We start from the raw sequence: 56,391 nt of genomic DNA, 5'->3' as shown, positions 1-56,391 counted from the left end.
TGCTCGCCCCGTTCGATCAACATGGCCCCCACTCCCACGTGGGAACCGGAGTTGCCGTCGGGGGTGTCGTCGCTCCTGGTCCGTCGCCGAGTGTGACGAGATCCGAGATCGGCAATTTCAGACCCATTCCCCACTTGGCAGATTATCGACCGCTGTCGTCCCCCGGTTGACGGCTGTCGGTTTCGGCGGCTGGCCGCCGCGGTCGGGCGACGACGCCCCGATGAACGGGCCGGCACTCCGGCCGGTCACGGGACGGCATCTCGCTATCGATCCTGGTGCATGGTGGGAGTATGGCAGTCCCGCAATTGGGCGGCAAGCCAGCGTTTGTAAAGGAAAGGCAAACACGCGTAGGTGTGGTGTCGGCTCCGGATGGTCACCGCGCGACTTCGGCGACCATCGGTGATCATCTGCATTCGGAACGTGTTCGACATCATCGCGCTGCACGCAATGACCGTTTTTTGCGCCTTGGCGCTTCCCTTTTCCGAGAAGGGTGATTCGTGATCGCCCATTCGTCGGTCGGCGCGGCCGGCCGCACGCCGCGCGCCGCGCACTGACCGCGCGCCGCGCCCCCCCGGGCCCGGAGGTGGCCCGCGGGTGGCTGCGGGGTGTGGTCGACGAGATGCGTGCACCTGTCTTTACGTCGTGGAGGTCGGGTCGACGGCATGCCCGGGTGCACCGCCGGGGTGTCCGCCGCCACGCGGCCTGTCGGGTGGGCGCCGGGCGGCGTGTCGGGCGGCACCCCGTCGGTCGGCCCGGCGGGGCTCCGGCTGTGATCGCGTCGTGACGTTTCGTCGCGTCGCGCGTGGCTGAGGAATGCGTGGGGTGAAAACGAAGAATTTCGATTGTCTGGTGAGTGGTCGTGAACCGGGATGCCCCACCCGGGTATCGGCACCGGAGCGGCCGCGAGCTGGGAGCGTTCCCGAATGCGTCCGGTCCTTCGCCTCCGGGAGCGCCGGTGAATCGCCATTCCAAGGGGCGTTGGGAAACTGCGGGGACAATTCCGGTCCGGCGATGTCAGCCGACCGGTTCCCGGAGCCGGTACCAGATGGCGCGGGTCGATTGATAAGGGCTGACGCCGACGTCGTCCGTGAATGCCACCGGATACTGGGTGAGGCGTTCCGTCACCTTTGGGACGGCCGCGACGGGTGACCGGGACGGTGCGCTTCGCGTCCGGCCCCGAGGGTCGTCCGGCGGTGCTGCTGGTGACCTCCCCAACGGACGGTGTCCAGCCCGGAAACGGCGTGCCGGCGGGCCTGACGGCGGGGGCCGGCGTCCGGGTGGCGTCGGCTAGGGGTTGTGTTCAGTGAGGACCGCACCCTAATTTCGGGGCTATACGCGCCAGCCCGGCATGGGTGGCGCGATGGGATTTGGGCTGACCGTACCCAAGACGCGAGGGGTTTGCGTGGTCGTGATGTGCCCGCCGATGTCGCCGGCCCGTCACGTCGCCGGCCGAGGTTAGCGCGAATGGCGCTGCTGGCCGGGTTTGACGGCTCCGGAATGGACCATGGGGACGCGGTCACGGTGGCTGGTCGCACCCTTTCCAGCGAGGCGCTGCTGGGCTGCGCCACGGCGGTCGCCGACCGGGTCCGGGGCGCCGCGGCCGTCGCCGTCGACGCCTCGCCGAGCATCGAGGCAGTCGTGGGTATGGTGGGTGCCGTCCGCGCGGGGGTGCCCCTGGTGCCGCTTCCGCCCGGTGGCGACGAGCGGGAGCGCTGCCGGATCCTGCGCGAGTCGAACGCCGCGCTCGTGCTCGGGTGCGCCGACGGCCGCCCGTCCGGCGGCCTGCCGGTCGTTCCCGTGGAACTCGGGCAGCGATCCTCGACCCATCACCCCGAGCCGGACCCGACCGCCGACGCCCTGATCCTCTACACCGGTGGCGCCACCGGGCCCCCGCGCGGCGTACGGATCTCCCGTCGGGCCATCGCGACGGAACTCGACCTGCTGGCGGAGGCCTGGCGGTGGAGCGCCGAGGACGTCCTGGTCCAGCGGCTGCCGCTGTTCCGGGCGTACGGGCTGGTCGTCGGCCTGCTCGGCACGCTGCGGGTGGGCGGCCGCCTGGTGCACTCCGACGTCGGACGAACCGACGCCGCACCCGCCGGCACGATGTACCTGGGCCTGCCCCGGCAGTGGTCGCGGATCTCGCGCGAGCCGGCCTGGGCCCGCACCCTGGCCCGGGCACGGATCCTGGTCTCCGCCGACGACCCCCTGCCGGCCCCGGTCGCCGAGCGGCTGCGGGCGCTCACGACGCACTGCCTCGTGCAGGGGTACGGCACGACCGAGACGCTCATCGCGGTGACCGGTCGGGCCGAGGCGAGCCGTGAGCCCGACACCACCGGTCTTCCCCTGCCCGGCGTCGAGACCCGGGTCCTCGACGGCGACGACCAGCCGGTGCCGACCGACGGCAGGTCGGTGGGCGAGCTCAGCGTCCGGGGCCCGACGCTGTTCAGCGGATACGTCGATCCTGTCCACGGGACGGGCGGCGCCGGGGCCTGGCACCGCACCGGGGACCTGGCGACGGTGTGCCCGGACGGCTCGTACCGGATCATCGGGCGGCGGCACGAGGTCGTCCACAGCGGGTGCCGCCGGATCGACGTCTCGCTCGTCGAGGACGTGCTGCTGGGCCACCCCGGCGTGGACGACGCGGCGGTGGTGGGGAGCCCGCACCCGGTGCTCGGTGAGCAGGTGACCGCGTACGTCGCCGCGCGGGGGCTGACCGCGCAGACGCTCATCGACCACGTCGGCCGGCACCTCTCCGCCCATGACCGGCCCCGGCAGGTCCACTTCCTCGACGAGATCCCGCGCACCGCGCTGGGGCGGGTCAGCAGGTCCCGGCTCCGTGCCGCCGGCTGACGGCGGGTGCCCCGCCGCCCGGCCCCGGGGTCAGCCCTCGGTCCAGCCGTGCCGACCCGCGAGCGCCAGTAACTGACGGCGGATCGCGACGATCTGTGCCCCGGTGAGATCCGGCACGCCGGTCAGCAGCAGTTCCGTGATCTCGGTGCGGAGGTCGCGCTCGGAGAGCACGTCGCAGAGGCCGTCCTCGTCGTCGGTCGCCTCGGAGACGCGTCGCCCGGGCAGGCGTGGGGCGTCCTCCGGTGCCGCGATCCGGGTCGCCCCCGCGCCGTCGCCACCGTCGATCACCCGCACGGTCAGCGCCTTGGGACCCCGGTCGCTCTCCACCGCCTCGTACTCGACCGGCACGCCGGGCGCGAGCCGCATCTTCTGCCCGTCCAACATGTTCGCGTGCACGAACACGTCTTCCCCGCCGTCGTCCGGGGCGATGAACCCGTAGCCCCGCACCTCGTCGAACCGCACCACCCGACCAGTCAGCATTTCCCGCGTCCTCCGACCACGCCTGCGCTCTTCCGCCCCGCACCAGCGGGCGCCCCCAGGGTGTCAGGCGCCCGAGACGAGCCGGCACCCGTAACCCACCCCTATCGCCGCCGGCCCGACCCCGGCCAGCCGCGCACCGTCTCGGCGGCTGCGGCCACGGCCCGTAGCATCCGGATGTGATCGAGCAGATCCTACCCGCCGGTGTGGCCGTCGCGGAGTCGTACGACGATCCACCGGGGCTGACCCTCTTCCCCGAGGAGGAGGCACTGGTCGCGGCGTCGGTCGACAAGCGGCGGCGGGAGTTCACCACGGTCCGGCACTGCGCCCGGCAGGCACTGGCCACGCTGGGGTTGCCGGCGGTGCCGATCCTGTCCGGCGAGCGGGGGGCGCCGCAGTGGCCGGACGGCGTGGTGGGCAGCATGACGCACTGCGCGGGATACCGGGCGGCCGTCCTCGGCCGGCGGGCGGGTTTCGCCACCATCGGCGTGGACGCCGAGCCGCACGCGCCGCTGCCCGACGGCGTGCTCGACGCGATCGCCCTGCCGGCGGAGCGCGAGCGGATCGCCCGCCTGACCGTCGCCTGGCCCGGCATCAGCTGGGACCGGCTGCTGTTCAGCGCCAAGGAGTCGGTCTACAAGGCGTGGTTCCCGCTGACCCGGCGCTGGCTCGACTTCTCCGAGGCGGACATCGTGGTCGACCCGGCCGCCGGCACGTTCCACGCCACCCTGCTCGTGCCGGGCCCGGTGCTCGCCGGGACCCGGCTGAGCGCCTTCACGGGCCGGTTCGCCGTCGAGCGGGGACTGGTCGCCACCGCGATCAGCGAACCCGCCCGCGACTGACCCGCACCGACGCCGGGCGGCTCCGCGTCACTCCGCCCGGAGCAGGCTCTTCTGCACCTTCCCGAGGGCGTTGCGGGGCAGCGCCTCGACCAGCCGCACCTCCCGGGGCCGCTTGTGGACGGACAGGTGGCGGGCGACGAAGTCGATCAGCTCGCGGTCGCTGATCCCGTCACCGACGACGTACGCGGTGACCTGCTGCCCCAGGTCGGGATGGGGGGTGCCCACCACGGCCGCCTCCCGGACCCCGGGGTGGGCGAGCAGCGCGTCCTCGACCTCGCCCGCGCCGATCCGGTAGCCGCCGCTCTTGATCAGGTCGGTGGCGGCGCGGCCGACGATGCGGTGCCAGCCGTCCGGGCCGACGGTCGCGACGTCGCCGGTGCGGAACCAGCCGTCCGGCGTCCGGCTCGCGGCGTCGGCGTCGGGCCGGTTGAGGTAGCCCTCGAACAGGGTCGGGCCACGCACCAGCAGCTCGCCCATCGAGGCGCCGTCGGCCGGCACCGGCGTGCCGTGCTCGTCGACGATCCGGGCGCCCACGCCGGGCAACGCGAGGCCGACGGTGCCCGGGCGGGGCGGCGCGTCGGCCCGCCCGCTGAGGGTGATGAGGGTCTCCGTCATTCCGTACCGCTCGACGATGCGGTGCCCGGTCAGGGCCGCCAGCCCCGAGAAGACGGCCTCCGGCAGCGGCGCGCTGCCGGAGACGAGCAGCCGGGCCGGGCGCAGGGCCCGGGCGGCGGCCGCGTCGGCGCGGATCCGGGACCACACCGTGGGTACCCCGAAGTAGAGCGAGCCGGCGGCTGCCGCGTACCGCTCCGGCCGGGGACGGCCGACGTGGTGCAGCCGGCTGCCCACCCGCAGCGGCCCGAGCACCCCGAGCACCAGACCGTGCACATGGAACAGCGGCAGGCCGTGCACCAGCAGGTCGTCGGGAGTCCACGTCCAGGCCTCGGCGAGCCCGTCCAGGCAGGCGGCGATCGCCCGGCGGGACAGCACGGCGCCCTTCGGTGCGCCGGTGGTGCCGCTGGTGTAGAGGATCAGGGCGGTCCCCTCCGGCGCGGGCTCCGGGTGCACCGTGTCCGAGCCGTGTCGCAGGTCGACCGGGATCACCGGCGGCCCACCCTCGGGTGGCGGGGCGCCCGCCGGCACCAGCAACGCCCGCGCGCCGGAGTCGCGCAGGATGTGGTCGCGCTCGCGGGGCCCGGCATCCGGCGGTACGGGCACCACGGCGGTGCCGGCGACCAGCGCGCCCGTGACGCCCACGACGGTCTCCAGCGTGGGCGTGGCCTCGATGGCGACCCGGTCGAGGCCGTGCAGCCGGTCCGCGACCGCGGCGGCGAGCTGGCGCAGCCGGGGCCAGGAGACCGCCTGCTCGCCGACCCGGACCGCGTCCGGCCGCTCGTCGGTGGACTCCGCCAGCCAACTCAACAGGGACATCGTGCCGCGCCCTCCTGCGTGTGGGCCCGGCGCCGATCCGGGCCGGGCAGCCGGTGCCCGGGTCGAGCCCGGCCGGTGTGCCGACCCGACGGTCACGCCGGCCCGGTAGGGTCCGCGTGGGAGCGTCCGGTGCCCCGACCGTAGTCGCCGGTCACGAGCCCGCGCCACCCCTACCGGTCGTACCGCCCCGCGCCCCGCGGCGCAGCGAGGAGCGCCCATGAGCGACGAACCGATCCCGGCCGGCCCGCCGCCGGTCGCCGGGCGGCCGGTCCGGGCCGTCCTGCTCGATCTCGACGGGGTGCTGGTCGACAGCATCGCGGTGGCGCGGGAGGCCTTCGCCCACGCCTACGCCGAGGTCGTCGGCGCCGGGGCGGCGCCGGTCGACGAGTACTGCCGGTATCCCGGTCACCATCTGCCCGAGGTGCTGCGGATGATGGGCCTGCCCGCCGCGATGGCGGAGCCCTTCGTCCGGGAGAGCCACCGGCTCGCCCACCGCGTCTCGCCGGTGCCCGGCGTGCCCTCGATACTCGACGCCCTGCGCCGCAGGGGAGCCCGGCTGGCGGTCGTCACGGGCCGCAGCGGCGTACGCGCCCGCACCCTGCTCGCCGGGCTCGGCCTGCTGGGCGGCTTCGACCAGGTCATCGGGGCGGACGAGGTCGCCCGGCCCAAGCCGGCGCCGGACATCGTCCTGCGTGCCCTGTCGCTGCTCCGGGTCGACCCGGCGGAGGCGGTGCTGGTCGGTGACGCGGTGAGCGACATCGCCAGCGCCCGTGGCGCGGGTGTCACCGCCGCGGCGGCGCTGTGGGGCGAGTCGGACCGCGACACCCTGCTCGCGGCGGAGCCGGACGTCGTCCTCACCTCGCCGGTCGACATCCTGGGTCTCTGCCCGGCCGGCACGGCGGACGACACCCGGGCGGATGCTCACCGTCGGTGACGGGTCGCGACCCCTGCCATCGGCCGGGCGACCCCGATCCGCCAGCTGATGGGTTGATCCACCCTTCCCCGGACCGGATGATGTCTGCCGTGGGCCGGGCGGCGGTGGTCGTGCCGGTACGGGTCGGCCGACCGCTCGACCGGCCCGGCGCCGACGTGCCGCGACCAGCACCGGTCACCCCGCCCGAGGGCAGCACGCATGTGACGGAGGACCCAAAGCCATGCCGGTCATCGAAGTCGAGCACCTGCACAAGCGATACGGCGAGAAGATCGCGGTCGATGACGTCTCCTTCAGCGTGGAGAAGGGCGAGATATTCGGGGTGCTCGGGCCGAACGGGGCGGGCAAGACGACCACCGTCGAGTGCGTCCAGGGCCTGCGGCGGGCCGACGGCGGCAGCGTGCGGGTGCTCGGGCTCGACCCGCTGCGCGACCGCACCGAGGTACGCCAGCGCGTCGGCGCCCAGCTCCAGGAGAGCCAGCTGCCGGACAAGCTGCGGGTGCGGGAGGCGCTGGACCTCTACCGCTCCTTCTACCGCAACCAGGCCGACATCGACGAGCTGCTCACCGACCTCGGCCTGACCGAGCAGCGCAACACCTACTTCCAGAAGCTCTCCGGCGGGCAGAAGCAGCGGCTGTCGGTGGCGTTGGCGCTGGTCGGCCAGCCGGAGATCGCCATCCTGGACGAGCTGACCACCGGGCTCGACCCGCAGGGCCGCCGGGACACCTGGGACCTGGTCGAGCGGATCCGCGACCGGGGCGTCACGATCGTGCTGGTCACCCACTTCATGGAGGAGGCGGAACGCCTCTGCGACCGGCTGGCGATCATCGACCGGGGGCGGGTGGTGGCCATCGACTCCCCGGCGGGCCTGCTGACCCGGGTCGGCTCCGAGCACCGGGTGCACTTCCGTCCCGTCGAGCCGGTCGAGGACGCGTGGCTGCTCCCGCTGCCCGACGTGACGGGGGTGTCCCACGACGGCGCCGAGGTGACGGTGACCGGCACGGAGGAGGTGCTCCAGGCGGTGCTCTCCGTGCTCAACGGGCGCGGCATCCGCTACACGGCGCTCCGGGTCGCGCAGCCCAGCCTCGACGACGCGTTCGTCTCCCTCACCGGCCGTTCCGGCCGCCCGACCGACGAGAGGTCCTCGTGAGCGCCCTGACCAAGCTGATCGCCGTCGAGGCGAAGCTGTTCCTCCGGGAGCCGGTGTCGCTGTTCTTCGTCTTCGCCCTGCCGATCGGCCTGATGCTCGTCTTCGGGCTGCCGCAGCGCGGCGCGTCAGGCGACGCCGGGCAGCACGGCGACCAGACCTTCCTGCCGTCGCTGTCGCTGGCCCTGACCATCGGGATGCTCGCGCTGTTCACCCTGCCCATGGCGCTCGGCATCTACCGGGAGCGCCGGGTGCTGCGGCGCTTGGCGACCACCCCGGTGCACCCTGGCCTCCTGCTGGTGGCCCAGGTCGTCGTCAACCTCGTCATGGGTGTCCTGGGTGCGGTGGTCACCGCGATCGCCGTACGGTTCCTGCTGGACCAGCCGGCGCCGGCCAACGTCCCGGGCTTCCTGCTGGCGTTCCTGCTCGGGGTGGCCTGCCTGTTCGCCGTCGGCCTGCTCATCGCGGCGCTGGCGCCGTCCGCCCGGGCGGCGCAGTCGATCGGGCCCGCGCTGTTCTTCCCGCTGCTGTTCCTGGCCGGCACCTGGATGCCCCGCGACCAGATGCCCGCCGTGCTGGCCAGGATCGGCGACTACTCGCCGCTGGGCGCCACGGTGGACACGATCGGTGCGGCCTGGGCGGGGGGCAGCCCCGACGTGGCCCAGTTGCTCGTGCTGGCCGGGACGGCCGTCCTCTGCTCCGTGCTCGCCACCCGCTTCTTCCGCTGGGAGTGACGGGCCCGGCACAGGAGGGCCCTTATGGAACATCGTGGCTGGCCAGGGCCTTTCCTAGGGGTCTCGTAAGGGTGTTCCGCCGGGTGTGACCAGGATTACTTTCGGGAGGAACGGGCGGCGGGTCACCGACAACGGCGTTCGACCACGAGTCTCGTCCGTTCGCCCGGCGACCGGGGTCGCCGGCCTGTGGGGACGCGTCCGCCGGCAACGGCGTGGGCCCGTCCGAGGCGTACGGGATACCACGGAGGTCGTGCCATGAAGGACATTTCCGAGTCGGCTACCACGGTCCGTACGGCGGGCGGTGCGGTGGTCGACACCGACGACCGCCCCGGCCGACCGGCCCTGGCCGAGCCGGTCAGCCGGGACGCCACCGGCATCATCGACGTCGTCCTCGAGGGCGGCCCGGCGGACTTCCCCGCCGACCTGCGCAGTCACCAGGTGGATCAGGTGGCGGAAAAGATCAAGGTCCGGCACTACGGCGGTTACGAGCACTTCGAGCGGGATTCCTCCCTGGACCTGCGCGACGTCCCCGTGGTCTTCCGCTGGACCGGCCGTACCCGGATCGCCGAGTAGCGGAAGGCGGCAACACCCGATGTGGGCAGAGAACCAGCGGCCGGGGCGCCACCTCGCCGTTCACGACACGGCGCAGACCATCGCGTTCTACACGGACGTCTTCGACGCGGTCCAGCTCGACCGGGAGTGCCTGCTCGACGGCCACGTCCTGCACGCCGAACTGGCCGTCGGCAGCCATCGCCTGACGGTCAGCGAGTGGTATGACGCGGCACCACCGGCCGACGCCGGGAGCCCGGGTGCGGGCGCGGGTGCACTGACGATCGAGCGGGCCGACGCCGAGGCGGTGCTCCGGCGGGCACTGGCCGCCGGAGCCCACGTCGAGCCGCAGCCGGAGGCGGCGCACCAGATCATCCTCCGCGACCCCGCCGGTCTCTGCTGGAACATCGTCGCACCGCGACCGGAGGCGTCGTAGGGCCGCGCCCGGGGTTCGGGCGACAACGGAAAGGGCCCGTGCTCACCGAGCGCGGGCCCTTTCCGTGCTACGCGATCCGGCCCGCTCCGCCCGTCCGGGGCGGACGGGCGTACGACGATCCGCTCACCGACGGCGCGCAGGCGCCGCCGTCAACGCCGGGTGGTGCGCAGCAGCCCGCCGCTGAGGCGGCGGTGCCGCCAGTACAGGTCCCGCCGGGCGCCCTTGTCGAAGGCGGGCTGCCAGGGCTTGAGCGGCCCGTTGCAGTGGATGATGGCCGCGTCGGACAGGCTGCCGCCGAACTCCGGCTCGCACCGCCAGCCCATGACGTCGTTCCAGCGCCGCGACATCCGCAGCCAGTTGCCGTAGACGGCGTAGTTCAGCGCGTCCTGGTCGGGATAGCGGGACTCCTGCGCGTGGCGGTTGAGGTATTCGAGCGACTTCTCGGTGACACCCGCCTCCTTCCACCGGGCGACGTCGATGAGGAGGACCCCCGAGTTGAAGTACGAGGCGCGCGGATCCATCCCGTAGGACATCATGCCGGGCAGACCGCCCATGTCGAGCAGGCGCCGGTTGAAGGCGTCCCGGACGGCCCCGATGGGCACCCCGCCCATGTCGAACTCGAACAGCGGCTTCAGCGTGTTGGTGCACAGCACGTCACTGTCCACGTAGAGCACCCGCTCGACCTCGGCCGGGAGCGCCTCGGGGACCAGCAGCCGCAGGTACATCGCGGGGGAGAGGTACTGCATCATCACCGGGTCGCACCCCGTGGACTGGCTCAGCCGGGACGTGTCCACGTCGAGGTACGAGATCGTGGCGTTCGGCCCCGCCGCCCGCTCCAGGGTCGCCCGGGCCCGCTGGTTGACGTCGTCGGCGGTGACCAACCAGAAGCGCAGCTCGTCGTCCGGCATGGTTTCCGCCATGGTCGCCATGACCACGGCCGCGTGAGCGGCGTACGCGGAGTCGAAGGTCAGGGTGAAATCCACGGAGCTCTCCTCGGGGAATTCGAGCGTGGGCGCCCGAAGTTAGCCCGCGAAACGAAGCGCTCGCAAGAAAGACAATGGGAACTCGGGCGTCATCGCCGTGTCACCCCCTACCGACGCCACGCGACCGAGGGCTGGCCCTTATCCGACCCCTAACCGCAGCCGCCCTGGCCTGCGCTCACGCCTGCGCCCGGCGGTGGTGGGCGTCGCGGGCGCGCACGGCGAAGAAGAGCGCCGCGGCCCGCCGGACGTCGCCCGGCCGCCGTGGGTCCGTGGCGATCTCGTGCAGCAGGTCCCGGTCGGCCCGGTCCGCCGCCAGGGTCGTCAGCAGTGAGAAACACTCCCGCGCGATGTCCCGGTCGGCGGGCCCGTCCGGGCCCCCGGACCAGTGGGTGAGCAGCGCCGCCAGCACGTCCCCCCGGAACGAGGGCGCCCCGGCCCCGGCGGCGCTGCGGCCGGCGAGGAGATGGCCGGCGGCGACCGCGCCGTCCGGCTCGGTCAGCCGGGCCCGCAGGAAGGCCGGCGCGACGGCGGCCCGGCTGATCGCCTGCAACGCGACGAACCGCGCCGAGCTGGTGTTCATCAGGCTCACCCACTCGTCCGGCCGCCAGTCGCGGGCGAGCGGGCCGGCCGCCAGGTACTCCACCAGGCTGGGCCAGACCGAGGCCAGGGCCTGCCGGTCGGCCCGGAAGAGATCCGTGGCGAGCAGCACCTGCCGCACGTGCGCGGGCCAGTCGGGCACCAGCCGCGCCGGGGGAGCCGGCGCGTGGGCCGCCGACCAGTCGACGACCGCCGCCACCGGATCGCCACCCGCGACGGCGGCGGTCGCCGCCACCTCGACGAGGTCGGCGTGCCGGATGGCGAGCCAGTCGGCGACCGCCCCGCCGTCGGGACCGTGGCTGCGCAGGGCGTCGCAGGCGGCGTCCAGGCGGTCCCGGCCGCCGCGCAGCAGGGCGCGGACGAACTCGTCGAGCAGGGCCGCGGGGCCGGGCTGCGGGGCCGCGCCCGCCTGCCCGCCCTCCCACACCAGCACGGCGATGGTGGCGGTCAGCGGGTTGTGCACCGGGTCGGTGATCCGTTGGGCGTGGGTCCAGTCGAGGAACGCACGGGCGGTGCCGGCGTCCGCGAACCAGCGCGCCGCCAGCAGCGCCACGTCGGCGTCGGTGAAGTGCGCGAGATGGTACGCCGGGTAGCCGTCGCTCAGCACCGCCAACTCGTCCTCGGCCAGGTGCCGCGTGGTCACCAGGAGGCGCCACGGGCGCGGTGCGGCGGACGGGCCGGGGGAACGGGCCAGCTCGGCGAGGCGGTTGAGGACGACAGCCCGCTCGTCCGGGTCGGCGACGGCGTCCAGCGCGTCGACGCAGACCAGCCACCGCCGGCCGGGGGCGGGCGCCTGCTCGACGTCGAGCGGGTCGCCGTCGCGCGGGTACGCCTCGGCGAGCGCGGCGGGCAACGGCTGGCGCACCAGGGCGGTGGCCGGCAGGCTCACCAGCACCGGCCCGGGCGGGGAGCGTCGGCGCCGGCCCCGCCCGGCGAGCCAGCGCGCCGCCGACCGGGCGCTCTCGTAGCGGACGAGCGCCGTCTTGCCACTGCCCGGCTCCCCGATCAGCAGCACGTTGCCGGCGCCGGTGAACAGGTCCGCCACGTCGACGCCGGCACCGGTCGGGGCCAGCCGGGGCACCGCGCGGCGCGGCACGTACACCTCGGACAGCGGCTTGACGTACCCGCCGAAGCGGTGCGGGTGCACGATGCCGGCGTCCGCCTCGCGCCGCCAGACCGGGCGCAGCGACGTCCACCACCCGCGCCGGCCCCGGTCCCGCGTGTGGCGCCAGGTGGCGACGAGCACCGCGGCGAGCGCCAGGGTCCCGCTGACGACGCTGGCGACCTTGTCGGAGACGTCCAGGTCCATCGGTGGTCAGGGCCGGCCGGCGCCGGGTCGGTCCGCCGACTGGTGGTGGGCGCCGCATCCCTCGCAGTACGTGCCGGTCTGTTCCTCGTCGCAGTGCCGCCACGGCGTGGGTGGCCCCACCGGCGCGACCCGCTGCGCCGGCGGCTCCTGCGGACCCCACCGGGACGTGTGGTGGGCCACGACCAGGGAGGACTGCGTGAGCCGGGCGTCGACGTCGGGCTTGAGCCGGACCCGGCCGCCGGCGGCGTCCAGGACGTCCACGACGCGGGCGAGCAGGGCGACGTCGTCGTCCCGCCCGACGGCGTGGGCGAGCGCGACGGCACGCCCGAGGTTCTCCTCCGCCTCGGCGACCCGGCCGTCCCGGGCGGCCGCCAGCCCGCGCTGGACCGCCGCCGCGTAGTCCTGCTGGCGGGTGTAGTACGCGACGCTCTCGTTGATCTCCGAGTAGCGCAGGGCGTCCTCCGTCCACTCCACGGTGAGCGGCGCCTCGACCGCCTCGGCGTCGGTGCCGGCATGGACGCTCAACCAGCCGATCCGCCGCCGCGCCCCCGGCGTCATCGCGTCGACCTCCAGGGCGACGTGGAAGTCCCGATGGTCCTGCGGGCTCCACGCGCCGACCGGGTAGTCGGTGGTCAACTCGCCGGCCGGCTCGCCGCGCCCGCTCAGGTCGGCGATCGCTGGGTGCACCTGCTTGACGAAGCGGACCCGGGCCAGCCCCGTGGTGCGCACCCGCAGCCGTACGCCGGCCACCCGCCGGGACATCGCGCGGGCCAACACCGCCCGGAAGTCGTCGGCGAGCCCGGCGAGGTCCTCCACCGGCACCACGGGGTTGGCGCCCAGCGCCTCCGCGATGCCCAGCAGCTCCGCCGCGTCCCAGTCGTGCACGCCGTCCGCCGAGCCGATGGCGCGGCAGTCGACGGTGAAGCGGCCCACGCACTCGTCCACCGCCGCCCGCAGGTCGGCGGGGCGCTGGGACTCGTTGCGCCCGTCGGTGAGCAGGATGACGTGGCCGATCGCCTCGGGCCGCGTGGCGAGCAGCCGCCGGGCCAGCAGCAGCCACGTGCCGATGGCCGTGCCGCCGTGCGGAGCCACGTGGCGCAGCGCGTTGCGGGCCGCGGCGCGGGTGCTCTCGTCGGCGACCGCCAGCCGCCGGTCGCCGGGATAGACCATGGTGGCCAGGGCCGTGCCGGACACCACCGCGAACGCGACCCCGTCGGGCAGGGCGTCGATGGCCGCGGCGGTGGCCTGCCGGGCGGCGCGCATCTTCGCCTGGGGCGCCCCCATCGAACCCGACGAGTCGAGCAGGATCACCTCGGCCAGGCCGTCGTGACCGACGTCCGCCCGGGCCGGCTCCACCCCGCGGACGGTGGCGACCACGTCGAGGACCGCCCCGTCGGCGGGCAGGTACTCGGTGTGGTGCACGCTGAGCCGCAGCGGCAGATCGTCGGTGGGGGGCACGGGTGACCTCTTTCCTTCGGGGCCGGGGGCCGGGATCACCACCACGTCACCGGCCGGTACGCGTTGGCCAGGTCGACGAGCACGGTCCGCTCGCGGCGGTCGGCGGTGCGTCGGGCGCGTGACCGGCACCGGTGCTCGAACGCGCGGCGCAGGGCGTCGTCGTCGAGCGGATGACCGAACAGCCGCCGGCCGCGACGGCGCCCCTCGGCGAGGTCGCAGTCCAGCGCGATCCGCAGGATGTGCGCCTCCACCTCCTCGCGTTCGCCGAACGGGGGCAGCTTGTCGACGATCGCGGCGGCGTCGAGCGCGGTGTCGAGCCGGTGCCCGTCGTCCGGGGCGTCGAGCAGGATCCGCACGGCGCAGGTCACCGCCACCGTGGAGGCGCGGGAGGAATCCGGCACCTTCAACAGGGCGTCGGCGGCGCCGCGCGGGTCGGCCGTCTCCAGCAGGCAGCGGGCCAGCCCGAAGGCCGCCGCCACCACGCCCGGGTCGGCGGCCCACACCCCCCGGTAGTGGTCGGCGGCCGTGCGCGGGTCACCGTCGAGTTCGCAGGCCACGGCGTACGCCAGCCGGGTGGAGACCTCGCCGGGCAGCCAGCCGTAGACCTGCCCGAAGCGGTGCCGCGCGGTGGCGGTGTCCCGCCCCACCAGGGCCACCAGGCCGCGGTGCCACCACAGCGACCAGTCCCGCAGTTCCTCGGGGAAGTCGGCGAGCAACGGCGCCGCCTCGGCGACCCGCCCGTCGGCGAGGTGGGCCCGGACGGCACGGTAGGTGACCTGCGCGGTCCGCTCCGGCGCGGTCTTCAGCAGCTCGATGAGCTCGGCCGGGTCGGCGGGGCCGAGCGAGGCGAGGAACCCGGCGGCCGGGTCGGCACCGTCGACCAAAGGTACGGGCAGGCCGAGCATGATCTCCACGACGTCGAGGGCGGCACGGTCGGTGTGCAGGGCGAACGCGCACACGGACGGGCTGAACAGGGTCGACCGGGTGGGCCGTGGCACGCCGTCGGCCGCGGCGGCGACCTGGCGTCGCGCGCCCCGGACCTGTTCGCGCATCTCGGCCGCGGAGGCGAACCGGTCGTCCGGTCCGGCGGCGGTGGCGCGGGCCACCAGCCGCAGGAACGGGTCGAGCCGCGCCGGCACGGGCAGCCGCAGCAACTCCTGCCCCGGCGGGATCCGGGTGACGTCGACGGACCGGGGCACGAGGGTCAGCGCGGCCAGGGTACGGCCGACGGTGTAGAGATCCGACCGCACGCTCGGGCCCGCCGGGCCGAGCCGTTCCACCTCGGGGGCCGTGAACCCGGCGGTGCCCCAGGCCGGGCTGACCGTGTTGTCGATCCGGCGGGCGGCCCCGAAGTCGACCAGCTTGATCGGGTCGTTGGTGCCCTGCCCGCCGACCCGCATCACGTTCTCGGGCTTCAGGTCGCAGTACAACCAGCCCTGGTCGTGCAGGTACTCGAAGGCGTCGAGGATCTGCACGGCGTACCCCAGCGCCTGCGCCACGTCCACGGCGGTCGACCCGCCGCCCGGGCCGGCCGTACTGCGCGCCTCCTCCAGCGTGCCGCCGTTGACGTACTCCATGACCAGGTAGCCGGCGTCCCGGTCGGACTCCGGCCGCAGCGCGTGGGTGATGGTGACGATGCCCGGGTGGTTCAGCGCGATCAGCGCCTGCCGTTCGGCGACGAACGCGGCGATCGCCTCCCGGTCCTCCGGGTTGCGTTGCCCCTTCAGTACCCGCCAGGCGCCGTCCATGTCCTCGTCGCGGGCGAGGAACACCCAGCCGACACCGCCGTTGCCCAGGCAGCCCTCGATCCGGTAGCGCCCGGCGCGCAGGTCGCCGTCGGCCAGGGGCGGGGTGAAGGAGTACCGGGTGCCGCAGTCGGGGCAGAACCCGGCGACCCGGGGCAGCCGGCGCCGGCAGGTCGTCCTGGCGCAGTACCGGGAGTGTTCGGGCACCACGGGCTGCGACACCACCGCCGTCAGCGGGTCGTGCGGTCGCGCGGTCGGCAGTACGGCCGGCCGTTCCCAGGGCCGGGAGGCCGTCCGCAGCGGTCGCGGGTCGGGGCCGGGCTCGCCGACCGGCCCGGCGTCGGCGTCGGGGCCGCCGCCCGTGTCGGCCCCGGTGCACTCGTGCCCCCACAGCCGGCAGAACCCGTCCGGGTCGACCTGGCCGGGGCAGTTGCGCTCCGCGCAGCCTCGGCGCACCGTCATCGCGTACCCCCGTTCACGGCCTGTTGGTAGGCCCGTACCGCCCGGCTCGCGTCCACCACCGTGAAGGCGCCGGGGCGCAACGCGGCCAGTGCCTCCCGGTAGGTTCGCTCCACCTCGGGCTGCTCGGCCCGGCCCTCGTCGGCGGCCTTCTGCCGGTACGCCTCCAGCCGCCCGGTCAGCTCCACGTGACAGTCGCGGCGCAACCGCCGCCGCGCCGTGTCGGTCCGCTCCACCGCCCGGTCGACGGCGGCCTCCAGCGCCCCGTCGTCCCGGTGCGCCGGGGCGTCCCCCCGCCACCACTGGCCGTGGCCCGCCGCCTCGGCGGCGGTGAGCCGGTCCAGCACCCCGTCGACCGCGAGCGCCGCCACGGGGTCGGTCCCGTCGCCCAGCCCTTCGGCGGTGGCCTCCGCCGCGAGCCGCCGGAGCCGGTCCACCGAGGAACGCAGCCGCCGGGCCCGGACCGCCAGCCGGTCCCGGCCGTACGCCTCGACGATCCGGCGGATCCGGGCCACGTGCTCGCGGGCCGCCACCAGGATCTGCGGGACGGTCAGCAGTTCCACCCGCACCGGCTCCCCGGTGGCCGCGGTGAACCGGACCTGGCACGGGTCGGCCAGCAGCCGGGCCAGCGCCTGCTCGCCCGCGCCCGGCGACCGTCGTACCCCGTCGAGGTCGTCCACCAGCCGGTCGAGGGCCAGCGACAGGCAGCCGAGCCGGTGCAGCAGGTCCCGGGCCTCCTGTGCGGGTGCCGCGGGCCGGTCGTCCGGCTGCCGGAACGCGTCGGTGACCAGTTGCTGCGTGTCCAGCAGTTGCTCGCACACCCAGGTGTGCGCCGCGAGGGCGGCGTCGAGGCGCTCCCGTACGGACATCACCCACCGCCCATCAGTCGGTCGGCCGTGGTGCGGCCGGCGTGGGGTCGGGGGGTGGCCACACCGTGGTCGCCGGCTCGGGCGACGGCATGCCCCGGTCCGGGTGGCCGGGCAGCCACCGGTCGTGGGCCTGCCGCCACACGTCCCGGGTGGCCGGCGACGCCATGACGTGGTTGACGTACGCGGCCAGCTCCCTGCCGTGGTCGAGGTGGAACGCGAACGCGTGCGGCTCGTCGGTGAACCAGGTGCAGTTCGCGTCCCGGTGGTAGGTGCAGAACTGCCGGTCGCCGCGCGGCGGGTCGGTCACCAGGGTGGTGCCCGGGGCCATCTGGGCGAAGCCCAGCAGGATGTTCTCGTCGGTGCTGACCCCCGCGACCTGGCCCTGGCGCAGCATGACGAGGCAGTCGATCGGGTGGACGGCCCGCACCGGCACGAGGCGTTCCCCGGCCAGCGTGCGGTAGCTGGCGAGGGCCGCCAGCGAGGTCGTGTTCGCGGCGGCGCAGACCCGCCTGCCGCCGAGCTGCTCCATGCCGGCGAACTCCGGCACCCCCCTGGCGCGTTCGCGGACCAGCACCGTCTGGCCGGAGTCGAGGTAGTCGTTGGAGAAGACGACCTGCCGGGCGCGCTCGCAGGTGGCCGTGAGGGAGGTGGCGACGACGTCGATGTCGCCGTTCTCCAGCATGGTGAAGGCGCCCTGCCCGGGCGGCACCGCCTTGAAGGTGAGCTTCGCGCGCGGGTCCTCGGCCGGCCAGATGGCCCGGGCCACCGCCAGCATCAGCTCGATGTTGAAGCCCTCGAACCGCTGGGTGCGGGCGTCCCAGTGGCTCATCGTGGCGTCGGAGGGGTCGACGCCCGCGACCAGTTCGCCCTTCTCGACGATCCGGCGCGGAGCTGTCGGGCTGGCCGGGAGGCTGCGCCGCACCGGGCAGATGGTGCCCGTGCCGTCGGTCGTCGCGACCGTGGCCGTCCCCGGTGGCCGTGCCGCGGGCGCGGGGGCCGACGCCGGTGGCGCGGTGCACCCGGCCAGCCCGGCCAGGAGCGTCACGAGCACCGCCGCGGGGCCGCGCCGCCAGGCCCGCGCCGGCCCGCTCCGGGGCGCGTTCACTGGTACTCCAGGTAGCGCTGGCGCAGCCCGGCGACCACCCCGGCGGCGGCGAGCAGCGTGACCCAGGCGGCCGCGCCGCCGAGATGGCGCCGCACCTCGGGCAGGTCGGTCACCATCCGGGAGACCTCCTCGTTGCGTGCGGTCAGCTCGGCGAGGAGGTGGTTTTCCGCGGTGTCGAACGCCCGGCCCGCCGAACCCTCGCTGAGCACGGTCTCGACCGCCCCACGGAAGGCGTTCGGGGCCTTGCTCTGCCGGGCGGGCCATACCTTCTCCTCCAGGGCGGTGCAGTCGATCCGGTCCTTCGGCGCCGCCTCGCCCCGGCCCGGGCCGAGGCAGAGGTCCCGGCGGTCGAAGTCCTCCTTGTGCCCGGCCGGGTCGACGCTCGCGCCGAGTCCCAGGTAGACGTCGGCGCGGCCGGCCAGCAGGGTGCCGAGCCGCTGCTGGGTGCTGCTCTGTGCGTGGATCGCGCGTTCCAGCTCCGGGAAGCCACGGTCGGCGGCCGGCCAGTGCCACCACGACGAGACCAGCATGACCAGCACGGCGGCCGTGCCCCCGGAGGCGAGCAGCAGGCCGGCGTTCAACCGGCGTCGGGTCCGGCGGCGCAGCCACACCTGCGTCACCACCAGGGCGGCGAGGGTGGCCAGCGGCGTCAGGACCGACGCGGCCAGCCACCCTCGGGCGTCGGCGCGGGCGTCGAGCAGGAGGCTCGTGTCGTAGTTCCACAGGCCCTGCGCGGCGGTGAGCAACTCGGTGGCCATGTAGTGCGACGCCTCGCGCGCGTAGGCCGAGGCGAGCACCGCGCGGCCCGCCGGATTGTCGGCCCCGACCTCGGCCGTGGCCGTCGCGGGTGGGCAGGGCTGCCGGTTTCCGGCGGTTCCGCCCTGCGGGTCGGCCACCCGCAGGGCGGCGCACACCACGTCGCGGTAGACCTTCAGCCGGGCGGCGATCGTCGCCAGCCGGGTGAGGCGGTCAGGGTCGTCGACGGCGTTGCCCATCGAGTCGGTGAGCGTGCGTTCCACCGCGTGGACGGACGCGTCGTAGGCGGCCACCAACGAGGTGCGCCGGCTCTCGGTGGGCGGCAGCAGGAAGACGGCGCTGGCGGCGACGTCGGCGTCCGCCAGGCCCTGGTAGATCTCCCGGGCGGTGGTGCTGGTGCCCACGGCGACGGCCGCGGAGCGCTGGCCGAGCGTGGTGGCCGACGCGCGGGACTGCGCGGCGACGGCGCCGGTGACGGCCAACGCGGCGAGCAGCACGGCACCGGAGAGCACGATCAGCGCCGGGGTGGTCCGGAGCGCGGCGCGGAGCCGGCCCGTGCCGGCCGGGCGCACCGGCCCGGAGACCGGGGGCGTCCGGTCGGCCCCTGGCTCGTCCCCCGTCTGCGACGACATCCGCGTCCTCTCCCTCGCCCCGGGCCCGTCCGGCGGCCCTCTGGCGGAAGGCGTCGCGGCATCGGAGGCGACCCCGCCCGCCCCCGCCGTACGTCCGCCACCCGCTCCGACAGGGCCGGTCGCGGGTGGTGATCGCTGGCCGGGGAGGCACCAGGGTGGCATGCCCCATCGACCGGCGGTATGCCAATGTCCGGTATTTGACCCACCGTCACGGATGGCCGAAGCGTCCGGTCAGGTCGGCGGCTCGCCGCCCCCGGCTCGGGGTGGGAAGGCGAGGGCCAGGGTGAGGTCGAGGACGGTCGCGGGATCGGTCAGGCGCTCGCCGTACAGCTCGCGGAGCTTGCCCATCCGGTAGCGGACCGTCTGCGGGTGCACGAAGAGGTCGGCGGCGACGTCGTCGCGCCGGCCCTGGTGCAGCAGCCAGGAGCGCAGCGTCTCGGCGAGGCGGTCGGCGGTTCCGGGCGGCAGCGGCGCCAGCGGCGCCAGGACCCGGGCGCGCAGGTCGGCGAGGCCCTCCGGGTCGGTGCTGAGCACCAGCGCGGCGAGGTGCTCCTCGGTGTCCAGGGCCGGTCCGTCGTCGGCCGGCCGGAGGCCGAGCGACAGGGCCCGGACCGCGCGCTGGTAGGAGGAGGCGACCTCGGTCCACGGCCGGGCCGGGCCCAGGACCGCGCGGCGGCTGTGCAGCACCCGGGCGAGCTGCCGCCGCCGGTCGCCGTGCGTGTCGGGCACCAGCAGCACCGCGAGGTCCTCGCCCGTGCCGGCCGCCGGCGGGTCGTCGCCGCTCTCCAGGGTGTGCGGGTGCAGCCGCGCGAGCGCCGCCCGGAGGTTGGCCCGGGGCAGCAGGACGACGGTGAGGGTCTGCGGGGGCGGCCAGTCGGCCCGCTCGGCGCTGCGCAGCAGCGCCTCCTCGGGCTCCCCGGCGAGCAGCCGCTGGGTGAGCCGCTCCAGGTTGCGCCGCCGGGCCCGGCCGGCGCTGGCCAGCTCGTCGGCGTGGCCGGCCACGCTGGCGGCCGAGAGCTCGTCGATGTACGCGAACATCAGCTCGGCGAACTCGGCGACGGTGGCGGCGGAGAGCCCGCCCTGCACGGTCGTGGTGGACATCTCCCGCCAGGAGACCCGGGCGCCGACCCGGTACGCGGCGAGCAGCGCGTCCATGCTCCGGCCGGAGCGCGCCTCGCCGCTGCCCAGGGCGTACGCGGCCTCCAGGGCACCGACGAGCGGGGTGCTCGGATCGGCGGCCTCGGAACGCCCGATGAGCTGGAGGAACGTGCCGAGCGCGATCTGCACCGCCGTCTCGATCTTCTCGCGCATCTGGCCGGTGAGCGTGCCGGAGTAGCTCGGCACCTCGGCGGTGATCGCGGTCACCGTGCGCTCGGCGAGCAGGGGTAGCCGTTCCCGCAGCGCCCCCGCCACCTCGGCGTCCAGCTCGAGGCGGGCCGCCCGCCGGGTGGCCGCCGAGCGTTCCGACACGTTGTTTCCTCCGCACAAAAAGACCTGATCGGTTCACCTTCGCAGGTCAAGATTTTATGCCATTCTGCCGCGACCATCGAATCATGACCACCACCGTCCCGAACCCCTCCGGGAAGGCGGCCCTGCGGGGCCGGATCCTTCGGCTGGCCGCGTCGGTCACCACCCCGCTGCTGCCCGACGACTACCTCGACCTGGTCGCCCCGCTGCGTTCCGGCGCCGACCTGCGCGGCCGGATCGTCGCCGTCCGCCCCGAGACAGCCGACGCGGCGACACTGGTGATCCGGCCCGGCCGCGACTGGCGCGGGCACACCCCCGGGCAGTACGTCCGCCTCGGTGTCGACGTCGACGGCGTACGGCAGTGGCGGGCCTACTCGGTCACCTCGGCCCCGGCCCGGCGGGGCGGGCCGATCTCGGTCACCGTGAAGGCGATTCCCGACGGGGTGGTCAGCAACCACCTGGTCCGCCGGGCGCGGCCCGGGACGCTGGTCCAGCTCGACCAGGCCCAGGGCGACTTCGTGCTGCCGGGGCGCCCGCCGGCCCGGGTGCTCTTCGTGACCGCCGGCAGCGGCGTCACCCCCGTGATGGGGATGCTGCGCGCCGGTGCCCTGGGCGGCGCCGACGTCGTCGTGGTGCACTCGGCCCCCACCCCGGCCGACGTGATCTTCGGCGCCGAACTGCGGGACCTCGCCGCGCGCGGCGCGATCCGGCTGGTGGAGCGGCACACCGACGCCGACGGGCTGCTCACCGTGGACGACCTCGCCCGGCTCGTGCCCGACCACCTCGACCGGGAGACCTGGGCCTGCGGCCCGGCCGGGCTGCTCGACGCCCTGACCGAGCACTGGTCGGCCCAGGGGCACGGCGACCGGCTGCACACCGAGCGGTTCCGGCCGACGGTCATCTCGCCCGGTGCGGGCGGTGCCGTCACCTTCGCCCGATCGGGCGTCACCGTCGACGCCGACGGCGCCACCCCGCTGCTCGACGCGGGTGAGAACGCCGGGGTGCTGATGCCCTCGGGCTGCCGGATGGGCATCTGCTTCGGCTGCGTCCTGCCGCTGCGCCAGGGCGCGGTGCGGGACCTGCGCAACGGGGACCTGACCACGGCGGTGCCCGGCGACGGCGTCCTCATCCAGACCTGCGTGTCGGCGGCGGCCGGCGCCTGCGACATCGACCACTGACCGGAGTACCTGACGTGACCGTGATCCAGAACAAGCCCGTCAACCCGATCGCCCACCTGAGCGCCGAGGACATCGAGGCCATCGGCAGGGAACTCGACGCGATCCGCGAACGGGTGATCGCCGACCGGGGCGAGCGGGACGCCGCGTACATCCGCCGGGTCATCTCGACGCAGCGCAAGCTGGAACTGGGCAGCCGCGTGGTGCTGCTGTTCTCCCTCTTCCCGCCCGCCTGGATCGTGGGCACCGCCGGCCTGACCGTGGCCAAGATCCTGGAGAACATGGAGGTCGGCCACAACGTCCTGCACGGCCAGTGGGACTGGATGCGCGACCCGAAGATCCACTCCACCACCTGGGAGTGGGACCACGTCTCGCCTGCCGACCAGTGGAAGCACTCGCACAACGAGCTGCACCACACGTACACGAACGTCGTCGGCAAGGACAACGACCTCGGCTACGGCATCATGCGGGTCGACGAGGACCAGCGGTGGCACCCGTTCCACCTGGGCCAGCCGCTGTGGAACTTCATCAACGCCTGCTTCTTCGAGTACGGCATCGCCGCGTACGACCTGGAGCTGGGGCGCAACCTGCGCAAGGGCCGGCACCGCAACCCGGAGTTCCGGGCCCGGGCCCGCGCGGTGGGCCGCAAGATCCGCCGCCAGGTCCTCAAGGACTACGTGCTGCACCCGCTGCTGTCCGGGCCCTCGTTCCTGCACACGCTGGCCGCCACGTTCACCGCCAACCTCCTGCGCAACCTGTGGAGCCACTCGGTGATCATGTGCGGGCACTTCCCGGAGGGCGTGGAGACCTTCTCCCGGCGCTCGATCCAGGGCGAGACGCGCGGCGAGTGGTACGTGCGGCAGATGCTCGGCTCGGCCAACATCAGCGGCAGCCGGCTGATGCACATCATGACCGGCAACCTGTCGTACCAGATCGAGCACCACCTCTTCCCGGACCTGCCCAGCAACCGCTACCAGGAGATCGCCCCCGAGGTGCGGGCCCTGTTCGACCGCTACGGGCTGCGCTACACGACCGGCTCGCTGCCCCGGCAGGTCCTCTCCGCCTGGCGCAAGGTCTTCCGGCTGTCGCTGCCGAACCGCAAGACGCCCCAGCGGGTCGACGACCGGCCCGCCCCGGCCCTCGCCACGTCGGGCGTCTGATCCCGTCCGGCGGCGCCGACCGGTGCGGAAACGCGCTGGGCGGCGTCGCCGGCGTCCGCGTACAGTCGGGGCATGGAGATCAGGCAGTTCCCCGCCGCCGCGGCCGCGCGAGCTTCGCGCTCGTCGGTCGCCGCCGCCTGACCCACCACCTCCCCGCCGGCGACCGGAAACGGTCCGCCGGCTTCTTCGTCGCGTCAGCCCACCGGTCCCCGGTGGCGGACCCTTCCGGTCGCCCCACCCGGAAAGGCCACCGCCATGACGTACGACCCGATCAGCCGCACCTTCCTCGACTTCTTCCGCGAGCGCGGCCACGAACTCGTGCCCGACGGCTCGCTGATCCCGCCACCGGGCGACCCGGTGCTGTTCACCACCTCCGGCATGCACCCGCTGACCCCCTACCTGGAGGGCCGGCCGCATCCGCTCGGCCGCCGGCTGGTGAACGTGCAGCGCTGCCTGCGCACCACCGACCTGGACGAGGTCGGTGACTGCACCCACCTGACCCTGTTCCGGATGCTGGGCTCCTGGTCGCTCGGCGACTACGACCTGCCGCGCAGCCTGCGCTGGGGCTACGAGCTGCTGCGCGACGGCTTCGGCATCGACCACGACCGGCTGCACGTGACGGTCTTCGGCGGCGACGACCGGGTCGGCCCGGACGAGCCCTCCCGGCGCACCTGGAACGAGCTGGGCCTGCCGGTGGAACTGACCGGAAAGGAGAACTGGTGGTCCAACGGCCCGACCGGGCCGTGCGGACCCGACACGGAGATCTTCGTCTGGACCGGTGACGGCCCGCCCCGGGGCACCCCCGGCACCGACGAGGAGTGGATGGAGGTCTGGAACCACGTGCAGATGCGCTACCACCGGCATCCCGACGGCCGGCTGTCGCCGCTGCGGCAGCCCAACGTGGACACCGGGATGGGCCTCGAACGGCTGGAGATGGTGCTGCGCGGGCAGCGCTCGGTCTTCGAGGGCGAGGATCTCCTGCCGTGGACGCGCACCGTCGGGGACACGTGGGGCCTGGGCGACGAGCCGCTGCGCGTGGTGGCGGACCACCTGCGGTCGGGCGTGGTGGTGGTCGGCGACGGCGTACGCCCCTCGAACACCGGCCGCGGCTACGTGCTGCGCCGGCTGCTGCGCCGCGCGCTCACCACCCTGTGGCGCGACGACCCGTCCCGGACCCTCACCGAACTGCCCACCGGGCCGGTGGGGCACGCGCTCGACGCGTTCCGGCAGACCGTCACCGTCGAGCAGGTGCGCGACGTGTTCTGCGGCGAGGAGCGACGCTTCCGTGAGTTGCTGCGGCGCGGCCGGCCGGTGGTCTCCCGGCGCCGGTCGCGCGGGCCGCTGACCGACGAGGACTACCGGGACCTGCACGAGACCCACGGGCTGCCGCGCGACCTCGTCGACGGCCTGCTCGCCGACGCGGCCTGAGCCGCCCCCACGACCCGCTACGCATGGCGGGTGGTGCGGGGCCGACCCGATCAGTCAGGATGACCTGGGCGAGGGCGTCGCCGTGCCGGGGCACGGCCGGGGGCGCCCGCCGCCGGAAGGAGACCCGTGCCGTCCACCCTGCTCTCCCGTCGCGACCTGAGCTTCCTGCTGTACGACTGGCTGGAGGTGACCCGGCTGACCGGGCGGCCCCGCTACGCCGAGCACTCCCGGGAGACCTTCGACGCGGTGCTGGACCTCGCCGAGCGGGTGGCCACCGAGCGGTTCGCCCCGCACAACCGGGCCGCCGACCTGGCCGAGCCCACCTTCGACGGCCGCCGGGTGCACACCATCCCGCAGGTCAGGCAGGCCCTCGACGTCTTCGCCGAGACCGGTCTGCTGGGCGCCGCCATGGACGCGTCGGTCGGCGGGATGCAGCTGCCGCGCGTCGTGCAGACCGCCTGCTCCGCCTGGTTCCAGGCCGCCAACGTCGGCACCGCCGCGTATCCGTTCCTGACCCTCGGCAACGCCAACCTGCTGCTGGCGCACGGCAGCGCCGAGCAGATCGACACCTGGGTCCGGCCGATGGTGCAGGGGCGCTTCTTCGGCACCATGTGCCTGTCCGAGCCGCAGGCCGGCAGTTCGCTGGCCGACATCACCACCCGCGCCGAGCCGCAGGACGACGGGACGTACCGGCTGCACGGCACCAAGATGTGGATTTCCGGCGGCGACCACGAGCTGTCCGAGAACATCGTCCACCTGGTGCTCGCCCGGATCCCCGGCGGCCCACCGGGGGTGAAGGGGATCTCGCTGTTCATCGTCCCCAAGGTGCTCCTCGACGCCGACGGCGCGCTCGGCGCCCGCAACGACGTCGTCCTGGTCGGCCTCAACCACAAGATGGGCTACCGGGGCACCACCAACACCCTGCTCAACTTCGGCGAGGGCGTGCACCGGCCGGGTGGGCGCCCCGGCGCGGTCGGCTACCTGGTCGGCGAGCCGCACCAGGGCCTGGCGCAGATGTTCCACATGATGAACGAGGCGCGGATCGGGGTGGGCGCCGGCGCCACCGCCCTCGGCTACACCGGCTACCTCAAGTCCCTCGCGTACGCCCGCCAGCGCCCGCAGGGCCGCCCGCTCGCGGACAAGGACCCGTCCGCGCCGCAGGTGCCGATCGTCGCCCACCCCGACGTCCGGCGCATGCTGCTGGCACAGAAGAGCTACGTGGAGGGCGCCCTGGCGCTGATCCTCTACTGCGGGCGGCTGCTCGACGAGGAGCGGACCGCACCCGAGGCGGCGGACCGGGAGCGGGCCCGGCTGCTGCTGGACGTGCTGACGCCGATCGCGAAGAGCTGGCCGTCGCAGTGGTGCCTGGTCGCCAACGACCTGGCCATCCAGGTGCACGGCGGCTACGGCTACACCCGCGACTACGACGTCGAGCAGCACTGGCGGGACAACCGGCTCAACCCGATCCACGAGGGCACCCACGGCATCCAGGCGCTGGACCTGCTGGGTCGCAAGGTGACCATGCGCGGCGGGGCCGGGCTGTCGCTGCTGGTCGAGACGGTCCGGGCCACGGTCGACCGCGCGTGGCGGGCGGGGGGCGAGTGCGCCGAACTGGCCGCCTCGCTCGGTGCCGCCCTGGACCGGGTCGCCCTGGTCACCCGGCGGCTGTGGAGCACCGGCGACCCGGAGACGGCGCTGGCCAACGCGAGCGTCTACCTGGAGGCGGTCGGCCACGTGGTGATCGCCTGGATGTGGCTGGAGCAACTGCTCACGGTCGAGGCGGTCGGCGCTGCCGGCGACGGCCCGGACGCCGACCTGCACGCCGGCAAGCGGCAGGCCGCCCGCTACTTCTTCCGCCACGAGCTGCCCCGCACCGGTCCGCAGTTCGACCTGCTGGACAGCCTCGACCGGACCACACTGGAGATGCGCGACGACTGGTTCTGAGGGGTGGGGAAGGTGCCCTTCCTGACACCTGCCCCGGTCGTGGACTGCGGCCGTGCGGGATCGACGTGTGGTGGTGCTCTGGTCCGTGTTCGTCCTGCTCGCCGCCGGCTCGTCGGCGCTCGTCACACTCCGCCCGGACAGGCAGATCTGGCCGGTGCTGGCGGCGATGCTGCTGATCGGGGCCGACGGTGTCGCCCGGCGGGTGGCCGGCGCCGCCCTGCTGGTGACCATGGTCGTCTCGCTGGGGGTGACGCTCCGGCCGATCTCGACCGCCCCCGGGGTGCAGTTCCTCGACGTGGCCGACCCGCGCTACTTCTTCGTCTGCCGGGGCCCCGTGGAGTGCGCCGCCTACGGCACGGACGCGCCGGTCACCTTCGGCACCCGCAGGGAGAAGACCAAGGTCCGGGTCAACGGAGTGGTGTCGCCCGCCGTCGCCCGGCTGGAATACCACTCCGCCCCCGGTGCGCGCCCCGGGTCATCCCGCTGCGGGCGCCCCACCCGGGGCCGCGGACGTTCTCGTTCCGGTCGGCGACGATGACCCACGGCCGGCTGGTCGCCTACGCCGCCGACGGGCGACCGCTCGCCGTCCACGACGAGGAACTGGGCGCCGCGTTCGACGTCAGCGGTGCCGCGCGGAGTGGTGCATCGCCTGCCGCCCCTTGACGACGGCCAGGACGACGACCACGACCAGCGCCACCGCACCGATGATCACCAGCCAGCGGACCGCCTCCAGGAGCAGCCCGAGCAGGACGAGCGCGCCGGCGATGACGGCGACTACACAGAGCATGGCCCGCATGTCGACCTCCCGTGACTCCGGCCGCGACGCGCGGCTCACCCGTCTGCCTTCCCGGCCCGCACCCGGCCATGCCGCCACGACCGGCGAAGTCCCTGGCGCGTCACGCCGGCAGCAGCGCCACCGGACCCTTCGCCGCAGTTCACCGTCGTGGTCCGGGCCGCCGCGTCGGCCAGCACCGCGTCCAGCGCCGCCCGGAACCCGGCGGTACGTTCCGACGCAGCCCGGAACCCGGCGGTACGGGTGTACGCCGCGTGAACCTGGAAGGCCGCGACGGTCCACCGGCTGCCCGGCTCGTCGGTCACCACCGCCCAGGACGTCCGCCGGCTGGGCGGCCGACAGGATAGATCTTGGACAGTTACCGTCCTCGGGAAACGACAACTGTCCAAGATCTTGGTTTGATGCCGGCGCGTGCGGGCGCCGGACCGGCTCGTCAGAGCTGGGCGACGTAGACGGTGTTGGCCGACTCGCCGCCGGTCAGCGGGTTGGCGAACGGGACGACGTGGGCCCGGGCGGTGCGGAACACCGCCGTGAGGGCCGCCTCGAAGTCGGGATCGGGCGGGTCGTCCGACCAGAGGGCGAACACCCCGTCCGGGTGCAGGTGGGCGGCGAGCCGGCGCAGCCCGTCGGGGGTGTAGAAGGCGGCGTGGCCGGGGTGCAGCACGTTGCGCGGCGAGTGGTCCACGTCGAGCAGCACGGCGTGGAACCGCCGCCCCGGCGCCTGCGGGTCGAAGCCGGTGCCGTCGGCGACGGCGGCGAAGAAGTCGGCCCGCACGAATCGGGTACGCGGATCGGCGGCCAGCCCGGCGGCGAAGGGCAGCAGTTCCCGCCGGTGCCAGTCGATGACGTCCTCGATCGCCTCCACCACCAGCAGCGAGCCGACCCGGTCGTCCTCCAGCGCGGTGCGGGCGGTGTAGCCGAGGCCGAGGCCGCCGACGACCACGTCGAGCCCCTGCCCGGCCAGCGGGGCCAGCCCCAGTCGGGCCAGCTCGATCTCCGCGACGGGGAAGAGGCTGGACATCAGGTACTCGTCGTCGAGCTTGACCTCGTACACCTGCACGCCGAGCGACGCGTCGCGGCGCCGGCGCAGGCTGATGAGGCCGATGGGGGTCTCCCGCCAGGCCAGTTCCTCGAATCGCACGCCCACGGGCCCGGATGCTACCCGCCGGTGGCCCGGGAGCCCTCCGTCGGCACGCATTCCTGCCGCGCCGACGGGTAAGCGTGCCCGTCGAGGCCCCGACCGGAGGCCGGACAGGGAGGGCGCACAGTGGCGGACATGCTGGCCGGACGGCTGCACCTGGCGGACCGGGCGCTGCGGATGGAGTCGGTGCCGGTGCCCGAGCCGGCGGGCGGGCAGGTGCGGATCAGGGTCGAGGCGGCCGGGGTCTGCCTGTCGGACGTGCACCTGATCGACGGCACCCTGACGCCGCTGTACCTGCCGGGCGACGTGGTGACGCTGGGGCACGAGGTCGCCGGGACCGTCGACGCGGTCGGCGACGGCGTCGAGGGCTGGCAGCCGGGCCAGCGGGTGCTGCTCCAGGCGGGGGAGCGGGACCGGCGTGGCACCGTGCTGACCCGGGGCGTGGACTACGACGGCGGCTGGGCCGAGTACGCGGTCGCGAACCAGGACACGGTGGTGCCGATCCCCGACGACCTGCCCTTCGAGCAGGCCTGCATCATCCCGGACGCCGTCTCCACCCCCTGGGCGGCGGTGACGGACACCGCGCGGACGCGGCCCGGCGAGGCGGTCGGGGTGTGGGGCGTGGGTGGCCTGGGCGCGCACGCCGTGCAGTTGCTGCGTCTGGTCGGCGCGGCCCCGGTGATCGCCGTGGAGCCGCTCGCGGCGGCGCGGGACCGGGCAACCGCCCTGGGGGCCGACGCGGTGCTCGACCCGGGCGACGCCGCGTTCCGGGACGCCGTGCTGGAGCTGACCGGCGGGCGGGGCCTGGACGTCGCGTTCGACTTCGCCGGGGTGACCGCCGTCCGCGAGCAGGCGCTGACCGTCCTCGGCCGCCGGGGCCGGCTGGTGCTCGCCGGCATCGCCAACAAGCCGGTCACCATCGCGTCGGACAGCCCGTTCAACTACCTCCAGCAGGCGGTGCTCGGCCACTACGGCTCGGAGGCCGAGCACGTGGAGCAGTTGGTGTCCCTGGCCCGGCAGCGACGCCTCGACCTGGGCGCGTCGATCAGCGACGTGCTGCCGCTGGCCGAGGCGGAGGAGGCGGTGCGGCGGGTGCACACCAAGCAGGGCAACCCGATCCGGCTGATCCTGCGCCCCTGAGCGGCGCCCTACGGGCGGGTCGCCGCCCGGCCGGGGGGCCGGCGGCGGCGCTGTGCCGCGACGACCAGCACCGCTGCCGCCGCCACCGCCGCCGCGCCGGCACACACCCCGGAGGCGCCCCACAGCCGCTCGGGCACCTGCTGGGCCAGGACGAGGACGCCCATGGCCAGCACGAACCAGCCGAACGTCCGGCGCAGCACCGCCTCCGGGACGTGCCCGGTGAGCCGGGCGCCGACGAGGCCGCCGAGCACGGCGGCGCCGGTGACGGCGGCGGCGAGGCCCCAGTCGACGCCGACGGTGGACAGGTAGCCGGCCAGCCCCGCGAACGACTTCATCGCGATCACGACGAGCGAGGTGCCGACCGCGACCGGCATCGGCAGGCCGCCGAGCAGGGCGAGGGCGGGCACCACCAGGAAACCGCCACCGGCACCGACCAGGCCGGTGACCAGCCCGACCACGACGCCGTCGAGCACCACCCGCGGCACCGGCAGCTCCCGCCGCGCCGGGCCGCCCGCGCCGTCGCGCCGACCGCGGATCATGGCGGTCGCGGTGGCGAGCATCATCAGGCCGAAGCCGCCGAGCAGGACCGCCGTCGGGACGTGGGCCGCCAGCCGGCCGCCGGCGTACGCGCCGGCCATGCCCGCGACCCCGAAGACCAGGCCGGTGCGCCACCGGATCCGGCCGGCGCGGGCGTGCGGTAGCGCGCCCACGACGCTGGTCACCCCGACGACCAGCAACGAGGTGGCGATCGCCTCCCGCGGCGGCAGGTCGGCGACGTAGACCAGCAGCGGTACGGCGAGGATGGAGCCGCCACCGCCGAGCAGGCCGAGGCTGATCCCGATGAGGACGGCCAGCCCGAGGGTCAGCGCGAGGCCGCCGGTCACGACCGTGGCCGGGTCGTCGGATGGTCCCCGAGCTGGCCGAGGACGGTGTCCAGGTCGCAGCTCGCGCCGCGGTTGTAGGGCAGCCTGCCGAGCAGCATGCCCATCGCGCAGGTGTTGGTGACGGCGGCGAAGGTGAGGCCGGCGCCGATGAGGGCGGCGACCCACTTGAGACCGGGCACGAACACCGAACCGAGGACGCTGACCAGGACGATCGAGCCGGCGACGAGGCGGACCTGCCGTTCCAGGTCCCAGCGGGGGGTGCCCTGCCTGACCGGCGCGTGGGCGGCCTGCCACGCCGACATGCCGCCGTCGAGGACCGTGAGGTTGGGCAGCCCGGCTCCGGCGAGGGCCTGCCCGGCCTGGGCGGCGCGGGCGCCGGAACGACAGATCAGCACCACGTCCTCGTCGAGGTGGCGGCGCAACTCCTCGCGGTGTTCCCGGAGCAGGTCGAGCGGCACGTTGTAGGCGCCGGGGATGTGCGCGGTCTCGAACTCGGCGGGAGTGCGTACGTCCAGCAGGCGGGGGGCGCGGCCGGCGTCGATCAGCTCACGCAGGCCGGCGGCGTCGAGGACGGCGGGGCGGGCGGCTTCGGAGGTGCTCATTCTCTTCCTCGTTCTCGTTGGACTGCCCGAAAGGGCACGGGGTGTGACCGGACCGTCGCCGGTCGGCGTCGGTCCGGTGTGTGGGTCGTGGCGTCCGGTGGGCGCGGAGCCGGTCAGGCGTCGCCGGGGCTCATGGCCACGCCGGCGGCCTCGGCCCGGCCGAACCTGTCGTCGATCACGACGACCTCGCGGCCCGCGTTGGCCAGCAGCGACGCGGCGGCGGTGGCCCGGTAGCCGGAGCCGCAGTGCACCCAGACGACGCCGGCCGGCACGTCGGCGAGACGCCCGGGCAGGTCGGGCAGGGGGATGTGCACCGCGCCGTCGACGTGGCCGCCGGTCCACTCGTTGGTCATCCGGACGTCGAGCACGACGTCCGGGGCGGGCAGCCCGGCCGGGGTGTTCCCCGCGCGGGCGGCGGCCAGCGCGGGGAAGTCGGCCAGTCGCAGCTGTCGCAGCTGTCCTGGCTCGGCGGCCCACTGCGCGGGCTCCCCGGTGGCCTGGCCGGCCGGTCGGTCGATGCCGATGCGGACCAGTTCGCGCTGGGCGTCGGCGACCTGTTCCGCCGTCTCGCCGAGCAGGGTGATCGGCGTGCCCCAGTCGATGAGCCAGCCGAGCCAGGTCGACATCGGGCCGTCGAGCCCGAGGGCGACGGTGCCGGCCAGGTGCGAGGTGGCGTACGCCTTGCGGTGGCGCAGGTCGACGACCCACTGGCCGCCCGCGATCCGCTCCCGCAGCTCGGCGGCGTCGGCCGGGGCGACCGGGGTGAGGTCCACCGGCGCCGGCCCGGCGAGGTTCGCCACGCCCATGTGGGCGTAGTACGCCGGGTAGGCGTCGAGCCCGGCCAGGGTCTCGGTGACGAACGCGTCGGCGGCCAGCCGCAGCACGGGGTTGGCCCGCTTCTCCCGGCCGATGGTCGACTCCGGCGCGTCGGACTGGCCGGCTGAGCAGAAGCTGCCGAATCCGTGGGTGGGCCAGACCTCGGCACCGTCGGGCAGCAGATCCGCCAGTCGCTGCGCCGACGCGTGCTGGCGGTGGGCGAGCTCGTGGGCGTGCTGCTCCCCGAGCAGGTCGGTGCGGCCGGTGGTGCCGAAGAGCAGCGAGCCGCCGGTGAAGACCCCGACCGGCCGCCAGCCGTCGTCGCCGGCCTCGTCGAGCACGTACGACAGGTGGTGGAAGGTATGCCCGGGGGTGGCCACCACCCGCAGCCGCAGCGAGTCGGAGACCGGCACGGTGTCGCCGTCGGTGACCGACATCCGGTCGAACCCGACCTCGTCGTCCGCGCTGACCAGGTACCGGGCGCCGGTCAGCCGGGCCAGTTCGAGGCCGCCGGAGACGTAGTCGTTGTGGATGTGGGTCTCCACCACGTGCGTGACGCGTACGCCCTGCTGGCCCGCGAGGTGCAGGATCCGGTCGATGTCCCGCTGGGGGTCGACCACGATCCCCACGCTGCCGTCGGAGGCCAGATAGCTGCGGTCGCCGAGCGAGGACGTCGCGATGACGGTCACCTCAACTGCCATTGCCGTACTCCTTGTGGGAAATACCCCGGGGGGTATGCGGTGGGCGCACGTCAGGGGTGTCGACGTGTGCATACTGTCTACCCGCCCACGTCGCTGTCACGCAACGTGGGCGGTGCGTTCCTCTGGGTGGTGGTCAGGCCAGCGCGAGGAAGAGCTTCTCCAGCTCCTCCTCGGTCATCTCCGGCGACTCGCCGCGCTCGCGGGCGGCGTTGCAGTGCCGCATCCCGGAAGCGATGATCTTGAAACCGGCCCGGTCGATGGCCTTCGACACGGCGGCGAGCTGCGTCAACGCCTCGCGGCAGTCCTGGCCGGTCTCCATCATCTCGATGACCGCGTTGAGTTGCCCCCGGGCCCGCTTCAGGCGGGTCAGCGCCTCGCCGGTCATCTCGGGTCGAAGCTTCACCGCTTGCCTCCTCGTCGTTGCGTCTACATACCCTAGGGGGTACCTGACCAGGGCCCATGCTACCCGCCCCCGCGCCCCGCCCCCGCGCCCCGCCCCCTCGCCCCCGCCCCCTCGCCCCCGTGGCCTCCCCGCCCGTTCGGCGATCTTGCACTTTGTGCCCCGCGTACGCGAAGAATGCCCTCTTTCTCCGGGCAGGAAGTGCAAGATCGCGGGAAGTCCGGCTTCCTTGCCGGCACCGTTCCGGCGATGTTGGACTTTCGGCCCGGCATTCGCGTCGTTTGCGGCTTTTGCCCGGGCGGAAAGTGCAAGATCGCGAGGGTGGGGGCGAGGGTGGGGGCGAGGCGTGGCTTGCGGGGGGGGTACCTCGTCGATCGGTCACGACGGGACATTTCTGGGCGCTGCCGGCGGTTGTCGCGACGCAGGGTCCTCGCCCGATCGACGGAACGCTTATCCTGTGCCCCGACCCGCCCCACCGGAAGGGACCCCATGCCGTCGCGGCAGGACCAGCTGCACTCGTACCAGTTCACCGTTCAGCGGGCGGTCGCCGCCCTGGTCATGCGGGAGACCGACCCGGCGCAGTCGCCGTTTCGGCGGCTGGCCGGCGCGGGTCTGGCCAGCGTGCTGGTCGCGGCCATCGGCCTGGGTGGCTTCGCGCTCTACGGCCTCTTCGCCGGGGGCGGCAGCGGTTGGCGCGACCCGGGCGCGGTGATCGTGGAGAAGGAGTCCGGCGCCCGGTTCGTCTACCGGGAGCAGAAGCTGCACCCCGTGCTCAACTACGCCTCGGCACTGCTGATCATCGGCGCCGACCGGCCGAAGACGGTGCTCGTCTCCCGCCGCGCCATCGACGGGGTGCCGCGCGGGTTGCCGCTGGGCCTCGCCGACGCGCCCGACTCGCTGCCCGCCAAGGGCCGGTTGTCCACCGCGCCGTGGACGGTCTGCTCCCTACCCGCCACCGCCGACCGGTCGACGCCCCGATCGGCGCTGCTGATCGGCGTGTCCCCCGGCGAGGGGCGGGCGCTGGGGGACGACGCGGTGCTGCTGCGCCACCCCGACGGCGGTCTGCACCTGGTCTGGCACCAGCGGCGCTACCCGCTGCGCGACCCCAACCGGGTGCTGGCCGCCCTGGCGGCCACCCGGGCCCGGGCGATGCCGGCGGCCCCGGCCCTGCTCAACAGCCTGCCCGCCGGTGCGGACCTGGCCCCGCTCGCCCTGCCCGGCGAGGGAGAACACTCCACGCGGGTCTCCGGGGCCCGGGTCGGCGACGTCTACCTGGTGCGCAACTCCGGTGGTGGCCGGCAGTACGCGGTCGCGCTGCGGGACGGGCTGGCCGGCATCACCGAGTTGCAGGCCGGCCTGCTGCTCGCCCGCACCGGCCAGGGCGAGCCGGAGCCGATCACCCTCGGGCGGTTCGCCGCGCTGCCCAAGCTGCCCGACCTCGCCCCGACCGGGCCGGCCGCCCCGCCGACCGTGCCGCCCCGACTGGCCGCCCCGGACGCCGCGGGGCTGTGCGCCCGGGTGGGCGACGACGGCGGCGTCACGGAGGTCCGGCTCGGCGTCCCGCTGCCCGACCTGACCGCCGCGCCGCGTACCGGCCCGGCGCCCGGGGGCGGCGTGCGCGCCGACCACGTCGTGGTGGAGCCGGGCCGGGGCGCGGTGGTCGAGGCGGTCGCGGCGCCCGGGGCGTCCGGTGGCGCGGTCTCCGTGGTCACCGACCTGGGCCGGCGGTACGTCGTCGCCGACAGCGGGGTGCTCGGCATGCTCGGCTACCGCGACGTGCGACCGCTGCGGCTGCCGGCCAGCCTGGTCGCCCTGGTGCCCGCCGGCACCACGCTCGACCCGGCCGCCGCGCGGGTCGTCGCCACCCCCGCCTGAGCGGCCCCGTCCCCGTCGCGCGGTGCGCGACGCCGCCGTCCGGCGGTGGGAGCCGGGCGACGACGAGGCCCCGGCGAGCGGCCGGCGACCCGTGATCAGTCGGCGGGGCGGCGCAGCACGGTGACCGCGAACTCCGCGTCGTCACGCCACAGGCGCAGGTCCCAGGTGGCGAAGCGGTGCTCCAGCCGCAGGCCGGCGGCGACCGCGTCGGCGTCGAACCCGGTCAGCGGGTAGCCCCGGTCGGTGCCGAAGCCGACCGCCATCACACCGTCGGGGCGCAGGTGGGCGGCGATCCGGCGGAGCACCTCCGGCTCGGTGCCGGGGGCGACGAAGGCCAGCACGTTGCCGGCGACGACCGCCGCGTCGAACGGCTCCGGCTCGCCGGCCGCCGCCAGGTCCAGTTCGGCCAGGTCGGCGACCAGCCAGTGCGGGCCCGGGTGGTCGGCGCGGGCGGCCTCCACCAACGCCGGGTCGGCGTCCACCCCGACGACCGTGTGCCCCCGGGCGGCCAGTGCCGCACCCACCCGGCCGGTGCCGCAGCCGGCGTCGAGGATCCGTGACCCGGGCGGGACCAGGGCGTCCAGCAGCCGGGCCTCGCCGGCCAGGTCGGCTCCCTCGGCGGCCAGCCGGCGGAACCGGTCGATGTACCACTGCGAGTGCTCCGGACCGGTCTCGGTCTCCCATCGCGTCGCGTTTCCCATGCCGCCACCGTAGCCGGGCTCCCGGCGGCGGGTCGGCGGCGGGGAGCGCCCGGGGTGGGCGGCGAGAGGCGGTACGCCGTGGCCGGTCAGGCCGGCGCGACGGTGTCGGGTGCCGACGAGCCGCCGGGCCGGGCCGAGGGGTCGACGACCCAGTGGTTGGTGCGGAAGAGGCGCCCGGCGAAGGCGGTCTGCTCCACGCCGACGAAGGTGAAGCCGCCCGATCGGCAGATGGCGTTCGACGCGGCGTTCGTGGTGGCCGGGAAGGCGTGGATCGCGCCCCACCGCCCGTCCGCCCGGGCCAGGTCGAGCACGGCACGCACGGCCCTGCCCGCCAGGCCCCTGCCCTGGAACTCCGGCAGGACCATCCAGCCGATCTCGGAGCTGCCTCCGTGGGCGTACAACGTCACCGTCCCGGCCACCCGCGCGGAGTCGCCGGCGATGATCATTTTGATCCAGGCGCTACCGTCCCGGACGGTCTCCAGGTCACGCCGAAGCTGGGCGGGTACCCGCTCCCGCGGCTGCGGGCCGCCCAGTTCGGCCATCACGGCCGGATCGCAGCGCAGCCGCAGGTAGACGTCGAGGTCGCCCGGTTCCACATCGCGGAGCAGCACCTCGACCGCGGCCGGTGTCGTCGCGGCCGGGCCGTCGGGGACCGGGTCGGCAGAGGCATCCACCCGGCACATCCTCGACCAGCGCCCACCACGCGGCAACCCGCCCCGCCCCGGGCTCTCGCCGCGTCACCCGTCGGACGGCGGGGGCCGTTTGCCGGTGCCGGGCGCGGGTAAGCGCGGGGCCGGTGACGACAGGAGGCGGCCGTGCGGTTTCCCCTATTCGTCGACGCGGTCTCCCGCCGCGCCGGACTGCCCGCCGCGCAGGCCGCCACGATCGCCCGCGCCGTGTTGCAGACCATGGTGGAACGGATGAGCGGCGGTGCGACCGGCGACCCGGCCGGCCGGCTCCCGGACGACCTGGACGGCTACCTCGCGGGGCCCGGCACCGCCGACGGCCCGCCGGGCGCTCCCGGCCCGGCGGACTTCGTGCGCCGGGTGGGGGAGCGGGCCGGGGTGGACGAGGCCAGTGCCCGGGTGGGGACCGGCGCGGTCTTCGCGACCCTCCGGGAGGCCGTCACCGTCGACGAGTTCCGCGAGATGGTCGCCCGGCTGCCCCGGGACTTCGACGGCATGACCCAGCCGATCCCCCGGCCGTACGACAGCTGAGGACAGCGAAGGCCTCGCCCCACGTCGATTCCCGCCGCACACCCCACGCGTGCCCGAGGCCTATGCTGTCCCATCGTGCATCTATAGGCCGATCATGAGGTCGCTCGTGGAACATCGCGAGCGGACCGATCGTGACCGGCCCGCGTGCACCGGAGAACGCCGCACCACGGCGTGCCCCGGCGCACCGGCCCGACCAACCACCGTTCCAGCGCCAGCGGTGCCGGGACGACCCCAATCGAAAGGCGCGCGGTGACCTGGTTTCTCTCCGCCGGCGGCTGGCACCCGGCACCGGTCCAACTGTTCTGTCTGCCCTACGCCGGCGGCGGTGCGAGCGTCTTCCGACGCTGGCAGGACGAGCTCGGCCCGGACGTCGAGGTGCTGCCGGTGCAACTGCCCGGCCGCGAGAACCGGATCAGCGAGAACCCGGTGTTCCAGGTCGGCGACGTCGCGGACGCCGTCCACGAGCGGATCCGCGGCCCGTACGCCATCTACGGCCACTCGATGGGCGGCCGGGTCGGCTTCGAGGTGGTCCGCGAGTTGCGCCGGGCCGGCCGGCCCCTGCCGCTGCGGCTCTACGTCGGCGGCGCCCGCGCCCCGCACGTGACCGGGCAGAGCCACTTCGACGGTCTGTCCCGGCTGGACGACGACCAGCTGCTGCGGCGTCTCCAGGAGGGCGGCGGGCTGCCGGCCGGGCTGCTGGAGCACCGCGAGCTGGTCGAGCTGCTGCTGCCCCTGCTGCGCGCCGACTTCGGCCGGGTCGACGGCTACCGCTACGTTCCGGACGAGCCGCTGCCGATGCCGATCGTGGCGTTCAACGGGCGCGACGACCACAGCGTCACCAGCGAGCAGAGCGACGGCTGGCGGGAGCACACCGCCGCCGGTTTCACGCTGCACGAGATCGACGGCGGGCACTTCTTCCTCAACGAGCGGCTGCCCGACCTGCTCGCCACGATCCGGGCGGACCTGGCCGCCGCCCTCGCCGAGGAGAGCGCGCGCCGCCACCACGCGTAAGCACGCCGCCACTGCCGTCCGGGCCGCCATCCCCGCCCTCGCGGCTGCCCGCCCCGCGACGGAGCCACGACAGGAGTGAGAGCATGAGTGACAGGATCGCCACGCTGCCGGTGGTCGTCGAGAGCGACGGCCGTGAGCTGACCGAGCTGATCGCCGCCCGCCGCGCCGAACTGCGGGCGAGCCTGGTGGAGCACGGTGGGCTGCTGTTCCGTGGGTTCGACGTGGGCGGCGTCGAGGGCTTCGACCGGGCGGTGCGGGCGCTGTCCGGTGAGCCGCTGGTCTACACCGAGCGCTCGTCGCCCCGGCACGCCATCGCCGGCCGGGTCTACACCTCGACCGACTACCCGCCGAACGAGGAGATCTTCCTGCACAACGAGAACTCGTACCAGGCCCGCTGGCCGCTGACGCTGTTCTTCTACTGCATCACCCCGCCGCAGACGCAGGGCGCCACCCCGCTCGCCGACGTCCGCCGGGTGTACGCCGAGATCGACCCCGCCGTACGCGAGGAGTTCGTCCGCCGCCGCTGGATGGTGGTCCGCAACTTCCACCCCGACTTCGGCACGCCGTGGCAACACGTGTTCGGCACCGACGACCGTGCCGAGGTCGAGGCGTACGCGACGGCGAACCGGATCGAGCTGGAGTGGCGGGGGGCCGACGGGTTGCGTACCCGCGCGGTGCGCGACGCCGTGCACCACCGGCCCGGCTCGACCACCCCGCGCTGGTTCAACCACGCCACGTTCTTCCATGTGAGCACCCTCGCCGAGGACCTCCAGGAGGGGCTGCTGGCCATGTTCGGCACCGACGGGCTGCCGGCGAACACCTACTACGGCGACGGCGGCGAGATCCCCGTGGACGTCGTGGAGCACCTGCGGGCCGCGTACCGGGCGGCCAGCGTCCGTTTCGACTACCGGCAGGACGACGTGCTGGTGGTGGACAACATGACGGCGGCGCACGGGCGGGAGCCGTTCACCGGCCCCCGCAAGATCGCCGTCGCGATGGCCGAGCCGCACGACCCCGTGGGGGCCGGCGGGAGGTGACGGCCTACCGGTCGGCGACGTCGGCCTCCGGCAACTCCTCCGGGTCCGCGACCCAGGCGGAGAAGACCGGCACGCCGTGCCACGGGCCGGAAGTGCCGTCGGCCCGGCTGTCGGTGGCGACCGCGACCACGGCGTACGGGTGGCCGAAGCGCAACTCGGCCACCCGGGCCACCCCCTCGGGCGGCAGGCCGACCGCCAGGGCGAGGCCGGTGACGGCGGCCGCCTCGAAGCCGTACCGGCCGTAGCGGGCCACCGCGGCCTGCGCCGCCTCGAACTCCGGGCCCGCGGCGCCCAGCAGCTCGCCGAACACGTCCCGGACGGCGGGGAAGCCCAACTCGGGGGCGGTCAGCTCGTGCCGGCTCGTGGCCGACCAGCACGGCAGCAGGGCCCGGGCCCGCTCCTCCCGGCCGTCCCGCGCGAACGTGCGGGTCGGCTCCTCCCGCAGCGTCCACAGCGGGCCCTCGCCCAGCGGGAGGTCGAACAGGGACCGCCGCCGGGCCGGCAGTTCGTGCTCCGGCGCGCCGACCGCGGCCGTCGCCATCTCGTGTGCCGCCGCGAGGACGTCCCCGGCCGGCACGTCGGGTGCCGCGGCGACGGAGACCACCAGCAGCCCGGCCGCGTCCTCGGCGGTGCCTGCCGAGGCGGCGTGCACGACGACGGTGCCGGCCCGCGCGCTGTCCGCGATCCAGCAGCGGTGGCCGTACTCCGGACTGCGCAGCGCCCGGCTCAGCCGGCCGGCCCAGACGCTGCCCGACCCGAGCGCGTCGGCCGGCGCCACCTCGAACGGCTCCGCCCACGAGACCCGGGTGGCCAGTGCGCTGGCCAGCACCAGCAGCACCTGCGGCGTGACCGTCAGCGGAAACGTCTCGATGAGACCGTGCGTGTGCGCGCGGGCCCACGCGTCGAGCCCGGCCTGGTCCGGCAGCGAACCGGTCGCGGTCGACCCGGGCAGGGTGCCCTGCCATCCGTCGAGGTCGGCCGTCTCGATCCCGCGCCGGCGCCAGAACGCGGTCGCCGAGGACACCAGCGGGTGCGGTGCGGCCAGCAGGGCGTGGGCCGCGTCCGTGGCGGTGTCCGCGTCGGTGCCGAGCGCCTCCTCCAGGGTTGTGCGGGTCGCGCCGGTGGCTGCCGGGCAGGCGAGTGCCAGCAGCAGCCAGGCGCCGAGCGGGGAGGCTACGTGGTGCCCGTCGCCGATAACGGAGTGCAGTCGGTCGGCGTAGCGGGCCAGGGGTGCGCTGATGTCGGTCGTCACCGCTTCACTGTGCCCGCTCGGTGTGCCGTCGTCACCATCACCGGTCCCCGGACGTGGTGGCTCGGCCGGCGGGTCACGACCACAGCTCGAACGGCTCGTCGATCTCCGCGCCGGCGAGGAACGGGGTCAGCAGCTCCGGAAGTCGGCCCGGGTAGAACCGGTCGTCGCTGGTCGTCACCTCCCGCAGGGGCCACCAGCGGAAGCCGAAGTAGTCCTCCCGCTCGTAGTCGAGCCGTTCCGCCTCGTCCACGTCCGGCCCGGGCCCGGCCAGCCGGACCGTGACGACCACCTCGTCCTGGAGGTGCCGCCGCTGCCGGTGCACGAAGCTGGCCCGCCGCCGCCACGTCGGCGGACCGATCTGCCCGGTGGCGACCACGATGCCGGTCTCCTCGCGCAGCTCCCGCACCGCCGTGTCCAGGTACGTCTCGCCGGGGTCGGTGCCACCGCCGGGCAACTCCCACCAGGTGCCCAACCGGGGATGATCCGGGTCACGGGTGTGGAACAGCAGCAACCGGTCGTCGGCGTCGAGCACGACCAGCCGTACGGCGGTGCGCTCGAGGACCGGGAGGTCCCGGGGCAACTCGGTCATCGGCGTCTCTCCCCGTGGCGTCCGGTGCGTGTGGCGTGGGCGTGCGGCGGTCAGGAGTGGACCCGCCCGAGGAAGTCCCGCATCAGCCGCACCACCTCGTCGAGGTGAGTCTCCAACAGCCAGTGCCCGCCGTCGAGCAGGTGCAGCTCCGCGTCGGGCAGGTCCCGCAGGTACGCGCGCGCCGCGCCCTCCGGCATGTAGCCGTCGTGCGGCCCCCAGACGATCAGGGTCGGTGGCCGGTGCTGGCGCAGGTACTCCTGTTGGCGGGGGAACCACGCGACGGTGCTGCCCTGGTCGGCGAGGAGGCGGACCAGGGCCGCGTGCCGCCGGGAGTCCAGCAGGGCCGCGGCGAGCCGCCACAGGTCCGGGCTCACCCGGTCGGCCAGCCGCTGCGGCAGCTCCCCCAGGAACTCACCGCGGAAGCCCGCCATGCCGACCGCCTCGGCGAGGCGGGCGCGGCCCTCGTCGGTGGGCTCGCGCCAGAACCGCTTGAGCGGCTCGTACTTGGGACCGTGCTGGTCCTCGTAGATGTCGCCGTTCTGGATCACGAGCCCGGCCACCCGTTCCGGAGCGGACATGGCGAGGCGCAGCCCGAACTGGCTGCCGTAGTCCTGTAGGTAGATCACGTAGCGGGTCAGTCCCAGCACCTCGGTGAACCGTCGCAACAGCTCCGCGTGGGCGTCGAAGGTGTACGCGAACCGGTCGGTGCCCGGGGTGTCGCTGTACCCGAAGCCTGGGTGGTCGGGTGCGACGGCCCGCCACCTGTCCCCGAGGGCGGGCAGCAGGTTGCGGAACTGGAACGACGACGAGGGATAGCCGTGCGGCAGCAGCACCACCGGCGCGTCCGGCGGCCCGGCCTCCCGGTAGAAGATCGTGATCCCGTCGACCTCGACGGTCCTGTGGTGCACGGCTGCGTCGGCCACCATCGCCTCCCGACCACGGTACGGATGGACCCTTCGACGGTGCCAGAAAACGGGCCCCGGAGGGGCGGTGTTCGCCCGTCGGCCCCATCGCCGGGCTTGCCGACCGGGCGTGCCGCTGGTGCCTACCGGGCCGGGCCCGGCCCGCCGGCCGGTCGACGTCGCCGGTGCCCCGGCCGAGGGGCGCGGGAGTCGGGTCCGGAGGGTTCCGGCCGTTCGACCCGGACGGGGTCGCCGCGTACGAGTTCGTCGTGGACGCGCCAGCGGTCGGTGACCCCGGCGCGCCGTGTCGCCTCGTCACCCTGCTCGATGCGCTCCCGCAGCAGCCGCAGGGCGAGGCGGCGGTTGAGGCTGAACTGCCGCTCGGTGTCGACCACGACGACCAGGCCCGAGGGCCGGTGGGTGGCCCGGACCGCCGTGCTGGCCTTGTTGCGGTGCTGGCCGCCGGGGCCGCCGGTACGGCAGGCGACGACGTCGACATCCGCCTCCGCGAACGTCGTCGCCGGGCTGTCGAGCTGACACGGCCGGGCGATGACGTACCAGTTCTTCCGGCCGGTGCCCGCCCGGTACGGGCTGGGGGCCTGCCAGCACAGCGTCCCGGTCCACGTGGCGGCGAACGCCTCGGCGCCGTCACCGTGGACGTGGACCACGACCGACCGGTAGGTGTCGGGCCGGTCGCCGGCCACGGTCTGGACCCGCCGGACCGTCAGGCCGCGCCGGGTGGCGTCGGCCTCCAGGCGGCACACCAGGCGGGACAGCGCCCAGGCGCACTCCTGCGGGCCGCGCCCGGCGGACAGCAGCAGGTGCACGCTCACCGCCGGCCCCGCCCGCGGCGGTCGTCCCGGCCGCCCGGCCGGGCGGCGGACCCGACGTCGGGCGTCTTGTAGGTGACCAGGGGGACCGTGGTCGCCACGGGGGTGGCCAGGCCGTGGTCGACGAGGTCGCCGATCACCTGCTCGATGCGCTTGTAGGCCGTGGGCGCCTCCTCGAAGAGCAACTGGCGGTCACCACACACCACCAGCGACCCCACCGGCGTGCGGCGCAGCTCCTCGACGGTGTGCTTGGCCCGGCTCCGGCGCAGGGCGTCGGCGCGCGACATCTTGCGACCCGCACCGTGGGCGACGGAGTGGTTGGCGTCCGGACCGGCGTGGCCGGCCACGAGGTAGGAACGGGTGCCCCGGGTGCCGGCGACGAGCACGTCGCGGCCGTCGCCCGGGGCCGCGCCCTTGCGGTGCAGGTAGACCCCGTCGCGGATCTCCACCAGGTTGTGGCACTGGTCGACGACGGGCTCGGTGGGCTCGGTGCCCAGGGCGTGGGCGACCCGGGCGGCCAGCAGCCGCCGGTTGAGCGAGCCCCACCGCACCGCGTCGTCGTGCGCCGTCAGGTAGGCGGCGGCGTCCGGGGCGGGGCCCGAGCCGTGCGCCTCCGTGTGCGCCCGCAGGATCTGCTCGCCCAGACCCCGGGAACCGCTGTGGACGATGAGTACGAGGTCGCCGGAGTCGAGCCCGAGTCGGTTCGCGTGGCCCGGCTCGAAGACGGTCTCGACCCGCGCCAGCTCGACGAAGTGGTTGCCCCGACCGACCGTACCGAGCCCTTCGACGTGACCGGCGGGGATCTCGCCCGCGACGACACCCCAGGCCGGGTCGTCGGCGTCCCGCTCCGGGTCCAGCGGGCGGTCGAGGTCGGGGAACCGGGCGGCGAGCCGTTCCGGCACCGCACGTTTGAGCCTGACGGGGAACACGGCGATGCCGCAGCCGATGTCGGAGCCCACCAGGAACGGGTACAACACCGTCGAGGCCATGGCGGCGCCGACGGGGGCGCCCTTGCCCGGGTGCAGGTCCGGCATGGCGGCGACGTGGATCATGCCGTCGAGGGCGGCCACCTGCCGGCACTGCGTGAGGGCGTCGGACTCGATCCAGCTCGTGGGGGAGGCGAACACGGAGACGGTGGCCGGGGCGGACCTCGGCCGGGAGTGCTGTGCAGACAAGGACGCTCGCTTCTCACTGAAACGGGGATGGACGGATGGCGGCCCGGCACCGGTCGGTGCGGCGGCCGAGAGCAACGGGGAGGCTGTCCGTCAGAACGTCATGGACGACACGATCGCGGAACCGGCCGTACCCGGCAAGCGACTTTCCGCCGTGCCGACGGCCGTTCGGTGCACCGACGCGGCGCGGCCTCGCCGATTCTCAGCGGTGCACGATGGCCCAGGTGCGCTCGCCGGGGTCGACCAGAGCGGTCAGGTAGACCGGCGGGGCCTGTTTCGCGGCCTGCGCGCAGACGTGTTTCCGGCATCGGTGCGCGACCTCGAACGCCTCGCCTCCCGGCGGAACGATGCGCAGATCCAGCCGGTACACGATGTCGTCGTCACCGACCTCCTCAGCGGAGAGCATCTCGGCAGACGCCACGACTCCGGAGGCTTCCAGTTTCTCGGTGGCCTCGGCTTCCAGTGCCGGAGAGAACCACATGCCGCCACTCTACGGAGCTGCCCTTGCACAGAGGGGTCTGCGCGCCGACGGGCGATCGCCGCTCCAAGATCGTGCTCGATCCTGGAAGTAGGGGCATCGGAACGCCTGGAAGGCAACTACCTCCAGGAATGAACGCGATCTTGCGCCGCGCCGAGACGACGTCGCCCCGGGCCGCCAGCCCGGGGCGTGTCCCGTCACGGGACCGTCGCGCCGACCACGGCGGCAACCTCGGGCGGCAGCGGGTACGGGCGCTCCGGTGGCAGCAGGGCCTCGGCGGCCCGGTCGTCGCCCGCGTCCAGCGCCGCGCGCACCGCGTGGGCGGTCGGCGTCACGTCGGTGAGGCCGACCAGCCACTCGTCGACGTACCGGCGCACCGCCTCGCCGGCGAGCCCGACCTGGAGAGACCGGTGCGGCAGCGGCGCCAGCCGCAGCGATCGTTCCGGGTCCCACTGCACCCGCACCGGGCTGGCCCGAAGCTGTCGCGACCAGGTCTCCCGGTCCGGGTGGTGGTCGCGGTCGAAGCCGCTCAGGCACGAGTGGGCCAGCGCCCACTCGAAGCCGGCACGGGTGATCTCCACGGCCAGCACCCGCTCCTGCCCGGGCTTCCCGCCCCACCCGCAGCGGTACATCATCCAGCGGAACGACGGCTTGATCCAGGTCATCCGTTCCCGCTTGAACGGCGGCACGAAGCGCCCGGCGGCCAGCGCGGGGCGGGCGATCTCCGGCGGGTAGGCCTGGTAGACGGTCACGGTGTCGGCGGTGAAGCGGGCGCGGACCTGGTGGACGGGTACCGGCATGGTGCCGATCATGGTGGACCGGCCGGGCCCGGTCCACCGGATTGTCCCCGTCGGAGCCGACGGCCCGGTGGGGATAGGCTGCCCGTCGTGGCAGGTCTTCTCAGGAACGTGGCGGCCCGCATCGGCGGCGTCATCCCGTCGCCCCGCCGAACCCGGCCGGGCCCGGCGCAGGTCGCCCGGCGCCGCCAGGTCGCCGCGTTGCAGCGCCGGCAGTTGACGTACGCCCCGGAGCTCGACGGGCAGGCCGATCCGGGCGAGATCGTCTGGACCTGGGTGTCGTACGAGGACGACCCGCGCCAGGGCAAGGACCGCCCGGTGCTGGTGGTGGGCCGACACAGCCGGACCCTGTTCGGGCTGATGCTGTCCAGCCAGAGCGAGCGCGACGGCCAGCGGCACTGGCTCGCGCTCGGCCCGGGGGAGTGGGACCGGGACGACCGGCCGAGCTGGGTGCGGCTGGACCGCGTGCTGACCATGCGGGAGGACAGCATCCGCCGCGAGGGCGCGGTGCTCGACCGGGCCCGCTTCGACCGGGTCGGGCGGGCCCTGCGCGCCGGATACGGCTGGCGCTGACCGTCAGGCCGGCTCGCGGCTCGGGCCGACCGCGGCGTCGTGGGCCTCAGGCGGCGGGTACGGCTGCTCGGCCAGCAGCCGGGCCAGGTGCGCGCTGTTGAGCGCCAGTGCCTTCGTGGTGCGGCCCGTGGTGTCCGGCTTGGGCCGTACGTCGATGTAGTCCACCGTGTGCAGCGCCTCGCCGACCCAGTAGGTGGCGCCGGCCGCGGGGCAGGTGAACCCCACCTCGTTGAGGGCCTGCTGCACCTGGCCGATGGTGTGGTGCGCACCGTCCTCGTTGCCGACGACCGCGACCCCGCCCACCTTGCCGTAGGTGAGCAGCCGGCCCTCGGCATCGGTCTCGGAGAGTTCGGCGTCGAGCCGTTCGAGGACCATCTTGCACACGGCGGACGGCTGGCCGAGCCAGATCGGCGTGGCGATGACGAGGATCTGCGCGGCCATCAGCCGGGCCCGGATCGCCGGCCAGCCGTCACCGTCGCCCTCGTCGGTGGAGACGCCGAACCGCACGTCGTGGTCGACGATCCGGACCAGGTCGCCCGTTACGCCCTGGTCAGCGAGGGCGTCGAGCACCTCGCGCCCGAGCACCTCGGTGCTCGACGGGGCCGGGGAGCGCTTCAGGGTGCAGTTCAGGACCAGAGCCCGGATGTCCGCCACGGTGGTTCCTCTCGGCCGGTTGCCGCACTGACCCCGCCGGGATACCCGGCAACCGGCGCGAGACACGTCGAAACGCCTCGTTTCCGTTCGGGACGTCGACTGGCGCTGGCGGATGCCGCCGGCGACTCATCCGGCCCGGTCAGCGCTTCGGCAGGTGGGTCAGCACTCCGCGAGGTGGGCGGTGTCGACCAGTTGCCGGGGCGCGCGGGCCACGCCGAGGCTCTTGGCCTGGTACATCGCGGCGTCGGCCCGACCGAGCGCCTCGGTGAGCTGCCCCGGCCCGGTGACGGGGGAGAGCCCGACGGAGGCGGTGACCTGGACGCTGAGCCCGTCCAGCGGGATCGGCGCCGCGAGGCTCTCGCACAGCCGCCGGGTGGCGTGCTCGATCCACCGCCGGTCGACCGTCGGGCTGGCGAGCAGCCCGGCGAACTCGTCGCCGCCGAGCCGCGCGACGAGGTTGTCCCCGGCGAAGGCGGCGAGCCGCTGGGCGACGCTGACCAGCACCTGGTCACCGGCGGCATGCCCGTAGCGGTCGTTGATCTGCTTGAAGTCGTCGAGGTCGAGCACCACGGCGATCAGGGGTTGCCCGGCCGCGTCGGTGAGCAGGGTGGCGGCGAGCCGGTAGAACGCGCGGCGGTTGGGCAGGCCGGTCAGGGGGTCGTGGCTGGCGGCGTGTCGCTCGGCCGCGAGCTCGGCCTGGAGGTGTCTGATCTCCACCTCGGCCTGGACCGCGCGGCGCCGGAGTTGCCAGGAGGTGACGAGTGCCCCGGCGGCACAGATGCCGGACGCGATGGTCAACGGATCCGGCACGAGACCTCCCCTCAGCACGATGTCCCGCCGCCCCGCGCGCGGTGCGTCGCACCCCGTGCCGGGCACTGTCTTCCCTGGTGGCAGCCCATATCTGAGTAACTCAGAGTGAACAGATGGGTACCGTCCACGTGCGTTATCATGCTCGCTGTCCGATGCAGATGCAATAGCAGATGCACGTGCAGGAAGCCCTTCGTCGATGCCGTGCGCTCCCCGCCAGCACCGCCGTCCAGCATCGGCGGGGGCTCGCGAGAGAAAGACGCCCATGCAGCAGCCTCCGAACGGCGTTCCCACCACCCAGCTGCCCCCGCTCGCCTGGCAGAAGAGTCGCCGGAGCAACCCCAGCGGCAACTGCGTCGAGCTGGCCGAACTGCCTGGCGGCGCCGGCATCGCCCTGCGCAACTCCCGGCATCCCGAGGGGCCGGCGCTGATCTACACGGTGGACGAGATAGCCGCCTTCGTGCTCGGCGCCCGCGACGGCGACTTCGACAACCTGATCGCCTGACCCTCGTCCCGTCGGCGGGATCCTGATCACCGTTTCGAAGGAGTTCACCTCACTCACGGTTCATGGCATGCTTACACGTCGGCCGCGCGGGGCACCCGGTCGGCACGAACCGGCATGCGGAGGTCGGCAGTGACGATGGTTCCCGCCGAGGGCGGAACGGCGACGGGCCCGACCGTGCTGCGGATGCTGCTCGGTGCCCAGTTGCGCCGGCTGCGTGAGTCCAGCGGCGTGACCCGGGAGGGCGCCGGATGGGAGATCCGCGCCTCCGAGTCGAAGATCAGCCGGATGGAGCTGGGCCGGGTCGGCTTCAAGGAGCGCGACGTCGCGGACCTGCTCACCCTCTACGGCGTCGCCGCGACCGAGGAGCGGGAGGCGCTGCTCAAGCTCGCCCGCGACGCGAACAGCCCCGGCTGGTGGCACCGCTACGGCGACGTGTTGCCGAGCTGGTTCCAGTCGTACCTCGGCCTGGAGGCCGCGGCCGTGCTCATCCGCAGCTACGAGGTCCAGTTCGTCCCCGGCCTGCTCCAGACCCGGGAGTACGCCCGGGCGGTGGTGCTGCTCGGGCACGGGCGGGCCGCGCCCGGCGAGATCGACCGTCGGGTCGCGCTGCGGATGCAGCGCCAGCGGCTGCTCTACCGGGACCGCCCGCCGCAGCTCTGGGCGGTGGTGGACGAGGCGGCGCTGCGCCGGCCGATCGGCGGCCCGGAGGTGATGCGCGGCCAGGTGGCGGCGTTGATCGAGGCGACCAAGTCGCCGAACATCCGGCTCCAGGTGATCCCGTTCGCCGCCGGTGGGCACGCCGCCGCGGGCGGGGCCTTCACCATCCTGCGCTTCGGCGACCAGGAGCTGCCCGACATCGTCTACATCGAACAGCTCACCAGCGCGCTCTACCTCGACAAGCGCGACGACCTCGACTACTACGCGGTGGCGATGGAGCGGCTCTGCGTGGAGGCCGAGCCGCCGGAACGGACGCCGGAGATCCTCGGCGGGATCCTGGACGAGCTCTACCCGGGCTGACCGGCGGGCTCTCGCCCGCCCGGCGATGGGGCTACCATGAGCGCCGACCGGCGACAGTGGACGGACGCCACCGATCGTGGATGGCACAGAGTCGTGGAGGCTGCCTTGACCACCGATGCCCCGGGGGCGACGACCGACCCCACGCACCCGCGTGACCGCATCGACACCTCGGTGGCCCATCCCGCCCGTCGCTACAACTACTGGCTCGGCGGCAAGGACAACTTCCAGGCCGACCGGGACTCCGGCGACGCGGTGGCCGCGTCCTTCCCGACCATCCGCACCGCCGCCCTGGAGAACCGCCGCTTCCTCCAGCGGGCCGTGCGTCACCTCGCCCGGGAAGAGGGCATCCGCCAGTTCCTCGACATCGGCACGGGCATTCCGACCGCCGACAACACCCACGAGGTGGCCCAGTCGATCGCTCCCGAGTCGCGGGTGGTCTACGTCGACAACGACCCGATCGTGCTCGCGCACGCCCGGGCGCTGCTGACCAGCTCGCCCGAGGGCGCCACCGCCTACATCGACGCCGACCTGCGCGATCCGGAGAAGATCCTGCGCCACCCCGATCTGCTGCGCACCATCGACTTCTCCCGGCCGGTCGGTCTGATGCTGGTGGCGATCCTGCACTTCGTGGCCGACGACGACGACCCGTACGCCGTGGTCACCCGGCTGCTCGACGTGCTGCCGCCGGGCAGCTACCTCGCGGCCTCGCACGCCACCCACGACCACCTGCCGCCGCAGATCGCCCAGGAGGCGAAGGCGGCCGCCCGGGCCGGCAGCCCGCACGGCCTGATCAACCTGCGCACCCAGGCGGAGTTCACCCGGTTCTTCGACGGGCTGGAGCTGGTGGAGCCCGGCGTCACCTCGGTCGCCGAGTGGCGCGCCGAGGACGCCCCGCAGCCCCGCCCGACGGCGGCCGAGGTCAGCATGTACGGGGCGGTGGCCCGCAAGCGCTGACCGCCCATCTCCGACGACCACCCCGTCCGGCCGACCGGGCGGGGTGGCGTGTTTCCGGGGCCACGGCATTGACGGCGGCCAGCCCGCCCGCCTAGTCTCTGTATCGATCCAGTCTGAATCGATACAGAGGAGGCGTGGTGAAGCCGACCCTGCAAGCCGTCGCGGACGCCGTCGGGGTGTCCCGCAGCACCGTCTCCAACGCCTACAGCCGGCCCGACCAGCTCTCCGCCGCCCTGCGCCAGCGCATCCTGGACGCCGCGCGACAGCTCGGCTATCCCGGCCCCAACCCCACCGCCCGATCGCTGCGGCGCGGCTACGTCGGCGCCGTCGGCGTGCTCTTCGAGTCGCGGCTGTCGTACGCCTTCACCGATCCCTTCGCCGTCCGCTTCCTGGCCGGCGTCGCCGAGTCGGCCGAACGGCACGGCACCAGCCTGCTTCTCGTGCCGCTTCCCCCCGACCAGGCGGCCGCGCGACGGGCGGTGGAGGACGCCGCGGTCGACGGCTTCTGCGTCTACTGCGTCGGCGACGAGGGCTGGGTGGTCGACGTGCTCCGCGAGCGCGGCCTGCCGGTCGTCACCACCGTGCCCCGCCCGGACGCGGGGCCAGCGGACCGCTACGTCGGCATCGACGAGCGCGCCGCCGCCCACGCCGCCGCCGCGCACGTAGCCGGCCTCGGGCACCGGCGGGTCGCGCTGCTCGGCGACGCCGTCCGGCCCGGCGCGGCCCCCGGCCGGCTCCACCTCGCCGACGTGGCCGACGTCGCCCATCCCACCACCCGGGCGCGGTTCGCCGGGTTCGCCGACGCCCTCGCCGAGGTCGGCGTCGCCTGGTCCGACCTGACCCTGCTCGCCGCCGCCGGCAACAGCCGGTGGGCCGGCGCCACCGCCGTCGCCGACGCGCTCGCCGCGCCGGAGCCGCCCACGGCGGTGCTGGCCACCTCGGACGTGCTCGCCCTCGGCGTCCTCGACGCCCTCGCCGAGGCCGGCGGCCCACCGGTCTCCGTCACCGGGTTCGACGACATCGCCGACGCCGCCGCGGCGGGCCTCACCACCGTGCGGCAACCCGCCGAGGAGAAGGGGCGCATCGCCGCCCGGCTCCTGCTCGACCCGCCCCCCGACCCGGCGGACGGTCACGTACTGCTACCCACCACACTCGTCGTCCGGGCCTCGACCGGACCTGTCCGAGGGAGCTGACCATGGAACAGCCCACCGGTTTCGTCCTCGCCGTCGACGCGGTGACCCGGCACGTCAACTCCGCCCGGCCGGACGCCCCGGTCCGCGCGGAACGGTCCCGGGCGCCGCGGCTCGCCCCCACCCGGCTGGCCGCCGCCGGAGCCCTGCGCCGGCTCGCCGACCGGATCCAGCCGCCACCGGCACCCGTGCGACCCTGCTGCTGACCGCCGTCGCGACCCGGTCGGCGCGGCCACGAACCGCGCCGACCGGGCACCGCGCTGGTGGTCGCCCCCACCGGCAGGGCAGACTGAACGGCTATGTCGCCGTTCACGCCGACCCTGCGGCTGCACGACCGTTACGTCCTGCGCGAGCGCATCGGCCTCGGCGGGATGTCCGAGGTGTGGCACGCCGACGACGAGGTGCTGCACCGCCCCGTCGCGGTCAAGGCCCTCACCCGGGAGTTCGCCACCGACCCGCAGCTGCGGGCCACCCTCCAACGAGAGGCCCGCGCCGCCGCGCGGCTCACCCACCCGCACGTCACCCAGGTGTACGACTACGGCGAGGCGACCCTGGACGGCGGCGTGGTCGTGCCGTACCTGGTGATGGAGCTGGTGCGGGGGCACAACCTCGCCGACCGGCTCGCCACCGGCCCGCTGCCCTGGCCGGAGGCGGTGCGGATGGCCGGTCAGATCGCCGCCGCACTCACCGCCGCCCACCGCATCGGCGTGGTGCACCGCGACATCAAACCCGGCAACGTCATGCTCACCGAGACCGGCGCGAAGGTGCTCGACTTCGGCATCGCCGCGCTCGCCGGGCCGCACCACCCGCTCGCCGGGCAGACCGGCGAGCTGCTGATGGGTACGCCCGCCTACTTCGCCCCCGAACGGATGCGACCGGGGCCGCCGGATCCGGCCAGCGACGTGTACGCCCTCGGGGCACTCCTCTACCGCACCCTCACCGGCCGCGCCCCACTGCCCGTGCAGACCTGGGAGGACGCGCTGGAGGTGCACGCCGGGCACCGGCCCGTGCCACCCCTGCGGGTCCCCGGGCTGCCGGCCGACATTGCCGAGCTGACCCTCGCCTGCCTCGCGGCCGATCCGGCGAGCCGGCCCAGCGCGGCCCACCTGGCTGCCCGCTTCCGCCCCGGCGCGCCGGCCGACCCGCCGACAGCCGTCCTGCCGACCCTGCCCGCCAATGTGGCGACCCCGCCGGCGCACCCGCCGACCCTGGTCGACCGGGCGCTGCCACAGCCGGCCCGCCGGCCCGAGGTCACCAGCCGCGCGGGGTTCGCGTACCCCGCCGCCGGATCCGTCGCCGGTGCTCCGGAGCCGCGGAACCGGCCGCTGACCGCGCTGGTCGCGGTCGGTGTCGTACTGCTCGTCGGGCTCGTCGGGGTGCTCGTCCTCGACGGCGAGAGCCCCCCGCCGGCGGCGGCCCCGCCCACCGCGGCGCCGGCCACCACCAAGCCGAAGCCGCCACCGGCCGCCACCGCCAGCCCGTCACCGACGGCTACCCGCGCGGAGCCGGTCGGCCTGCAACGGATCGCCGCCGAGTTCGCCGCGATTCTGGCCTGGGCGCAGGCCCGGGGCGAGATCGACCGCAAGACGGTCGAGGGGCTGCGGGACAAGCTCCTGGACCTCAGCCGGAGCAGGGAGAAGGACCGGGCCAAGCGGGTCGAGCAGCTCCGGAAGCGGATCGCCGAGGCCGCCGAGGAGGGGCAGATCTCACCCGACACGGCGACCCGGCTCGACGACCTGCTCGATCTGGCCGACACGAGGCCGCGCGACGACGACGAGGACGACTGAGCCGGCTCAGCCGACCTCGACCGGGGCCCCCAGCGCCACCCGGCCGCCCCGCAGCACCTGGGCGTAGGCGCCCACGCAGGGCTGCGGGCCGAGTTGCGGCAGCGGCGCGACCCGGTTGAGGCTGGCCGGGACACGCAGCGCCCCGGCCAGCCGGGGCAGCGACCCGTGCGCCAGGGTCGGCACCGCGCACCGCGGGGTGGGAGCCGACACCCGCAGCACCAGCTCCGGGCCGATCCGCAGCTCCCGGCCGACCCACCCGTTCTCGGCGAAGCCGTCCGCGTCCACGTCGAGGACGAGGTTGGGCCGGTAGCGGACCGCGTCGACCGGGGAACCGGGCAGCTCGGCGGCCAGCCGGGCCAGGGTGGCCGTGGTGACCAGGTGCACCGGGGCGAAGTCGAAGAAGGTGCCCGGTGCCGCCGACGCGAGCGGGGTGGCGGCCACCGGCACCTCGGCGGCGAGACCGGCGGCGAGCACCGCGTCGGGGTCGGCGCGGTCCAGGACGGCCCCGACGGGCGGCCGGTCGATCAGCGTCACCGGGAGGCCGAGCACCCGCGACAGCACGTCGTCGACGTCGGGGTCCACGCTGGACACGGCCCGCCCGTCGGGCAGGGTGATCCGCACCGGGTCGGGTGCGGCCCCGGCGGCGTGGAACGCGAGCAGGCCGCGCCAGAGCCGGGGGTGCTTCGCGCTGGCCACCCGCCCGGTCTCCTGGTGCCGCAGGGCCAGCCGACGGTCGCCCGCCACTCCCGCCGGCCCGACGTCGGCGGCGGGCAGCCGCTCGCCCAGCATCGACTTCACCGGGTAACGCCACAGTTCCGCCAGCCGGCCGGTCACCGTGCCGCCGGCTGCGGGGAGGCCGTCGTGATCCGGATCGGGGGCGCTGGGGCTCCGGTCCGGGCCGCCGTGCCGGTGATCATGGTGCGGGTGGTCACCGGGCCACCCTAGCCTCGGGCTGTCGGCACCGATGCCCCACTCAGGGGGCGCGCCATGGCGACAGCGCACGGACGTCTCGGCCTGCGCAGGCGCTGCCGACGGAACCACACCCGGTCGTACGAAAAGCGATCCTGCGTGCTCTGCGGGCACGGGGCGAGCAGGGCCGTGATCTCCTGCCCGTAGCGCTGGCAGATCCAGTACCCGACGTCCGACGCCTCGCGGCGATCCTCATGACCACCAACACCCGGCAGGGCAAACGGCTGAGCCCAAGCTGCGGCCTGTTCTCGCCGACCGTCTACCCGTGGAGGAAGACCGGTCGGTACGCGACACCGTCCAGCGGCTGTTTGACTGGTCGCGTCGGTAGGCGCAATGCCGCCCCGCGAACGTTTCGGCTCTGGAAGCAACGCCGGTCCCCCCAGCCGGAGGCCCCACATCCGGATCTGCCGCTGACCGGGCGCGACGTCGAGTCACAGTCGGTCGAGGTGGCGCTCGCTAGCTGCGAGCGTGAGCAGGGGCGTCGACTGTGGAACAGCGTACCGAAGCGGCAAGATCGACCAGCTCGTCCGCCGGCCGGCCAGACGCGGGGTCACGCCGATGCGCGGAGGCAGGGTCCTCATACTGGCGGGCATGGCACGGGAGGCTTCGGCGGTCGACGCCGTTCGGCGATTCGCCGCGGCCCTGCACGAGATGCGTGGTCGACTACTCGCCGACCTGTTTCCCGTCGCAGACATCGCGGATCTTCTGGCGGCGGTCCGCTCGCGCCGGCAGCTACCACGGCAGGGCATCACCAGCAGCGGGATCGAGTACACCGTCCACGGCGCGGGGTGTCGGATGGTCAGCTCCGACGGCAGGGAGGTCGACGTCGACCTGGTTACCGATCCCGTACTCGGGCGCGAGGTCGAGGCATTCGACGCCTGCCGAATCCGCTGGTTCCTCGACGAAGCCGCCAAGGACGGATACAGCCATGAGGACATCGTGGCGGCCTGCACCCACCTCGCTGGTGAAGGCCACCTACGCGAGGTGGTTGAAGGCCGTTGGTTCACGCTGCCTGACGCTTCGGGCGGCCCGGCATGAGTCACCCTGGGAAGCGAGCTGGACGTGGGTACTGATATCGCTGGTGGGGTGGAGATCCGCCCGCACGGTCGTGGTTCGCCGTGGCTACTGACCGAGGTCAGCCTGGACGCCCTACCTCGCGACTACGACGCCTTCGGGCTGCTGTGCGGGGTGCGGAACTACGCCGGGTTCGCACCCGTCGCGCCCGGCCGTGGCCTACCGGCAGACGCCAGCCCGGAGCTGCTCGGCCTTCTGGACGGGGACAGCGAACACGATCACACGTGGGTGTCGTGGACGGAGCTGGCCCAGATCGACTGGAGCGCGCGGGCGCCCCGCGTCGACGACCGGATTCACGAGTACAAGCTGACCAGCGACGGACCGCGACTCGTCGGCAAGGCCGGCCATCACGGGGGTGCCTGGCGCGCGGTGGCCGGCGAGCACGCCGATCCCAGGGGCAGCGCCTACCCGGAGGGAACGGAATGGCGTGCCGGCGATCGGATATGGCGGGTGGAGCGCCTCTCCCACGGTGACGTGTTGCGTGCCGACCCGCAGTTGCGGGCGCTGCTGGACACCATGCGAGATCTCGCCGAGCAGCACGGGGACGACAACGTACGGCTGCTCATGTGGTTCGACAGCTAGCCATTGGCGGCTGTGGCGGCTTTCCGTGTCTCGCCCGGTGCGGAACTCCGGCGGGACGCGAGGGCCAGCCCCGTGGCAGACTCTCAGGATCGGTTCGTAGCGTGGGGGCCATGATTCGTACCGCGCACGCCCTGCTCGCCTCCGGCTCTGCCCCTGAAAAGGCCGCGCCGCCCGAGGACGGGCTGGTCGGCTTCGTCATCGGCCTGGTCGAGCGGCTCGGCGGCCCCGGCGCGGGTCTGGCCGTGGCCCTGGAGAACCTCTTCCCGCCGATTCCCAGCGAGGTGATCCTGCCGCTGGCCGGTTTCGTCGCGGGCCAGGGCCGGATGAGCGTGGTCAGCGCGATCTTCTGGACCACCCTCGGTTCCCTGCTCGGCGCCCTGGCCCTGTACTGGATCGGCGCCGCGCTCGGCCGGGAGCGGATCCGGGCGATCGCGCAGCGGCTGCCGCTGGTCAAGCTCAGCGACGTGGACCGCACCGAGGAATGGTTCCTGCGGCACGGGGTCAAGGCCGTCTTCTTCGGTCGGATGATCCCGATCTTCCGCAGCCTGATCTCCATCCCGGCCGGCGTGGAGCGGATGCCGGTGTGGACCTTCGCGGTCTACACGACGCTCGGCAGCCTGATCTGGAACACCACCTTCGTGATGGCCGGTTACCTGCTCGGCGACAACTGGCACCTGGTCGAGGGCTATGCCGGCGTGCTGCAGAAGGTGGTCATCGTCGCCTCCGTGGCGGCTGCCGGCTGGTTCGTCATCTCCCGGATCATCCGGGCGCGGCGCGGCACGGCGGCGCCGGACGCCGAGCCGGCCCCGCCCGCCGAGCAGGCCCCCCTGCCGTACGCGCCGGACCCGACCGGGCGAGGCACGATCTACCGCAGCGCCCACTCGGACGGGCCACCCGCCGGCTGGGACCGCGACGGGGCGCGCTGAGCCGAGGGCGCGCCCGGGGCCCGAGGCGCGCCGCCCGAGATCTTGGCAAGAATTCGCCCCTCCAGGGGCCGTTTCCGACCAAGATCTGGTTTCGGTTTTCGTGTGCCGTGCGCGCGCGGTGTCTGGTTTGTCGCCGCTGTCCGGTGCCGGGCCGGCCGAACTGGTCGCCGTTGGCACTGGGTGTCGGGTTTCGGGGTGTGACCGGGGGCATCGTGGGGGCGGAATCGTGGCCGCCCCGGGGTCGTTACACCATGCGTACGACCGAGCACGGGCACGCCCCTTCGGGTGGCCGGCCCGGGCCCCGGAATGATGGCGGGTCGCCGGTCGTTACACATGGTCCCGGCCGACGTGCAGGGCATCCCCCTTCGCCCCACGCGGCTGTTCTTGAACTTTGTTCATCGAGCGCCGGACGGTGCTTGCACCCGCACAAGCCGATCCCCCTTTCGGTGTGTGGGTGCCAACCCCCGAATGGAGCGTCCCCCATGAACACGTTCATCCGTAACAGCGTTCTCGGTATCGCCGGTCTCGCGT

Annotated in this window: 57 protein-coding genes (1 of these 57 only partly in view); 27 read left to right on the top strand and 30 right to left on the bottom strand. The window is 74.4% G+C overall.

The annotated features are described in order from the left end of the window. Nucleotides 1–23, bottom strand: the beginning of a protein-coding gene (locus ABZ809_RS15265; RefSeq protein ID WP_357563114.1) for an AAA family ATPase. The gene continues 2,857 nt to the left of window position 1, outside the view; only the first 23 of its 2,880 coding nucleotides appear in the window; it begins with the start codon at nt 21–23; the stop codon falls past the left edge of the window. A gap of 1,441 nt (nt 24–1,464) precedes the next feature. On the opposite strand from ABZ809_RS15265, the gene ABZ809_RS15260 reads away from it, so the two are divergent. Then, the gene (locus ABZ809_RS15260; RefSeq protein WP_357563113.1) at nt 1,465–2,850 is read left to right on the top strand and encodes an AMP-binding protein; all 1,386 of its coding nucleotides are present in this window, start codon (nt 1,465–1,467) and stop codon (nt 2,848–2,850) included. A 30-nt stretch (nt 2,851–2,880) separates the two neighbouring features. Here ABZ809_RS15260 and ABZ809_RS15255 read toward each other — a convergent pair whose 3' ends face one another. Continuing rightward, a complete protein-coding gene (locus ABZ809_RS15255) occupies nt 2,881–3,330 on the bottom strand; it encodes a cold shock domain-containing protein (RefSeq protein WP_357563112.1) in 450 nt (149 codons plus the stop codon). Between the two features lie 176 nt (nt 3,331–3,506). Here ABZ809_RS15255 and ABZ809_RS15250 point away from each other — a divergent pair, with 176 nt between their 5' ends. Next, on the top strand, nt 3,507–4,169 hold the full coding sequence (locus tag ABZ809_RS15250) for a 4'-phosphopantetheinyl transferase superfamily protein (protein WP_357563111.1): 663 nt from the start codon (nt 3,507–3,509) through the stop codon (nt 4,167–4,169). Between the two features lie 27 nt (nt 4,170–4,196). Here the strand turns inward: ABZ809_RS15250 and ABZ809_RS15245 are convergent, their stop codons facing one another. Then, nucleotides 4,197–5,600 (bottom strand): acyl-CoA synthetase, encoded by a 1,404-nt coding sequence (locus ABZ809_RS15245; RefSeq protein ID WP_357563110.1) that lies wholly within the window; start codon nt 5,598–5,600, stop codon nt 4,197–4,199. Nucleotides 5,601–5,817: 217 nt separating this feature from the next. Here ABZ809_RS15245 and ABZ809_RS15240 point away from each other — a divergent pair, with 217 nt between their 5' ends. From ABZ809_RS15240 to ABZ809_RS15220, 5 genes are all read left to right on the top strand, one after another. Then, nucleotides 5,818–6,534 (top strand): HAD-IA family hydrolase, encoded by a 717-nt coding sequence (locus tag ABZ809_RS15240; RefSeq protein WP_357563109.1) that lies wholly within the window; start codon nt 5,818–5,820, stop codon nt 6,532–6,534. A gap of 220 nt (nt 6,535–6,754) precedes the next feature. Then, nucleotides 6,755–7,681, top strand: coding sequence for an ABC transporter ATP-binding protein (locus ABZ809_RS15235; protein ID WP_357563108.1), 927 nt, complete (start codon nt 6,755–6,757; stop codon nt 7,679–7,681). Then, nucleotides 7,678–8,412 carry an ABC transporter permease gene (locus ABZ809_RS15230; RefSeq protein WP_357563107.1) on the top strand — a complete coding sequence of 245 codons (735 nt, stop codon included), beginning with the start codon at nt 7,678–7,680 and terminating at the stop codon, nt 8,410–8,412. Before ABZ809_RS15235 ends, ABZ809_RS15230 begins: the two co-directional genes overlap by 4 nt. A 255-nt stretch (nt 8,413–8,667) precedes the next feature. Continuing rightward, nucleotides 8,668–8,985, top strand: coding sequence for a DUF5988 family protein (locus ABZ809_RS15225; protein WP_357563106.1), 318 nt, complete (start codon nt 8,668–8,670; stop codon nt 8,983–8,985). A gap of 19 nt (nt 8,986–9,004) precedes the next feature. After that, nucleotides 9,005–9,397: a VOC family protein gene (locus tag ABZ809_RS15220; protein ID WP_357563105.1), complete on the top strand. Its 393-nt coding sequence runs from the start codon at nt 9,005–9,007 to the stop codon at nt 9,395–9,397. A 149-nt stretch (nt 9,398–9,546) separates the two neighbouring features. Here ABZ809_RS15220 and ABZ809_RS15215 read toward each other — a convergent pair whose 3' ends face one another. The 8 genes from ABZ809_RS15215 to ABZ809_RS15180 form a co-directional block, all read right to left on the bottom strand. After that, a complete protein-coding gene (locus ABZ809_RS15215; protein ID WP_357563104.1) occupies nt 9,547–10,380 on the bottom strand; it encodes a glycosyltransferase family 8 protein in 834 nt (277 codons plus the stop codon). Between the two features lie 175 nt (nt 10,381–10,555). Continuing rightward, nucleotides 10,556–12,286 (bottom strand): hypothetical protein, encoded by a 1,731-nt coding sequence (locus ABZ809_RS15210; protein WP_357563103.1) that lies wholly within the window; start codon nt 12,284–12,286, stop codon nt 10,556–10,558. Nucleotides 12,287–12,292: 6 nt separating this feature from the next. After that, nucleotides 12,293–13,744: a VWA domain-containing protein gene (locus ABZ809_RS15205; protein WP_357563102.1), complete on the bottom strand. Its 1,452-nt coding sequence runs from the start codon at nt 13,742–13,744 to the stop codon at nt 12,293–12,295. Between the two features lie 35 nt (nt 13,745–13,779). Next, entirely contained in the window at nt 13,780–15,951 is a 2,172-nt protein-coding gene (locus tag ABZ809_RS15200) for a tetratricopeptide repeat protein (protein WP_357563101.1), read from the bottom strand. Beyond that, nucleotides 15,948–16,817: a hypothetical protein gene (locus ABZ809_RS15195; RefSeq protein ID WP_357563100.1), complete on the bottom strand. Its 870-nt coding sequence runs from the start codon at nt 16,815–16,817 to the stop codon at nt 15,948–15,950. Before ABZ809_RS15195 ends, ABZ809_RS15200 begins: the two co-directional genes overlap by 4 nt. A 13-nt stretch (nt 16,818–16,830) precedes the next feature. Next, a complete protein-coding gene (locus ABZ809_RS15190) occupies nt 16,831–17,922 on the bottom strand; it encodes a transporter substrate-binding domain-containing protein (protein ID WP_357563099.1) in 1,092 nt (363 codons plus the stop codon). Continuing rightward, nucleotides 17,919–19,310 carry a hypothetical protein gene (locus tag ABZ809_RS15185; protein WP_357563097.1) on the bottom strand — a complete coding sequence of 464 codons (1,392 nt, stop codon included), beginning with the start codon at nt 19,308–19,310 and terminating at the stop codon, nt 17,919–17,921. Before ABZ809_RS15185 ends, ABZ809_RS15190 begins: the two co-directional genes overlap by 4 nt. 231 nt (nt 19,311–19,541) lie before the next feature. Then, nucleotides 19,542–20,780 (bottom strand): helix-turn-helix domain-containing protein, encoded by a 1,239-nt coding sequence (locus ABZ809_RS15180; RefSeq protein ID WP_357563096.1) that lies wholly within the window; start codon nt 20,778–20,780, stop codon nt 19,542–19,544. 83 nt (nt 20,781–20,863) lie between these two features. Here ABZ809_RS15180 and ABZ809_RS15175 point away from each other — a divergent pair, with 83 nt between their 5' ends. The 5 genes from ABZ809_RS15175 (at nt 20,864) to ABZ809_RS15155 (ending at nt 27,022) form a co-directional block, all read left to right on the top strand. Then, nucleotides 20,864–21,955 carry a ferredoxin reductase gene (locus tag ABZ809_RS15175; protein WP_357563095.1) on the top strand — a complete coding sequence of 364 codons (1,092 nt, stop codon included), beginning with the start codon at nt 20,864–20,866 and terminating at the stop codon, nt 21,953–21,955. Between the two features lie 14 nt (nt 21,956–21,969). Then, complete coding sequence (locus tag ABZ809_RS15170) at nt 21,970–23,112, top strand: acyl-CoA desaturase (protein ID WP_357563093.1); 1,143 nt, start codon at nt 21,970–21,972, stop codon at nt 23,110–23,112. Nucleotides 23,113–23,367: 255 nt separating this feature from the next. After that, complete coding sequence (locus tag ABZ809_RS15165) at nt 23,368–24,540, top strand: alanine--tRNA ligase-related protein (protein WP_357563092.1); 1,173 nt, start codon at nt 23,368–23,370, stop codon at nt 24,538–24,540. 126 nt (nt 24,541–24,666) lie between these two features. Continuing rightward, nucleotides 24,667–26,484, top strand: coding sequence for an acyl-CoA dehydrogenase (locus tag ABZ809_RS15160; RefSeq protein ID WP_357563090.1), 1,818 nt, complete (start codon nt 24,667–24,669; stop codon nt 26,482–26,484). Between the two features lie 52 nt (nt 26,485–26,536). After that, nucleotides 26,537–27,022: a hypothetical protein gene (locus tag ABZ809_RS15155; RefSeq protein ID WP_357563089.1), complete on the top strand. Its 486-nt coding sequence runs from the start codon at nt 26,537–26,539 to the stop codon at nt 27,020–27,022. 81 nt (nt 27,023–27,103) lie between these two features. Here the strand turns inward: ABZ809_RS15155 and ABZ809_RS15150 are convergent, their stop codons facing one another. The 3 genes from ABZ809_RS15150 to ABZ809_RS15140 all read right to left on the bottom strand — a co-directional run bounded on the left by ABZ809_RS15150 (nt 27,104) and on the right by ABZ809_RS15140 (nt 28,424). Continuing rightward, nucleotides 27,104–27,271: a hypothetical protein gene (locus ABZ809_RS15150; protein WP_357563135.1), complete on the bottom strand. Its 168-nt coding sequence runs from the start codon at nt 27,269–27,271 to the stop codon at nt 27,104–27,106. Between the two features lie 44 nt (nt 27,272–27,315). After that, nucleotides 27,316–27,582, bottom strand: a complete 267-nt coding sequence (locus tag ABZ809_RS15145; protein WP_357563088.1) for a hypothetical protein — start codon at nt 27,580–27,582, stop codon at nt 27,316–27,318. 128 nt (nt 27,583–27,710) lie between these two features. Further along, entirely contained in the window at nt 27,711–28,424 is a 714-nt protein-coding gene (locus ABZ809_RS15140) for a spermidine synthase (protein ID WP_357563087.1), read from the bottom strand. Nucleotides 28,425–28,553: 129 nt separating this feature from the next. Here ABZ809_RS15140 and ABZ809_RS15135 point away from each other — a divergent pair, with 129 nt between their 5' ends. Further along, on the top strand, nt 28,554–29,558 hold the full coding sequence (locus tag ABZ809_RS15135) for a zinc-binding dehydrogenase (RefSeq protein ID WP_357563086.1): 1,005 nt from the start codon (nt 28,554–28,556) through the stop codon (nt 29,556–29,558). Nucleotides 29,559–29,566: 8 nt separating this feature from the next. Here ABZ809_RS15135 and ABZ809_RS15130 read toward each other — a convergent pair whose 3' ends face one another. From ABZ809_RS15130 to ABZ809_RS15115, 4 genes are all read right to left on the bottom strand, one after another. Next, nucleotides 29,567–30,442 (bottom strand): sulfite exporter TauE/SafE family protein, encoded by an 876-nt coding sequence (locus ABZ809_RS15130; protein ID WP_357563084.1) that lies wholly within the window; start codon nt 30,440–30,442, stop codon nt 29,567–29,569. After that, nucleotides 30,439–31,044: a rhodanese-like domain-containing protein gene (locus ABZ809_RS15125; RefSeq protein WP_357563083.1), complete on the bottom strand. Its 606-nt coding sequence runs from the start codon at nt 31,042–31,044 to the stop codon at nt 30,439–30,441. The genes ABZ809_RS15130 and ABZ809_RS15125 overlap by 4 nt, the downstream gene beginning before the upstream one ends. 113 nt (nt 31,045–31,157) lie before the next feature. Beyond that, nucleotides 31,158–32,561 (bottom strand): MBL fold metallo-hydrolase, encoded by a 1,404-nt coding sequence (locus ABZ809_RS15120; RefSeq protein ID WP_357563082.1) that lies wholly within the window; start codon nt 32,559–32,561, stop codon nt 31,158–31,160. 133 nt (nt 32,562–32,694) lie between these two features. Next, nucleotides 32,695–32,964 (bottom strand): metal-sensitive transcriptional regulator, encoded by a 270-nt coding sequence (locus ABZ809_RS15115; RefSeq protein ID WP_357563081.1) that lies wholly within the window; start codon nt 32,962–32,964, stop codon nt 32,695–32,697. A gap of 486 nt (nt 32,965–33,450) precedes the next feature. Between ABZ809_RS15115 and eccB the strand changes: the two genes are divergently transcribed. Next, nucleotides 33,451–34,836, top strand: coding sequence for a type VII secretion protein EccB (gene eccB / locus ABZ809_RS15110; protein ID WP_357563079.1), 1,386 nt, complete (start codon nt 33,451–33,453; stop codon nt 34,834–34,836). 95 nt (nt 34,837–34,931) lie between these two features. Here eccB and ABZ809_RS15105 read toward each other — a convergent pair whose 3' ends face one another. Continuing rightward, a complete protein-coding gene (locus tag ABZ809_RS15105) occupies nt 34,932–35,537 on the bottom strand; it encodes a class I SAM-dependent methyltransferase (RefSeq protein ID WP_357563078.1) in 606 nt (201 codons plus the stop codon). An 86-nt stretch (nt 35,538–35,623) separates the two neighbouring features. Then, a complete protein-coding gene (locus ABZ809_RS15100; RefSeq protein WP_357563077.1) occupies nt 35,624–36,211 on the bottom strand; it encodes a GNAT family N-acetyltransferase in 588 nt (195 codons plus the stop codon). A gap of 141 nt (nt 36,212–36,352) precedes the next feature. Between ABZ809_RS15100 and ABZ809_RS15095 the strand changes: the two genes are divergently transcribed. The 3 genes from ABZ809_RS15095 (at nt 36,353) to ABZ809_RS15085 (ending at nt 38,802) form a co-directional block, all read left to right on the top strand. Continuing rightward, the gene (locus ABZ809_RS15095; RefSeq protein WP_357563076.1) at nt 36,353–36,754 is read left to right on the top strand and encodes a DUF2267 domain-containing protein; all 402 of its coding nucleotides are present in this window, start codon (nt 36,353–36,355) and stop codon (nt 36,752–36,754) included. A gap of 249 nt (nt 36,755–37,003) precedes the next feature. Further along, complete coding sequence (locus tag ABZ809_RS15090; protein ID WP_357563075.1) at nt 37,004–37,765, top strand: alpha/beta fold hydrolase; 762 nt, start codon at nt 37,004–37,006, stop codon at nt 37,763–37,765. An 83-nt stretch (nt 37,766–37,848) separates the two neighbouring features. After that, nucleotides 37,849–38,802: a TauD/TfdA family dioxygenase gene (locus tag ABZ809_RS15085; RefSeq protein ID WP_357563074.1), complete on the top strand. Its 954-nt coding sequence runs from the start codon at nt 37,849–37,851 to the stop codon at nt 38,800–38,802. 4 nt (nt 38,803–38,806) lie between these two features. On the opposite strand, the gene ABZ809_RS15080 is transcribed toward ABZ809_RS15085, so the two are convergent. The 7 genes from ABZ809_RS15080 to ABZ809_RS15050 all read right to left on the bottom strand — a co-directional run bounded on the left by ABZ809_RS15080 (nt 38,807) and on the right by ABZ809_RS15050 (nt 44,825). Next, the gene (locus ABZ809_RS15080; protein ID WP_357563072.1) at nt 38,807–40,054 is read right to left on the bottom strand and encodes a hypothetical protein; all 1,248 of its coding nucleotides are present in this window, start codon (nt 40,052–40,054) and stop codon (nt 38,807–38,809) included. Nucleotides 40,055–40,127: 73 nt separating this feature from the next. Continuing rightward, on the bottom strand, nt 40,128–40,643 hold the full coding sequence (locus tag ABZ809_RS15075; protein ID WP_357563071.1) for an NUDIX domain-containing protein: 516 nt from the start codon (nt 40,641–40,643) through the stop codon (nt 40,128–40,130). Nucleotides 40,644–40,693: 50 nt separating this feature from the next. Continuing rightward, nucleotides 40,694–41,566 (bottom strand): alpha/beta hydrolase, encoded by an 873-nt coding sequence (locus ABZ809_RS15070; RefSeq protein ID WP_357563070.1) that lies wholly within the window; start codon nt 41,564–41,566, stop codon nt 40,694–40,696. A 122-nt stretch (nt 41,567–41,688) separates the two neighbouring features. After that, on the bottom strand, nt 41,689–42,378 hold the full coding sequence (gene prfH / locus ABZ809_RS15065; RefSeq protein WP_357563069.1) for a peptide chain release factor H: 690 nt from the start codon (nt 42,376–42,378) through the stop codon (nt 41,689–41,691). Further along, nucleotides 42,375–43,550, bottom strand: a complete 1,176-nt coding sequence (locus tag ABZ809_RS15060) for an RNA ligase RtcB family protein (protein ID WP_357563067.1) — start codon at nt 43,548–43,550, stop codon at nt 42,375–42,377. Before ABZ809_RS15060 ends, prfH begins: the two co-directional genes overlap by 4 nt. A 199-nt stretch (nt 43,551–43,749) precedes the next feature. Next, nucleotides 43,750–44,028 (bottom strand): hypothetical protein, encoded by a 279-nt coding sequence (locus ABZ809_RS15055; RefSeq protein WP_357563066.1) that lies wholly within the window; start codon nt 44,026–44,028, stop codon nt 43,750–43,752. Nucleotides 44,029–44,222: 194 nt separating this feature from the next. Further along, nucleotides 44,223–44,825 (bottom strand): DUF4291 domain-containing protein, encoded by a 603-nt coding sequence (locus ABZ809_RS15050; RefSeq protein ID WP_357563065.1) that lies wholly within the window; start codon nt 44,823–44,825, stop codon nt 44,223–44,225. A gap of 87 nt (nt 44,826–44,912) precedes the next feature. Between ABZ809_RS15050 and ABZ809_RS15045 the strand changes: the two genes are divergently transcribed. Then, nucleotides 44,913–45,395 carry a type II toxin-antitoxin system PemK/MazF family toxin gene (locus ABZ809_RS15045; protein WP_357563064.1) on the top strand — a complete coding sequence of 161 codons (483 nt, stop codon included), beginning with the start codon at nt 44,913–44,915 and terminating at the stop codon, nt 45,393–45,395. Between the two features lie 3 nt (nt 45,396–45,398). Here the strand turns inward: ABZ809_RS15045 and ABZ809_RS15040 are convergent, their stop codons facing one another. After that, nucleotides 45,399–46,049 (bottom strand): NAD(P)H-dependent oxidoreductase, encoded by a 651-nt coding sequence (locus ABZ809_RS15040; RefSeq protein ID WP_357563063.1) that lies wholly within the window; start codon nt 46,047–46,049, stop codon nt 45,399–45,401. 159 nt (nt 46,050–46,208) lie between these two features. Continuing rightward, entirely contained in the window at nt 46,209–46,859 is a 651-nt protein-coding gene (locus ABZ809_RS15035; RefSeq protein ID WP_357563062.1) for a GGDEF domain-containing protein, read from the bottom strand. A gap of 262 nt (nt 46,860–47,121) precedes the next feature. Here ABZ809_RS15035 and ABZ809_RS15030 point away from each other — a divergent pair, with 262 nt between their 5' ends. The 6 genes from ABZ809_RS15030 (at nt 47,122) to ABZ809_RS15005 (ending at nt 52,309) form a co-directional block, all read left to right on the top strand. After that, entirely contained in the window at nt 47,122–47,361 is a 240-nt protein-coding gene (locus ABZ809_RS15030) for a DUF397 domain-containing protein (protein WP_132240226.1), read from the top strand. 129 nt (nt 47,362–47,490) lie between these two features. Next, nucleotides 47,491–48,378 (top strand): helix-turn-helix transcriptional regulator, encoded by an 888-nt coding sequence (locus ABZ809_RS15025; RefSeq protein WP_357563060.1) that lies wholly within the window; start codon nt 47,491–47,493, stop codon nt 48,376–48,378. A gap of 93 nt (nt 48,379–48,471) precedes the next feature. After that, the gene (locus tag ABZ809_RS15020; RefSeq protein ID WP_357563058.1) at nt 48,472–49,332 is read left to right on the top strand and encodes an SAM-dependent methyltransferase; all 861 of its coding nucleotides are present in this window, start codon (nt 48,472–48,474) and stop codon (nt 49,330–49,332) included. Nucleotides 49,333–49,469: 137 nt separating this feature from the next. Continuing rightward, the gene (locus ABZ809_RS15015) at nt 49,470–50,525 is read left to right on the top strand and encodes a LacI family DNA-binding transcriptional regulator (protein ID WP_357563057.1); all 1,056 of its coding nucleotides are present in this window, start codon (nt 49,470–49,472) and stop codon (nt 50,523–50,525) included. A 2-nt stretch (nt 50,526–50,527) separates the two neighbouring features. Then, nucleotides 50,528–50,728, top strand: a complete 201-nt coding sequence (locus ABZ809_RS15010; RefSeq protein WP_357563056.1) for a hypothetical protein — start codon at nt 50,528–50,530, stop codon at nt 50,726–50,728. Between the two features lie 93 nt (nt 50,729–50,821). Next, nucleotides 50,822–52,309: a protein kinase gene (locus tag ABZ809_RS15005; RefSeq protein WP_357563055.1), complete on the top strand. Its 1,488-nt coding sequence runs from the start codon at nt 50,822–50,824 to the stop codon at nt 52,307–52,309. A gap of 6 nt (nt 52,310–52,315) precedes the next feature. On the opposite strand, the gene ABZ809_RS15000 is transcribed toward ABZ809_RS15005, so the two are convergent. Further along, nucleotides 52,316–53,143, bottom strand: coding sequence for an MOSC domain-containing protein (locus ABZ809_RS15000; RefSeq protein WP_357563054.1), 828 nt, complete (start codon nt 53,141–53,143; stop codon nt 52,316–52,318). Between the two features lie 726 nt (nt 53,144–53,869). Between ABZ809_RS15000 and ABZ809_RS14995 the strand changes: the two genes are divergently transcribed. The 3 genes from ABZ809_RS14995 (at nt 53,870) to ABZ809_RS14985 (ending at nt 55,860) form a co-directional block, all read left to right on the top strand. Continuing rightward, the gene (locus ABZ809_RS14995; protein WP_357563053.1) at nt 53,870–54,316 is read left to right on the top strand and encodes a hypothetical protein; all 447 of its coding nucleotides are present in this window, start codon (nt 53,870–53,872) and stop codon (nt 54,314–54,316) included. 24 nt (nt 54,317–54,340) lie between these two features. Further along, entirely contained in the window at nt 54,341–54,934 is a 594-nt protein-coding gene (locus tag ABZ809_RS14990; RefSeq protein ID WP_357563052.1) for a hypothetical protein, read from the top strand. A 110-nt stretch (nt 54,935–55,044) separates the two neighbouring features. Next, nucleotides 55,045–55,860 carry a DedA family protein gene (locus tag ABZ809_RS14985; protein WP_357563051.1) on the top strand — a complete coding sequence of 272 codons (816 nt, stop codon included), beginning with the start codon at nt 55,045–55,047 and terminating at the stop codon, nt 55,858–55,860. The last annotated feature ends 531 nt before the right edge of the window (nt 55,861–56,391 follow it).

It is taken from the genome of Micromonospora sp. NPDC047074 (genome assembly GCF_040643815.1).
GTDB lineage: Bacteria > Actinomycetota > Actinomycetes > Mycobacteriales > Micromonosporaceae > Micromonospora.
The sequence above is the reverse complement of the archived record's forward strand: the minus strand, read 5'-3'. Positions and strand labels throughout refer to the sequence as shown.

Coding starts and splice junctions, on each gene's coding strand:
- eccB (WP_357563079.1), top strand. CDS start 33,451: ATGCCGTCGCGGCAGGACCAGCTGCACTCGTACCAGTTCACCGTTCAG.
- ABZ809_RS15010 (WP_357563056.1), top strand. CDS start 50,528: ATGGAACAGCCCACCGGTTTCGTCCTCGCCGTCGACGCGGTGACCCGG.
- ABZ809_RS15195 (WP_357563100.1), bottom strand. CDS start 16,817: ATGTCCGTACGGGAGCGCCTCGACGCCGCCCTCGCGGCGCACACCTGG.
- ABZ809_RS15125 (WP_357563083.1), bottom strand. CDS start 31,044: ATGAGCACCTCCGAAGCCGCCCGCCCCGCCGTCCTCGACGCCGCCGGC.
- ABZ809_RS14985 (WP_357563051.1), top strand. CDS start 55,045: ATGATTCGTACCGCGCACGCCCTGCTCGCCTCCGGCTCTGCCCCTGAA.
- ABZ809_RS15255 (WP_357563112.1), bottom strand. CDS start 3,330: ATGCTGACTGGTCGGGTGGTGCGGTTCGACGAGGTGCGGGGCTACGGG.
- ABZ809_RS15120 (WP_357563082.1), bottom strand. CDS start 32,561: ATGGCAGTTGAGGTGACCGTCATCGCGACGTCCTCGCTCGGCGACCGC.
- ABZ809_RS15050 (WP_357563065.1), bottom strand. CDS start 44,825: ATGCCGGTACCCGTCCACCAGGTCCGCGCCCGCTTCACCGCCGACACC.
- ABZ809_RS15165 (WP_357563092.1), top strand. CDS start 23,368: ATGACGTACGACCCGATCAGCCGCACCTTCCTCGACTTCTTCCGCGAG.
- ABZ809_RS15030 (WP_132240226.1), top strand. CDS start 47,122: ATGCAGCAGCCTCCGAACGGCGTTCCCACCACCCAGCTGCCCCCGCTC.
- ABZ809_RS15150 (WP_357563135.1), bottom strand. CDS start 27,271: ATGCTCTGTGTAGTCGCCGTCATCGCCGGCGCGCTCGTCCTGCTCGGG.
- ABZ809_RS14995 (WP_357563053.1), top strand. CDS start 53,870: ATGGCACGGGAGGCTTCGGCGGTCGACGCCGTTCGGCGATTCGCCGCG.
- ABZ809_RS15220 (WP_357563105.1), top strand. CDS start 9,005: ATGTGGGCAGAGAACCAGCGGCCGGGGCGCCACCTCGCCGTTCACGAC.
- ABZ809_RS15225 (WP_357563106.1), top strand. CDS start 8,668: ATGAAGGACATTTCCGAGTCGGCTACCACGGTCCGTACGGCGGGCGGT.
- ABZ809_RS15055 (WP_357563066.1), bottom strand. CDS start 44,028: ATGTGGTTCTCTCCGGCACTGGAAGCCGAGGCCACCGAGAAACTGGAA.
- ABZ809_RS15235 (WP_357563108.1), top strand. CDS start 6,755: ATGCCGGTCATCGAAGTCGAGCACCTGCACAAGCGATACGGCGAGAAG.
- ABZ809_RS15075 (WP_357563071.1), bottom strand. CDS start 40,643: ATGACCGAGTTGCCCCGGGACCTCCCGGTCCTCGAGCGCACCGCCGTA.
- ABZ809_RS15240 (WP_357563109.1), top strand. CDS start 5,818: ATGAGCGACGAACCGATCCCGGCCGGCCCGCCGCCGGTCGCCGGGCGG.
- ABZ809_RS15245 (WP_357563110.1), bottom strand. CDS start 5,600: ATGTCCCTGTTGAGTTGGCTGGCGGAGTCCACCGACGAGCGGCCGGAC.
- ABZ809_RS15135 (WP_357563086.1), top strand. CDS start 28,554: ATGCTGGCCGGACGGCTGCACCTGGCGGACCGGGCGCTGCGGATGGAG.
- ABZ809_RS15175 (WP_357563095.1), top strand. CDS start 20,864: ATGACCACCACCGTCCCGAACCCCTCCGGGAAGGCGGCCCTGCGGGGC.
- ABZ809_RS15185 (WP_357563097.1), bottom strand. CDS start 19,310: ATGTCGTCGCAGACGGGGGACGAGCCAGGGGCCGACCGGACGCCCCCG.
- ABZ809_RS15105 (WP_357563078.1), bottom strand. CDS start 35,537: ATGGGAAACGCGACGCGATGGGAGACCGAGACCGGTCCGGAGCACTCG.
- ABZ809_RS15210 (WP_357563103.1), bottom strand. CDS start 12,286: ATGGACCTGGACGTCTCCGACAAGGTCGCCAGCGTCGTCAGCGGGACC.
- ABZ809_RS15260 (WP_357563113.1), top strand. CDS start 1,465: ATGGCGCTGCTGGCCGGGTTTGACGGCTCCGGAATGGACCATGGGGAC.
- ABZ809_RS15085 (WP_357563074.1), top strand. CDS start 37,849: ATGAGTGACAGGATCGCCACGCTGCCGGTGGTCGTCGAGAGCGACGGC.
- ABZ809_RS15005 (WP_357563055.1), top strand. CDS start 50,822: ATGTCGCCGTTCACGCCGACCCTGCGGCTGCACGACCGTTACGTCCTG.
- ABZ809_RS15200 (WP_357563101.1), bottom strand. CDS start 15,951: ATGACGGTGCGCCGAGGCTGCGCGGAGCGCAACTGCCCCGGCCAGGTC.